We start from the raw sequence: 57,671 nt of genomic DNA, 5'->3' as shown, positions 1-57,671 counted from the left end.
TCAACCATATCAAACCGGGCATGACGGTGTTCCTGGGATCGGGCCCGGCCACCCCCCGGACCCTGATGAGAACCCTGCTGGACGTGGATTCCCATAATATCCGGGATCTTGAACTGGTTCAGCTGGCTGTCCAGGGGGATACCATCCTTTCCGTGGACAAGCTCAACGCGCCCAATTACCGGTTGAAAACCTTTTTTTCGGGTTTTGTGGCCTGGGGCACCATTGCTTCCGGGCAGGTGGACCTGATCCCGGCCTATTATTCTGAAATTCCCAAGGTGATTAAATCGAGGAAGGTGGATATTGACGTTGCCTTTATCCAGATCACCCCGCCCGACGATGCCGGATACTGCAGCCTGGGAGGGGCTGTTGACGTGGCCAGGGAAGCCATGGACCAGGCTTCCCTGGTGGTGGGGGAGGTCAATACTGAGCTCCCCTTTACCTACGGGGATACCTTTGTTTCCATTGAGGATTTTAACCTTCTGGTCCGGTCGGACCGGGGACCCGTAACCTATGCCCTTCCGGAGGTGCCTGAAGAGATGAACCGGGTGGCGGCAAATGTGGCCTCGGTGATCAAGAACGGGGACTGCATCAACTATTCCCTGGGCCCTCTGTTTGAAGCCCTGGTGCCCCATCTGTCCGATAAAAAAGATCTGGGGATTCATTCCCTCTATTTTACCGATGCCCTGGCCGAGCTGGTCAATTCAGGCGCGGTAACCAATAAATTCAAGTCCCCGTTCCGGGGAAAGTCCCTGGCATCCTATGCCCTGGGGAGTAAAAATCTGATGAAATGGCTGAACCGGAATCCTTTGGTGGAATTCCAGGGAATTGACTGGGTGTGCAACTCCCGGCTCATTGCCCAGAATCCCCAGTTTGTGGCCATTTACGAGGTCAGGAAGGTGGATCTGTTGGGCGGGGCCTCCTTTCCCCTGAAAGGAGCCGTGATCACGGGGCCCGGTGAAGGAATCGATTTTTACAAGGGCGCGGAAGGATCTGCAGACGGGGCCACCATCATCGGCCTTCCGTCCAGAAATGAGAAGGGGGAATCCAATATCCTTCTGAGCGTCCAGAATTTTGCCAACCAGCTTCGCCTGAGGGAGTCCGTTCACATGATCGCCACGGAATACGGCATTGCCAACCTCAAGTGGAGGACCTTGCGGGAGCGGGCCCAGGCCATCATCGACATTGCCCATCCCGATGACCGGGAAGCCCTGGTGGAGCAGGCCAGGGAAAAGAAACTCATCTATCCCAACCAGATTTTCATCTCCCGGGCCGCCCATCTCTACCCCTCCCACCTGGACTATAGAAAAACTTTTAAGGGGGGAGAGGAGGTCAGGTTCAGGGCCATCAAGCCCTCTGACGAGGAGGCCATGCGCAGGTTCTTTTACCGCTGCTCCAAGGAGATGATCTATTACCGGTTTTTCTACTCCATCAAGACCATGGCCCACGATAAGATGCAGGAATACGTCAACGTGGACTACAGCAGGGAAGTCTCCATTGTGGGGCTGAGCACAGAGGGGGACCAGGACAAAATCATTGCCGAAGCCAGACTGATCCGGGATGAAAGATCCTATTACGGAGAGGTCGCCTTTCTCATTGACGAAGCTTTCCAGGGCAAGGGCCTGGGGTCGTACATGATGGATCTCCTGGTAGGCTTTGCCCGGAAAAAGGGCCTCAAAGGGATTATGGCAGAGGTCATGTCCGACAACCAGCCCATGATCAAGGTCTTTGAAAAGATCGGGCTGCCCATGGAGGCCAGTCTGGACGCCGGGGTCTATCATCTCAAGATCAGTTTCGGGGATAAGGCCTGATCCCGGGAATTCAGCCGGATATTGCCCAGCCCGGGCTTTTTGCTCGGTAAACAGGATTCATTTCATGAAATATCCATGTTGAGGCGGGCCTGGAACAGCACCACGGAAACGGCATTGGCAACATTCAGGGAGTTTTTCCTTCCGAACATGGGGATGTGGATAAACTCGTCACACACCGACATCACATGGGAAGAGATTCCATACTCCTCGTTCCCGAAAACCAGCACCATTTTTTCAGGCCAGGCAAAGCAATGGCAGGGGATGGAACCTTCCGCAGTCTCAACGCCGATGATTTTGTATCCTTCCTTTTTTTTATCCAACAGGGCACGGCCCAGATCCCGGGTTTTTTCCTGGGCTATCCATTTCTGGCTTCCCATGGCCGTCTTCTGAACCCTTGGATTCTCTTTTCCGGGCGTATTGCCCAGGATGACCTCCCTTACTCCGGCACCGTCACAGGTCCGGAAAATGGATCCCACGTTGAAAAGGCTTCTTAGTCCGTCCAGGGCAAGGATGATCTCCGTAGACAGGGTCGTGTCAACGGCGTCTCCGTGGAGTTTATCCGAAAAAGAGGCCCGGGGAAGCAGAAGTTCATCCCGGCAGACCATCCCTGCGGCCTGCCTGTGGGTGTGAACTGCATCGGAAACGTACTCCATGCGGGATTGGGCCCCGGAATTTTCAGGCCTTGGAGGCAGGGGAGAGTCCATCCAGGTGAGAACGGATTCGTATTTGAAGCAGAAATCATTAAAGGACTCCTGGGATATCCTGCCGGTCAACAGTTTCTGGTAATATTGTGAAAGCCAGGCAATGATGTGGCCATGCCGGCTCTTATGGGGAAGTGATAAAAATTTTTTTTGGGTAAATCCAAAGGTGTCCACAGTTTCCTCTTGGGGAGAGTTTTTTCTGTCAAACTATCATTTCCGTTTGGAAAGAAAAAGAGAAGGAAATAATTCTCAATTTTTGGGCGGATTTGCCGATGATTATTCCAAGCAGTTCTATTTTCAGATCCAAACCAAGGGAGAATAAAATGAGCAGCATACAGGGAAATTCATCCCAGGGCATGAGGCCCAGCAACTACCAGGGACTCCAGAAGGCTTCCGTTGCCAGTCGCTCAACGCAGATGAGCGCCTATGAAGAACTCAACGCCGGTGTAACCATCCAGACCCGCGAAGGAGATGTGGTGACCCTCTCCGCAAATTCCTTTTCCGGGTACAGCTCTTCCTCTTACACCAGCCAAGGGGTTATTGAATCAGACAGCGGCAAGGCAATGGTCAGCCAGCATTCCAGGGAGATCACCCTGACATCGGGGGAGTCTTTTTCCTTTTCCGTGCAGGGGGATCTGAGTGAGGAAGAACTGGCAGACATCGAGAATATCATCAAGGGAATTGACGGGATTATCGCCGAAGTGGCCGAGGGGGATATGGATGATGCCATCGCAAAGGCCCTGTCCATGGGATCCTATGATTCCGTTTCCATGTACTCGGCGGACATCAGCTATGCCAGGGGGTATTCCATGACCGAGGAGACCACATCTGCGGGTGCCTGGCTCGATAATACAGATAGGGCAGATCAACTCACCGGATCGGACAGGTCCCAGGGAACCCTGGACAACTTGTTTGAAAAAATGGCCCGGCTCCTGGAAGACCAGGAAGAGAAACTCCTGGAAAAATCCCGGCAGCCCCTGGACTCTCTGTTCCAGCATTATCTTAACGGGGTGGAGAAAAACGAGGGAAATGAAGAAGAGGATCCGACCCGGACCTCTGAATATGCCTTCCTGGATAAGGTAAGGCAGCGCCTGGACCAGATGATCGCCGATATGTTGGACGGCGCCTTTGACTCTACTCTGGATCAGGTTTTATAATTCGGATCAGTCATGGCCGGCCCCGGGAAATTCCGTGGCCGGCCATGGATTTAAATCTATTTTGCCGGCGGGGTAAATACCCGCTGGGCCAGTTCATTGTCCAGCATGAGCAGGCCGTGGCCCTCTCCCTTGATCAGCTTGAGTTTGTTCAAAATGGCGTCCATGGATGCCTCTTCTTCCACCTGTTCTTCCACAAACCAGTTCAGAAAGTTTCTGGCGGCATGGTCGTTTTCCTGGATGGCCAGGTCCACGAGATTGTTGATCAGGGAAGAGACCAGTTTCTCATGCTCATAGGCCAGCTCAAAGACCTCCAGGGGAGATTTGAATTCGGTCTTCGGGGCTTCGATTTCCTTTAAAAATACCCGTCCCCCCCGTTCATTCAAAAACCTGTACATCTTCATTGCATGGAATCTTTCTTCCTCCACCTGGACCAGGAAAAAGTTTTCAAATCCGTTTAATCCGGCTGAATTGAAATAGGAAGCCATGGAAAGATAGTAATATTCTGAAAATAATTCCCGGTTGATCTGGGTGTTGATGGCATCCTGGATTTTTTTTGATATCATGGTGTTCTCCTTTTGTGCTTTTTAAAAAATTAGATTCGGAACAGCCTCAATTGTCAAAAGGTAACTATGAATTGCGACTTTTAAAGTTTTTCTAAAGCTTTTTTAAAACAGCTTCAACCAGGCAGATGGAGTTGTTTCTGAAATTTCGGGGCATGGTCTCCCTGAAAAGGGAGGCATTTTTTCCGAATATGAGGTGAACGCCCAGGGGATAGGTTTTTCCCCGATTTTTTTCAGCCGCAGCTTTGATCTTTTCCCACCAGGCCAGGCCGGCCCGGGTGTCGTCCCTGAAATACTCTGTCGAGAATCCAGCCCCTTTCATCAGGGCCTCACAGGTTTCCCAGGGTTCGAGAAACGAGGTGTCCGGGGTGGCGGCCCAGGGGACCGGCAGGGCAGGGGAAGGGCCTTGCCCCCGGGTGACTTCATGGAGAATGAGCTTCCCTCCGGGTTTCAAGACCCTGGAAAATTCCTGTATCGCCCCGGCCTTGTCTTTGATGTTCAAAATTACATGCTGGCAAAGCACCCCGTCAAAGGAGTCGTTCTCAAAGGGCAGGTCCAGGATCGATCCTGTCCGGAAGGAGGCCAGCCGGTCCAGTCCAATGTGCCGGGTCAGGATCTCTGCAGCTTCGATGAATGAAGGAGACAGGTCAATGCCCGTCACCTGGCAGCCGAATGTCCCGGCCATGAGCCTGGAGGAACCTCCGATGCCGCAGCCGGCATCCAGGATCCGGTGGTTTTCTGTGACATTGGCTTTTTCCAGAAGAGAGACCGTGGCCGGGGCACCGCAGGTGTGGAGCTGGTCCACCGGAGCCAGGTCTTTCACCTTGAGGCTGTCCATATCTTTCCCGGCCTTTGCCAGACCCGTCTTTATTTTCAAGATCAGATCATTGGAGGCATAATGGTCTTTTACTAAGGGTTCCATTGAAAAGTAGTTTCCTTTTAAGGCTGAAGCGATAAGGCTGAAGACTGAAGGATTGATTTCAACTATACCTTCAGTCTTCAGCCTTCAGTCTTCAGCCTTCAGTCTTCAGCCTTCAGTCTATCTGGAAAGCTGAAAAATTCTCAGCTTTTCAATTCGTCGATGCTGCCGAAGAAATCCAGGGCTTCCGGGTTTTTCAGGGCATCCTTGTTTCTCACTTCCTTGCCTTCGATCATCTTTTTGACGGCCAGTTCCACTTTTTTCATGTTCAGGGTATAGGGAACGTCCGGGCAGGCAATGATCTTGGCCGGTACATGCCGGGGGGAGGCATTGGCCCGGATATCGGCCCGGATTTTGTTTTCCAGGTACCGGGTCAGTTCAAACCCCTGGGCCATCTTCACGAACAGGATCACCCGGACATCGTTGTTCCAGGACTGGCCCACCACCACAGAGTCTTCCAGTTCTTCCATGGCATCCAGGCGGCGGTAGATCTCGGCGGTCCCGATCCTGACCCCGCCCGGGTTCAGGGTGGCATCGGACCGGCCGAACATGATGACTCCGCCCCGTTCCGTGACCATGATAAAATCTCCGTGGGTCCAGATACCCGGAAACTGGTCGAAATAGGCGGAATGGTACTTGGAGCCGTCATCATCTCCCCAGAAACAGACGGGCATGGAGGGAAAGGGCGCCGTGCAGACCAGTTCGGCCTGCTGTCCCACCACCGGAGTGCCGGTTTCATCATAGGCAAAGACCTTCATGCCAAGGCCCCTGCACTGGAGTTCCCCGGTATAGACCGGTCCCATGGGATTGCCCAGGGCAAAGCATCCGTTCAGGTCGGACCCGCCGGAAATGGATGCCAGCTGGAGGTCTGTCTTGACATGTTCGTAGATGAATTCAAAGTTTTCGTCGGACAGGGGGGATCCCGTGGATAAAACCGATTTCAGGGCAGAAAGGTCAAACAGCTCTTTGGGGCGCACCCCGGCATTTTTCAGGGCTTCGATATAGCCGGCACTGGTTCCGAAAACATTGATTTTTTCGTCCTGGGCCATCTTCCACAGAGCCTCGGGCCCGGGATGGAAGGGATTGCCGTCGTAGAGCACCAGGGTGGCACCCACACTCAAAGAGCAGGTCAGCCAGTTCCACATCATCCAGCCGCAGGTGGTGAAATAGAAGATGGTGTCCTCTTCCTTTAGGTCCGTATGGAGGACCAGTTCCTTTTTCTGGTGGAGCAGGACCCCTCCCTGGCTCTGGACCATACATTTGGGCAGACCTGTGGTGCCCGAGGAGTACATGATGTAAAGGGGATGGTCGAATTCCACCTGTTCGAATCGGATTTCCTCTGCTGCAGGGTCCTTAAAGTCTGAATAATGAACGGCCTTGTCCAGCATGGAGATGTCCGGTGTTTCTTTCACATAGGGGATAACCACGATTTTCTCTATGGAGGGCAGTTCTTTGACAATTCCGGCGATGCGTTCCAGGCTGTCCAGGGGTTTGCCCTTGAAAAAGTAGCCGTCTGCCGTGAAAAGTACCCTGGGCCGGGTCTGGCCGAACCGGTCCAGAACCCCCTTGATGCCGAAATCCGGGGAGCAGGAGGACCAGACCGCTCCCAGGCTGGCAGTGGCCAGCATGGCAATGATGGATTCGGGCATATTGGGCACGAACCCCACCACCCGGTCTCCTTTTTGGATGCCCATGGATTTCAGGGCTGCCGCGGTCTGGGCCACTTCATGGTAGAGCTGGTTATAGGTCAGGGAGCGCCGGATTGAATCTTCCCCCCTGAACACCAGGGCTGTCCGGTCATTCCTGAACCGGAGCAGGTTTTCGGCAAAGTTGAGCCTTGCCCCGGTGAAAAACTTTGCTCCGGGCATCTTGTTCTTGTCCTGGATGACCTGTTCGTAGGGTACAGAGTGCTGTATGTCCAGGAAGTCCCAGGCCGTGTCCCAGAAATCTTCCAGATGATTTACGGACCATTCCCAGAGGGAAGGATATTCCTGAAAGTCTTTTTGAAATTTTTCATTGACCCGGTTCATGAACCGGTACATGTTGGTGCTTTCTATGCGCTCTTGGCTGGGTTCCCACAAGAGTTTGTGCATGGATCCTCTCCTTATTCATATAGAACGGCAAGTAAAGTGGCCTTTTCCGTCTTGGCGGTGATATAGTGGGGAGTGGTGGACAGATAATAGGCGCTGTCCCCGGGTTCCAGATCGTAGGATTCCTTGGCAATGGTCAGATTGGCCGTTCCTTCCAGAACATAGACGAATTCCTCTCCGCTGTGAACGGAGATCTCTTTGTCATCATTTTTTTCCAACTGAACAATCAGGGCTTCCATATGCCTGCCCTGGACTTCCGGGGCCAGGCTCATATAGGAGTATTCCTTTTTCTTGCTGGTCTTGGAGGCAGACCTGGCAATGGATTTTCTCTCGTTTTTCCGGGTAATGGAGTACAGCTTTGTGCCCATGCCGGACACCAGTTTGCCCACGGCTGAATCCAGGGCCTTGGAAAGCTTCATGACCATGCCCAGCTGGGGTTTGAAACGGCCGCTTTCAATTTCCTCCAGCCGGGATACTTCAAATCCGGTCAGGTCGGAAAGGTCTTCCAGGGAAAATCCTCTCTCCTCCCGGAGCAGCCGGATACGGGTCCCCACCTCATCCACCTGTCCGGAATCCCCGTTCTGGATATTTCCGGTAAGGTCTTCAAAATAATCCACATTGATATGGGGTATCTTGTCCTTTTTTTCCATGGCATCTCCTTATAGATGAAAGGATGAAGGCTGAAGGATAAAGGATGAAAAGGCAAACTTCAGCACAGGGCATCTCTTTCTTGGATTGTTGTGCCCAAGGGCATGGTTTCTATTTCGGAAAGTTTTGATCCGGTGTCTCTCCCAGTTTTTCCTTGAGTTTGGCAAGTCCGGGTCTGGCGTATTCCATGTGCCCCTCTTTCAGGGTCCTGCCGTTGATCATGGCTTCGCTCCTGAGGCGGGTGCCCACGGTCTTCTCCAGCTGCCTGCCCAGCCAGAGGATCCGGTCAATATCATATCCATGTTCTATACCCATTTCATCGATTTGTACAAGGGTATCTTCCAGGCAGACCAGGCCCACGTAGCGTTCGTCGTCATAGTAATAGTCGCCGGTTCCTTTGATGGGCCGGTCATCCATGAAGTTTGCCGGCTGCCCTCCAAGGCCTCCCAGGGTGGCCTCAAAATGGGTGATGCCGGCCTGGAGTGCGGCCAGAACCGAAGCCGCAGCCACCCGTTTGGTTTCATGGAAATGGGCGATGTGGAGGCTGGTATCCGGGATCTCATCCAGGATCATGGAAAAATACCGGTATACGTCTGCCGCGGAAGCCGAACCGTCATGGTCGGCATGTTCAATGTCCGAGGCCCCGATGGAGAGCCAGTACTTGGTGAACTCCACGGCATCCTCCAGCCGGGTGGCCCCGCCGATGGGGCTTCCCCAGATGGTGGATACGGTGCCGCACATTTTGATTCCTGCATCCGAGCACTTTTTAATGCAGCGTTCCGCCTCTTTCCAATAGTTGGGAAGGGTGGTGCCGGAATTGGCAAAGTGGTGCTGTTCTTCGGTGGAGACCATCATCAGGACCCGGTCCGGACCCACCCCCCGGTTTTTGAGTTCAATGGCCCGGTCCACGGAGGGTTCCCTAATGGTGATGGCCGTCAGGACCACATCCTTCATGTCAATGCCTTTTCTGGCGGCCCGGGATACAAAATTATCCGACCGCAGATGGGCCAGAAGCTCCTCTGCATCGGAGAATTGGGGCATGTTCCGGGGATTGCCTAGGTTGGTGACTTCGATGTTCCGGCATCCGGCAAAGATGAGTTCCTCAAGATAGGTGATCTTGGCCGGGGTGGAGATGAACTTCTCCAGGTGCTGGAATCCGTCCCGGACGGTGATATCTCCGATGGTGACCTTTTTCGGCATTCTCGGGAAAATTTTCCAATAATCGTATTCTGTCATTATCTTCTCTCCTTATTTTTAAAATCTAAAATTTCCAAAGGACGCTTCTCCCACGGGTTTTATCATGCTGACCTCAACCGCCATGGCCAGCCATTCCCGGATTTCCGAGAATTTCAGGACCCGGTCATTGAGCAGCCTTGAGGCACAGAAAAAGGGATGGGCCTCTCCGTCGTATTTTGCGATCATCTTCTGCTGAAAGGCCTCGATTTCCTCCGGGGTCATGGTTTCCCCCTTGGCCTTTTTCTTGGCCTGTTCAATGGAAAGCAGAACCCCTCCGGCGCTTTTGCCGCTCATGACGCTGGTTCTGGCCCGCATGGTGGAGAACAGGAAATGGGGCCGGTAGGCCCTTCCGCACATGCCGTAGTTGGCCGCCCCGTTGTCCGGGCCGATGACCAGCTGGATCCGGGGCACCTGGGCGCAGGACACGGCCCGGACCATATCGGCTCCGAATTTGCCGATGCCCGCATGCTCTGATTCCGACCCCACCATATAACCCGGGGAACTCTGGATAAAGAGGATGGGGATCTTTTCATAGGAGCATCTGACCACCCATTCGGCCACCTTTTTGGCGGCCTCATGGAAGATGATACCGGCCCCGTTGGAGCAGACCACGCCCATGGGAAGGCCCTGGATCCTGATTTTGCCGGTCAGGATATTGGAGCCCCGGCCCGGGGCAAAGTTCTTTTTTACCTCGATGAAATGGGAGCCGTCTGCAATGGAGCGGATAAAGTCGAGGCCGGAGATTCCCTGGTGGGGGGAGGCGGGCAGGATATCGTAGATGACCTCCGGCCCGGTGGCCGGTTCCACGGGCTGGTATCTGTGCAGATGGATTTCCTGGGGCCGGGTCAGGGAGAGAAGTTCCCTGACCTTGGCAATGGCGTCGGTCTGATCATTGCAGAGATGGTCCGCTCCTCCGGATACCTGGGTGTGGACCCGGGCGCCCCCTAAGTCTTCTGCAGAGATCTCCTCTCCCGTGGCCATTTTCACCAGGGGAGGGCCGCCCAAAAAGGAAAAGGACTGCCTGTCGATCATGATGGATTCGCAGGCCATGAACACGATATAGGCTCCGCCGGCCGTATTGCCCCCGGTGCTCAGGGTCACCTGGCGCAGTCCCTTGGCCGACATCCGGGCCATGTTGTAGAATATGGATCCGAAGTGCTGGTCATCGGGGAAAACTTCCGCCTGCATGGGCAGAAATACCCCGCCTGAATCGGCAATATAGATGCAGTTGAGCCCGCATTTCTCGGCAATGGCCTGGGCCCGCATATGTTTTTTCAGGGTGATGGGGAAATAGGTTCCGGCCTTGACCCGGGAGTCATTGGCCATGATCATGGTCCAGTTGCCGTGGATTTTGCCGATCCCGGTGACGATCCCGGCGCAGGGCACATCCTCCACCCCCGGGTATCCCATGCCGAATCCGGCCAGCATGGAGAGTTCAAAAAATGGGGTTCCCGGATCGATGAGGTCGGTGATCAAGTCCCTGACCGGGCGCTTATTCCTTTTGGCCAGGGTATCCACGGCTTTCTGGCCTCCGGGCCAGATGGCCTGGGACCTTCTTTGTTCCAGTTTTTCTTCTTCCTTTTTCCAGAAGCTGGTGAAGTCTTCCATTTATTTCCCCTTGTAAACGGGTTTTCGCTTTTCCCTGAATGCGGTCAGGCCTTCGGTCCTGTCCTCCGTCGGGATGGTCACCCGGTAAGCATTGGATTCAATGGCCAGGCCCGTGGCCAGGTCGGTTTCTATGCCTCTGTCAATGGCGTATTTTGCCATCTCCACGGCAATGGGGCCGGTTTGGGAGATCATTTCCGCCATGTCAAGGCAGGCGTCCATGAGTTGGTCTCCGGGCACGGTCTTATTGACCAGGCCGATATCCAGAGCCTCCCCGGCGTCCACCCTCCGGCCCGTGAAGATCAGCTCCTTGGCCTTGGCCACTCCCACGACTCTGGGCAGCCTCTGGGTGCCGCCCCCGCCCGGGATGATGGCCAGCCGGGTCTCGGTCAGACCCATGGAGGCCTTTTTCGATGCGATCCTTATGTCCGAGGCCAGGGCCAGTTCGGTTCCGCCTCCCAGGGCAATCCCGTTGACAGCCGAGATCACCGGCATGGGCAGGTTCTGGATGGAGGTCAAAAGGTTGCGGATGGTGAGGATGAACTTTTTCACCTCATTGGGGGAAAGCCCGGCCCTCTCCTTGAGATCGGCGCCGGCGCAGAATGCCTTTTCCCCGGCACCCGTGAGGATGATACAGCGGATTTCAGACCGGTATTGAAGAGTATCAATCTCGTCCCTGAGGGCGAAGAGCAGGTCAAAGTTGAGACTATTCATCACCCGGGGCCGGTTCAGGGTGAGGATCAGGGCCTGGTTTTTTTCTTGTTTTAATAAAAGATCTTCATTGCTCATGGTGAATCTCCCGGGCCGGATTAACAGCCGATGTATCTGGATATGACGATTCTCTGGACTTCCGAGGTGCCCTCCCCGATTTCAAGGAGTTTATGGTCCCTGTAGAACCGCTCCACGTTATACTCCTTCATAAGCCCGTATCCCCCGTGGATCTGGACGGCATGGTCGGCCACCCGTCCCATGACCTCGGAAGCATAGAGTTTGCCCATGGCTGCTTCCTTTTCATAGGGCCTGTGATGGGACTTGAGCCAGCAGGCCTTGTAGAGCAGGTTCCGGGCGCATTCGATTTCCATGGCGCAGTCGGCCAGCTTAAAGGCCACGGCCTGGAATTTGGAGATGGGCTGACCGAACTGCTCCCTTTCCCTTGCATATTTCAGGGCCAGATCATAGGCGCCCTGGGCGCCTCCCAGTCCCATGGCACCGATGGATAGGCGTCCCCCGTCCAGGGTGGCCAGCATCTGGTGGAATCCGTCCCCTTTGTTTCCCAGGATATTTTCCTTGGGAACCCGGACATTGTCAAAATAGAGCTCGGCCGTGTTGGAGGCCCGCCACATCATCTTCTTATGCATGGGAACGGCCTTGAAGCCCGGGGTGCCCGATTCCACAAGAATGCAGGAATATTCAGGCTTTCCGCTTTCCCGGGTCCCGGTGATGGCCTGGACCGTTACCCCCATGGTCATCTCCGAGGCGGCATTGGTGATGAATATCTTGGACCCGTTGATCACCCATTCGTCCCCCTCCAGAACCGCCGTTGTCTTGGACCCCCCGGCATCGGAGCCGGCCGTGGGCTCGGTCAGGCCGAATCCCCACAGTCCTTCCCCGGAACAGAGCCTGGGCAGATATTTTAGCTTCTGCTCCTCTGTTCCGAAATAAAAGATGGGACCGATCCCCAGGGAGTTTCCCGCGGCAATGGTGGCGGCCTGGGATCCGTCTATCCTGGCGATTTCCTCCACGGCAATGATATAGGATATATAATCCATTGCCTGGCCTTCATACTCCTCTGAAACAAACATGCCGAAAAGACCAATTTCTCCCATTTTCCGGGTCAGCTCTTGGGAAAACTCTTCTTTTTCGTCAAGCTCCGCCGCTATGGGGGCAATTTCCTTCCGGGCAAACTTTCTGACTTCCTTACGGATCATCTCCTGCTCTTTGGTAAGGTCAAAATCCACCCCGGGCCTCCTTGATTTTTATGGGTTGTTTTTTATTTGAGTCTCTATTTTCTCCGGTTCTTCCCAGCGAATCCAGCCGGGCACCTCTCAAGGAAAACAAAAAAACTGAACGAGCGCTCGGTCTATTTTTAACATACTATATTTAAAGGAATTCGCTTGTCAAATGTTTTTTTCGGATGGCTTTCAAGAATTCGATTTCGGGGTGGTTTCGCCCGGGATCCGGGGGAGGAAGGTCAGGATGGGATCCATCCGGTTTTGGGAAAAAAGGTTTCCCAAGCAGGGGATGTCTTTGGCGTATCCTTTTATTTTGGAGAAAAAAGAACTTTTCAGCTAAGGGATATTCCGTAATTTTGCGGGCAAGGATTAAGAACCGGCGTCCTCTGGGGCTGCCGTCAACAGGATTGGATCGACGCTGAAACCGCCCGTTCCGCACTGGATAATGCGCCTTCAAGATAACCGCCGAAATCATCTGCGGTTTCTGTGCCCGCAAAATGAAAGGTGTTGTCCCAGATGCTTGTCTTTCCCGAGGGCGGCTGGAACTCGGGATGATTGTGGGCGGCCCGCTGGTCATATTCAGTAGCGGTAAATTCTTCTTTTGCCCAGTCCTGGTAATAGATACCCACCGGTTGCCCGGCCTCCTGACCGAAAAGGAGGGGAAGCTGGGCAAGGATGGCCTGGATCATGATTTCCCTTTTCTTGCGCCGCAATGCCGGGATCCCGACAAATCCGGTCAGCCCATAGGGCATGTTTTCCCCATTGGATCCGTCATGAATCTCCCCCAGGGGACCGCACAGGCTGAATCCCTGGCCGGAAAGGCCGGTCGTCCGCCAATTTGCCTTGTCATACAGGGCAAAGAACTTGGCCTGTCCGGCCATCCATGTGCTTGCCCTTAACATGGCCTGGGTGAGATCGTAGGAGAGATCCGGTGTAAACAAAATGGAGCCGGCAGCAAGCCGGGGCGGCAGGGCGAGAATAATGTTGGAGGCCTTGAGCCGGCACTTGGGTTCCTGGTCATGCCGCCCCACAATGACCTGAATCCCCTTGTCCAGCCGCTGGATTTCACAGACCGGATGATTCAGCCGTATGACATCCCTGGGAATCTGTTCGCAGAGCCTTCTGACAATGGAAATCATCCCTCCGGAAAGCCTCCATCCGGGCGGATCCATTGGATAGCCGGCAATGGTTTCGGCATGGCCGTCCTTGGCCTGGAACCGGCCCAGCCCTGTTTCAAACTGGGGATATCCTTTAAGCCCGAGGACTTGTATAAGATTTTCAATCTTCGGATTGATCATGGGCCAATACCAGGAGGGTCCCAGATCGGTAAAAAAGCCCTGATACTCCGGACTTAAAATTCTGCCCCCCACCCGGGGCCGGGCCTCCAGCAAAGCCAGGGATTTTTTCCCGGCCGCCAGCAAAGAAGCCGCATAAATTCCGCTGAGGCCGCCTCCAATGATGAGGGTATCCACTTTTTCCGTGTCCATATCAGCTTTGAAACTCCGCATTTCCAGGCATCTGTCAGCTCCTTTTCAAAAGCGTTATGCGCCTGTAAAATGCAAAAATCAATGATTTTTTCCCGGGATATGCCGGCCTTTTTTGCCTGGAGATGGAAGGTGGCGGGTATACGGCTGTGTATCTGTTTGCCTGCTGGAGCACTCTGTTCAGATGGTTGGGATTTCCTGCCTAGTTACAATTCATTTTAAATTCCGGATAAAATATCGTATAATTGATCCAGGGATTTCAGTTTTCTTCTGTTCTTTAGTTACGGTTTTTTCTGTGCTGTCATGAACCCCTTTTTGGAGGGAACCCCAAAACATCGGCCCTGGCCGGTCTTTTCGTCGCCGTTTCCGGGTCCAGGCCGAAAAGGAGGTAACATGGAGTTTAAAAAGATCTTAAATCCTGTGGACGGATCAGACCATTCCATGAGATCCACCCGGTATGGCGTTGAACTGGCCAAGCAGTTCAATTCAAAGATTCTCCTGCTGCACTGCCATGCTAGGTTTCCGGTTGTTCTGTCCGAACCTTATTTCCAGAATGCCATCAATGAGATCATGAAAGATTCAGAGGAATTGGTCAGTCCCTTTGAAACCCTCCTGGAGAAGGGGGACGTGGATTACGAGGTCCGGATTCTGGAGGGGGCGCCCGGAACCAATATCGCCAATGTGGCAAGGATCGAAAAAGTAGATCTCATCGTCATGGGATCCCGGGGGGTCAGTGACTTTGAAGGGCTTTTCCTGGGGTCAGTGGCCCACCAGGTGCTGCATAAGGCCGACTGTCCGGTATTTATCGTGAAATAGTTTGTTTGGATGAGAATCCGGCCTTCTGCGGCAATGCTTCAGAACTCCAAGATCCCCACGGATATCCCTGGGATTTGAATGTTACGGTTTTCCCCCTTCCTCCGTCAGGGGGAAAACCGTTGACACCATCTATCGTGCCGGTATCCGAAAGGATCAGTTTATTGTGGATAAGATCTTTCCGCATCGCCAGCCCTTGGGATGGCCGCTTAAGGCCGGCAGGATTTGTGAGACGGTCTGGGCTGCCCGCTTCTTTTCATAAATCATATAACAGCCCTGGTCCAGATCGATAATATATCTGCCTGAGGTCAGGAGAGGGAGGCTGTCCGGGACATCGGTTTTCAGAAGCTTTCCTTTTTTTGAGTATTCGGCATAGGTATGGTCAGAATTTTTCAGGTATTTATGACCGGTGGCCAGGTCAAAATATGCCTTTCCCGTTGCAAAGGCGGTTTGTCCGTCATACCTGACGGTTCCGGGATCTTTTGTGTAGGCAAGTCCCATTTCTTCCGGTTCGGCAGATTTTTTGACGGTGACCAGCATGTCCTTGCATTGCCAGCCCCGGGGGTGACGGCTTGAGGCCGGCAGGATCTGCTGCTGTTTTCTTGGGTTCCCGCTTTTTTCATATACCAGGTATGCATCCCCACGGATTTCCCGGATATACCGGCCCCGGGTGAGAAGCGGCAGGGTATTGGGGACATCATTCCTGAGCAGTTTCCCTTTGCGGGAATACTCCATGTATGTATTGTCTGTATTTTTAATATACTTGTGGCCGGTTGCGATATCAAAGTAGGCCTCTTTTGTTGCCATGGAGGAACTGCTGCTGCCCCCGGACGATACTCCGGCAATCCCGAGAATTATAAAAAAAAGGATAAAACAGATAAAATGTTTCATGGGTACCATCTCCTCTTGTATGGTGCAAGAATGAGAAGCCGATGTTTCTGTGTGTCAGAGATCATTTGAGATGGCCTGTTGAACGGCGGTATACAAAACCACTGGAGCCTTGGCGATATTACGATATTTCTTGCAGTTTATTAATTTGGATGGGGTCAGGCAGGTTCACCCTCTCTGCCTGACCCCGTTGAAAATGCGATCAGCGGAGGTGCCCGTACCCTTTACGGACTCTGATCACAATTCCTTGGCCAACATGGCCTAGAAGACAATAAAAAAAAGAAAAAGACAATAAGGCCTCACCCTAGTTTTTCATAAAAAAGTTCTGAATTTCAGGGGTTAATATTTATAATCTTCAGGAAAGGCCGTGTCCCGGTCTGGAAGAATGGAAGTCAGGCCCTTGGCAACGGCATATTTGGTCAAGGCCGCCGTAGTAAACAGGTTTAATTTTTTTTTCAAATTGGTCCGGTGAATCTGAACGGTTTTGATACTGATATTGAGTTTCACGCCAATCTTTTTGTTTGAATGTCCTTCGGAGATGAGCTGGAGCACTTCCCTTTCCCTTTTTGACAAGAGGGAATACCGGGAGGCCTTTTTTTCATGGCCTGTGGCCACGGCACTCTCCACCACAAGGGAGGTGACCTCATGGCTTAAATAAATTTTCCCCTCCAGAACAATATCAATGGCCTCTTTGAGTTCATTGAAAGAACAGGATTTCAAAAGATATCCGGATACTCCTGCATCCAGCATGCCCATGACATAAACCTTTTCCGCGTGCATGGAAAGGGCAATGATTTTTATGTCCGGATTTTGGCACAGGATCTGGCGTGACGCTTCCATGCCGTTCAGATCGGGCATGGATATATCCATGAGTACGATATCCGGGCAGTGTTTCCTGGCAAGTCGGACCGCCTCCAGTCCTGAACCTGCCTGGGCCGCAATTTTCAGCCGCGGGTCAGCCTCAAGGGTGGAGACAAGGCCATGGCGCACAATTTTATGGTCATCCGCCAATAACATCCTGATTTTTTTCATGGGGCTCCCTGCTCAATGGATGGTTTCCGGTCTAAAGGAATCTGAATTCTGACACTTGTTCCTGAACCGGGCGCTGAATCGATTTCAATGCCGGCACCAAAGTATTTCAAGCGTTCCGAAAGATTATACAGGCCGAAACCATGGATTCCCGCCTTGATTTTACTAATTTTTTCCACATCAAACCCGGAGCCTTGATCCTCCACCCGGATCATAATGTTTTTACGGTCGGTTCTCAGCTTGATCTGTCCTTTTTTTTCCCCGGAATGCTTTAAAATATTGATGATCAATTCGCCCACGGCCCGGTAGAGTGTGATTTTCAAAGCATCCTCGACCGGAGGGCAGGGGCGGCCTGAAACGAAATACTCCATCCTGCATCCATAACTTGAATTGCTTTCTTCAACCAGAAACGCCAGGGCCGTGGTCAGGTCGAAGTGGTCAAGAATCGGAGGGGAGAGTTCATAGACAAGGGAACGGATTTCCTTTGTGCCCTGTTCCAGAACCTCTTGAATTTCCCTGAGTTTGGATGAGTCTACATAATGGTTGGCGTCAGTCATGCTCTTTAGTTTGGAAATACAGAATGAGAGAGTTTGTGCAATCCCGTCGTGAAGGTCCGAAGCGATATCCCTCCTTGCCTCTTCCTCGGAAAAGAATAGATAATCGTTCAGGCGCTTGAGATCCTCAGTCCTTTCCAGCACCTCTTTCTCCCGGTTTTTTAAAAGCGAACTCAGTCTGGTATTGGCTTTTTCCAGCTCCAGGGTCCTGGCCCGGACCTGGCCCTCAAGGGTCTGGGCATATTCTCTTTTCCTGACATCAGAGGCTTTGAGCCGTTTTAACATGATATCCAGGGACCGGGTCAAAGATCCGATTTCATCTGTCCTGCGGATAAAGGGCGGCGGGGAAAGCGCCATATCGTCACCCTCGGTTATTTTTTGAGCGGCCAGGGTGAGTTCCCGGATCGGCTGGATAATTTTTTTTATGGCCAGAAAAATAAAGAGGCATGACAGGGCAAGAATCACGGATGAATGCTTCATGAAATCGGCAGATACCGACTCAAGACTGCTTCTCAGCGCCTTTCGGGTCTCTTCGATGGAAGCCATCAGGTCTTTTTTCCGGGAAACCAGAACGATCCGCCAGGGGATTTCGTCCAGGGCAGAGGAGGATAAGATATAATTTTCATCATTGATGGTTAATTCATGGAGTTTCTTCAGATCTTTTGTGGCAGGTTCGGCTTTGTTTCCGGGTGATGTTTTCAGACCCTGTTTCAATATCTTATAGGACCGGGCAAAATGGGCCAGGTCGATTTTAATTCCAAAGAGATCAGACAGATTGCCGGGAAGTGCGATGAGTTCGCCGGCCTGGTTGGTGAAAAAGGCGAACAAAATCATGTCGCTGGTGTCATCCGTTACAAAGGCTTCCTCATTGATTTCATTGAGAATACGGTCTACGGATACATCAACACAGGCATGTCCTTTAAATCTTCCCCAGCGGTCATAGATGGAGGAAATCCCCTTTAAAATCAATCCGGATTCAGGCGGATACGGACAGGTAATGTCCCGGTATCGGGAGGCGGATTCCAAAAATAACCGGGGATACTCTATTTCCCGTAACCGTGATGTCCCGGGGGGAGGCAAATGGAAAATCTGTTTTTTGACCCCAGGGTCCTGGGTGTAGCAGACCAGAAGATCTGAGGTGGTGATAATCCGGGCTGCCGTACTTGCAATGATCTTTTCTTTGGATTTTATCAGCAGGGGCTTGATGTGGGAAATGGCTTGGATCTCTTTTCTGGTTTCCTTGCTTAGCGTATCCGTTCCCCAGAAGGCTGTGATGATTTCATTCGATTCCGGTGTTATGAAAAACGGAACCGTCCAGGGATGCATCCTATGCCGTTTCAAAGAGGGCTTATACATGTGGAAAGAGGCATATCGATCCATGTCGGAGTAAATACTAGACGCCTGCCTGGCAAGGATGGAAGATTCTTCTTTAACGGATTTTAAAATTTCATCATATTTTTCAGCCTGCTCCCGGGCGATTCTGGACAGGTAATAATTGGACATGCGGATGATCTGGTCTTCATTGGCTGAAAAGGAATGGCCGGCAAATCGTTTTAAGGCATTCTGGGTAATGTAAAACAGGGGAAGAACTGAAACCAGTATGGATATGCATATGAATGCAAACAGCTTTTTCGCAATGGATGCCCTGAAAGACTTTAGCATTATGAAAAACTTAAAAAATCTATGGATTGTGTTTTTGCTGTGAATCGACGCCAGTTTAGCCTTTTTGGGGCGAATCGGTCAAGAAAAACCAGGGACTTATTTTTCAAGGGGTGGGATTTAGAGAGTGAGAACAGATAGAACAGCTCGATCAGCGGGAACAGCAGGGGAAGAAAGCCGTTTTATGGTTCGCATAAATAATAGCGGGCGCAGACCCTCCATGGAATTAGCTGTCTCATACCGCGGGAAAGTGTAGGGTCAATGGTTTCAATAAGAAGGTGGTAATGGTTGTCCATCAGGCATAACCCATGGCACAGCCAGTTATATCGTTGGAGAGTGTCAGATAATATTTCCAGAAAACGGTCTCTGTCTTCGTCTTCCAGGAAGATGCGATCCCGGGCGTTCCCGCGGGCAGTGATGTGGTAAACCGCTCCGGGATATTCTATTCTGAGGGGACGGGCCATGGTTTCGTTTCTATAACATGATAAATCTTATTTTTCAAGACCTGACCCCGGCTTGCGGTTATCATGGATTGATCACGCAATCAGTCTTCTCGCCCTCAAAACGCGCTGCAATAATTTTTTGAGTTTTAGGATCAATTTCAAACATATATCTGCAAGTTCCTTTATACTTATATTTATTTTCAATATTCCCATTTGGTAAGAGTTTTGAACTAATTAAATTTTTCTCGTTAGGGGCTTGATATGGTGGGATTTCATTTAAAATTTTACCAATTTGCCCGTATATATGCTCTTTAAAATTATCATGCGGAGATATGTTACTACATCCTGCCAATGAAACTATTGTTACAATGAAATATCCAAATCTTATGATTGTTCCTTTCGACATAGGGATTTTCCAGTTTCAAAAATTAGTTTCTCTGTCGTAGTCCCGTGTATATCGGAACGGTCATTGGAGCGTGAGCCCCGCCTAATACGCTGCCATAAGTGATTGCGGCGGCTAACGGCATGGTTCCAAAATTTACCAACATATTGTCAAATAAGCTGTTCATCCAGAAGTCATGAAGATGAGCCATAGCATTCATCCCGGGGATATAATTCATAGACTTACTTAAAGGCCCACCTTGGGTAAAGAAATCTTTCCAAAAATGTCCTGTAAGCTTTTTATTAAAGCCAAACACAAGTTTCCCTTCTGTAAATTTGAAATGAAATTTGGGGTCAAAATTTGGGGTCAGGTCTTGAAATATCATTTTTTTCTTTGGTTAATGATTTTACTCACCGTTGTATAGTGTATGGATAGATAGTCGGCGATCTCTTTCATTGTATAACCGTATCGAGCATAAGCCATCCATACTTTTTCATTCCGGTGTTGTTTATTCTTTATATCCCGAAACAGGTTTTCAAGCCTGATCCGGGTAGCATATCTTTGAACTTTCGGAACCTCTTTAATATCTTCATTTTTTGATTTTATGGATTGTATAAAGCCTTTGCTGCCGAAAAATATTTGCCCTTTCAATCTGTCCCAAGGAGAAGTTTTTTCTGAAATACCGCTCTCAACAAATTTTAGATAGCTTTTCCGGGCGGCTTTTCTATTCTGTGCAAACTGCCCCAATATCCAGTCTGTTGTCAGCCAGTTAGGGATAGAGCCTTTGGAAGCGGTTGCATGAAAACTGCTCCATTTCCAATCCCCGGGCTTTTCCACCATTTTCGCCCTGACCGGATTCAGGACAACATACCGACAGAGCTCCAGCAGATGGGTCTCTTTTTGAACCAGGATGGCTTTGTACCGGCCCTGGAAAACATGCCCCACCCGGTGATGCCTGCGGTTGAACGACTGGGTGTAGACCCCGTTGAGCTGTCTCATACCGCGGGAAAGTGTAGGGTCAATGGTTTCAATAAGAAGGTGGTAATGGTTGTCCATCAGGCATAACCCATGGCACAGCCAGTTATATCGTTGGAGAGTGTCAGATAATATTTCCAGAAAACGGTCTCTGTCTTCGTCTTCCAGGAAGATGCGATCCCGGGCGTTCCCGCGGGCAGTGATGTGGTAAACCGCTCCGGGATATTCTATTCTGAGGGGACGGGCCATGGTTTCGTTTCTATAACATGATAAATCTTATTTTTCAAGACCTGACCCCAGCTTGATAATCTGTTCCCGCCCGCCGCCCCTTTATTCGTAGCTTTAAGCTACCATGGCCCTTTGAACTCTATATAACAGAAATCAGGGTCACTAATGAATTCCCAAGAAATAATTCTTTTACTCTTATTATCAACAATATATATCCATTGGCATCCTGAATCCTCAAATTTATATAGATATTTACTTTTCGCTTCATCAATTTTGATAATATCTATTGGCTCAGGAAGCGGAACATCAAACACAACTCTTCCGATATCGAAATTTCTTTCGTCAATAAAAATAAGTCTTCTTTTTTCAATAGATACACAGCCAATAATTGAGGTGAGAAATAATATGATGAACGTGATCAATACAGTCTTCATAACATATAATCTTTTCATTAATATTTCATTTAACCTTTTTTTATCGTTCATCTATCAAAGATGGCATAAGATAAGAAGGCATCATATCAGCAGCGACAAAAGGGGTAGCAACAGCCACATTAGCCCAGTTCATAACTTCACCCAAAGCCACCGATAGGCTACTCATGTTTGTGTTGATGTTGCCCATTGCGTTATACCATATTGGACTATTAAGATAATCGTGAGGACCGGCATATGCTTCACACAATAGATCAGCAAATGATCCCGGCTTGTAAGAACGGCCAAATATAGATCCAGGACCTCCCTGTCTTCCTCCAAGGTAACTTTCTGCAGACGGAGACTTTGCATTGAACCGTCCACCAGCCAGCTTAAATCCATCGCCCTTGTGGCCAGCGCTTATCCCTGACGCATTCCTGCGATCTAATTTTGATTGCTCAATCATTTTGCTTCTCATTGTTGTAGCAGAATACGCTAAAAGAGATATCCCTCCAGACAGCGCAGCTCCTGTCATAAAGTCACCGCCGTTTACTTCAGAAACCACACCACCAGCGAAAGTAGTTATTCCTACACGCCCCCACCCCCAACTATTACCATAATAACCACCAATTCCTCCGAACACAGCACCACCAAAGGCACCTTTGAGAACTCCTTGACCAATATCACCACCATAATAGTGAGCATTGAGGCCTCCTGCTACTGCCCCTGCAGCAGCACCGCCCGCAATGTTAGATATTACACTTGCAGTGGTAAAACTCATTGCTGGACCTCCAGCTATGCCCGCAAGTCCGCTTGTGACGGCACTCTCAACGCCAGAAAAAACTCCGCCAGAAATACCACCAATCACTGCTCCGGCAATCATTGCTTCAGGGTCCCAATCACTTTGGACTCCTGAGATAACAGCTCCGATGATGGCTCCAATTATGAATCCGAAGTGCCCGGAAGGATCAACATAAACAAGCGGATTATTATAACAATAACTATACCGGTTCAAGGTCTGGGGATTGGCCGGATCGGGAACAACCGTATCTGCGGTGACGAATTTCCCGATCACCGGGTCGTAGAGCCTGGCGTTGTAATTGTAGAGGCCGGATTCCGGGTCCAGTTCCTGGTCCGTGAACTTGTAGTTGGAGGTATCGGTGCCGGTGTGGGATCTCAGGCCGCCATAGGGGAGGTACTCGCTGGATTCCAGGGGGGTGCCGGCAGCATCGCTCATGATGGTGGAACTGCCCAGGTGATCCTTGTGGAAAAAGCTGGGGACGCTGTCCTGGATCTGGGCGATGCGCAGGTTCCCGGCAAAGATGAACCGGGTGGTTTCCGTGCCGGTTCCGGTCTCTTTGACCTGGAAAAGGCCGTTGACATAATAGGTGGTCCCGCCGCCCTGGACCGTTTTGATGGCCCGGGCCCCGGAGCCGTCATAGGTAAGTTCCATGGCCTGGGTCGTTCCGTTCCGGACGTGGGTGACGGTGACGGGCATGTTGTCGGCATTATAGGTAACGGTCCGGGTCCCCGGCAGGAGGGGATCGGAAAGATCCGGCCCCTGGGTCATGTTCCCGTTGGCGTCGTAGACATAGTCAAAATTTGTGCCGTTGAGGGTGATGCTGTCCACGGCGTGGGGCCTTGTCCCTCCGTGGCTGTAGGTCATGGTGCCGGTTCCCGCGGTTTTGGAGGCAATGTTGCCGATGGCGTCATAGGTATAGGAAAGCGGGGTCCCGGACCCGGTTTCACTGGTCAGCCGGTGGAGACCGTCATAGGTATAGGTGTAGGAGACCGCGTTCAGGCTGTCCGTGATCCCGGAGAGATCCCCGGCCGGTGTATAGGAATAGGATCTTTGCTGCATGGTTTCCGTGGGGCCGGTGCGGGAGGTCAGGAGCGAAGCCAGCCGCCCGGACAAGCTGTCGTAGGCGTACTGGGTATAGGTGTAGTTGCCGTGCTCCACAAGGCCGATTTTACCGCCGGGCGTATAGCCGCTCAGGGAGGCATAGGTAAGTCCGTCGGACCCTGTGACGCTTTCCAGAAGTCCGGTGCCCGGGATATAGGTATTGGTCACCGTGAAAGCATCCGGAGTTGTGGTGGTCAGGACTTTGCCGGCAAGGTCATAGGTAAAGGAGGTGGTATAGGTTTGGGGCGCTCCTGTCAGTGTCCTGGTTTCCGACAGCACATTGCCCAGGGAGTCGTATCCGTCAATGGTGGTGGTCACCCGGCCGTTGGAGGTCTGATAGAGTCTTCCCCGGCCATTGGCAATGGACAGATTGTCATAGGTGTAGGCAACATCCGGATCTGTGGTGTCATAGTCCTTGGAGATCAGTCGGTTCAGCTCATCATAGGCAAAGGTGATGGTCTGGTTTTTGGCGTCGGTCTGGGTCAAAAGATTGCCGTTGGCGTCATAGGTATAGGACCAGGTGCCCATGTCCGGATCGACCATGCCGGTCTTGCGTCCCAGGGCATCATAGGTCATGGAGGTTTCATTGCCGCAATGGTCCGTCACGTTCAGGAGGTCGGAAGCGGCATTGTATTGGTAGGTTGTCACATAGTCTGTCTGATCATCGGCATGTTCGGTTACCCGGATCAGACGCCCCAGATAATCCTTGGTTTCCGTCCGGCCGGCGCCGTCCGGGTCCGTAATGGTGGTTGAAAGACCGGAATAGGAGAAGGTCGCGGTGATCGTGTCATGGACGCTGTCCGGACTGTCAATGGAGACGGGTCTGCCCCGGTAGTCAAAGAGGGTCTGGCTCCAGGGACTGTCAGTGGGAGCTGTCTGGGGATAGGCGCTGTCCGATGCGAAGAACGGCCCTTCGGTCAGATAGGCCCGGCCCATTTCATCGTAATAAATTCTGGAGGTGATGAATTTTCCGTCCTCGCCCAGGGTAACGTTCTGGATTTTCCGGTTAAAACCGTCCAGATAGGTAACGGCATCGATCCAGTTCCCGCTGTCGTCTTCCTTGACACTGGAGATCACATACCGGGGAGAGGCATCATCAAAGTACTGGGTGACAGCCTGGCCGCCGTTGGGCAGATCGGTCTGAACCAGGCGGCCGAATTCATCATAGGTATAGGAGGTCCGGTTTCCGTTTTCATCCTGGGTCAGGAGGGGTTTGCCGAACCGGTAGTCGATCTCCAGGGTCTGTTCTATATGGGAGACGCCGCCGGTCACAGGATATTCAATAAAAACCGGATAGGTCCGGGTTTCCGTATCATAGGTGGTAATGGTGGTGTTGCCCCGGGCATCGGTCGAAGCCGTCAGATTGCCGTAGGTGTCATAGGCAAATGAAATATAGGGATCATTCACCCCGTCAAGGGAATAGGATCTGCCCAGCAGATTGCCTGTGCCGGATTCATAGTCGAAACCGGTCTGCCGGACCAGGCCGCTGGTGCTGCCGGCAAGGGTCTCCGAGGTCTTTCTCCATACCCAGTCCCCGAAGTTTTCATAGGTAAGGGTCGTGGTCAGGCTTTCCGCCCCTGTGCCGGAGGAGATGGTGCTCAGGAGATTCCCGTTGGCATCGTCATGGACATAATCTTCCTGGACAAATGTGGTTTCATCATCATAATTTTCCGTTCGTTTTCGGGCAAGCTTCACAAAGGCAAAGGTATTGTCCGGATCATCCAGATATTGGGTTTCCCAGGTCAGGGTCTGCCTGGACAGCAATGTTCCGGAAGGATCTTTAAAATCAACCTGGCACTGCCGTCCCTTGTTGAACTCGTCCTGATGGAATTTGGTTATGGTCTGGGTCCCGTCGGGATTGGTTTGGGTTACGTTGCCGAAGCCACGAAAGTCTCTGGACGCAAGATCAAAGAATCCTTGTGCATAGGAATACTGTGTGGTTGATGACACTCCGTTTCCATCATCAATGGTCAGCGTTTCAACCGGATGGATGATATAAGCGAGAAGGGTGTTGTTGTATTCTGATGAAGGTTTATAGGTAAATTGGCTAGTGCTGCCAAAGGAGGAATTAATACTTTTTAGAAGATCTGGAGATTCGTGTGGTGCTGCTAACTTTAATCGCCAATCATAGTAGCCATCTGTTCGCTCTATGATATAAAGGATATCGGTTTTACCGTCACCATTGTAATCTCCAGTATTAATTTTTGGATTTTGATTTATTGCCCCCCACATATCCAAGTTAATATTATCGAATGACGAACCATTCGAAAGGCGCAATCGCCAGTCATAGTAGCCATCTGTTCGCTCTATGATATAAAGGATATCGGTTTTACCGTCACCATTGTAATCTCCAGTATTAATTTTTGGATTTTGATATACTGCCCCCCACATATCCAAGTTAATATTATCGAATGACGAACCATTCGAAAGGCGCAATCGCCAGTCATAGTAGCCATCTGTTCGCTCTATGATATAAAGGATATCGGTTTTACCGTCACCATTGTAATCTCCAGTATTAATTTTTGGATTTTGATATACTGCCCCCCACATATCCAAGTTAATATTATCGAATGACGAACCATTCGAAAGGCGCAATCGCCAGTCATAGTAGCCATCTGTTCGTTCTATGATATAAAGGATGTCGGTTTTACCGTCACCATTGTAATCTCCAGTATTAATTTTTGGATTTTGATATACTGCCCCCCACATATCCAAGTTAATATTATCGAATGACGAACCATTCGAAAGGCGCAATCGCCAGTCATAGTAGCCATCTGTTCGCTCTATGATATAAAGGATATCGGTTTTACCGTCACCATTGTAATCTCCAGCAATAATTTTTGGATTTTGATATACTGCCCCCCACATATCCAAGTTAATATTATCGAATGACGAACCATTCGAAAGGCGCAATCGCCAGTCATAGTAGCCATCTGTTCGCTCTATGATATAAAGGATATCGGTTTTACCGTCACCATTGTAATCTCCAGCAATAATTTTTGGATTTTGATATACTGCCCCCCACATATCCAAGTTAATATTATCGAATGACGAACCATTCGAAAGGCGCAATCGCCAGTCATAGTAGCCATCTGTTCGCTCTATGATATAAAGGATATCGGTTTTACCGTCACCATTGTAATCTCCAGCAATAATTTTTGGATTTTGATATACTGCCCCCCACATATCCAAGTTAATATTATCGAATGACGAAAGCTCGTGGCCAAAATAATACAATTGTTTTGAATACAAATCACTATCGCCGATAATATTACCATCCGTTTCTATTGTTACATCATTCCCATATTCCTGAATTTTCTCCAAGAGAGACCTATGACTATTTATACTTTCTATATATGAAAATTTGTAAGCTCGCGCTAACCTGTCATATGTTTTTATCTCAATAGCTTTTATTCTTTTTCCAGTAATAACTTCAAAGTTAATATTGTACATTTTTGCCTGATCAGGTCGCCCATCTTCCAAATGAAAAATCACAGAATTAGAAAGGTTAGCAGATGATGTTCCTTGGTTTCCCGTATAATCAATCCTTGAAAGATAAATCTGACCTTGGTCTTTGACATAAGCAATTGTCATATAATTGCCATTGGTATCCACAACCTTATCCAAACACCACTTAAAAATCCGCGAACTGTCATCAGGATCATCCTGCCGGGAAGCTTCCGTAGTGCCAAAATAATATCTCAGGCCGCTTTTGTCCGTGGCCTCCCATCCATTGGTGGATGTGTTGAAATAATATTTGGTAAAGCCTCCTTCAATCTTGGCCCCGTAAAAATCAGTTCCCCAGTCCGGCCTAGGAACCAGGTCGGAATTCCCACCCATGGCCACGACATAATCATCGGCCGAATAATCAAGCCCGTGTCTGGTGGACCGCTGGATCGCCCCCATGTCGATATCCCATCCCATGCCGATCCAGCCGTTCTTTTTGTAGCTGTTGTAGACCAGGTTGATCTTCGGCTGTATGCCGGCCCGGCCCGGGGGAACGAGAATGGGAACGGATACGGTGGCTGCACCTGTATACTGCATGGTATTGACCGTGGGAAGGGAAAGGCCTGATGAGGAGTCTCCCAGCTCAGTGTCTGTTGAGGCGGTACTCAGGCTCATGGCCTTGGCTGAAACTGACTCTTCTTCCAGGTCCGGGCTGTCGGATTCGGTTTCTTCCTGATCCGAAACCAAAGGTTCGGGGACTTCTTCCACAAAGAGCTCTGTGCTGTCCATCTCTTGGCTTTGCAGGATAGTTGACGAGTCTGTATCGGCCACTTCCGATGACCAGGCCGGGGTATTGAAAAAGACAATCCAGAAAAGTGCGCTGAAGCAGACCAGGAAGGTCCTGATATGATTAAGAAAATTGGGGTTGTTTCCGGTAGGATTCTGGGATGATGAGCAGGATTGCATGGGCCCTCCGGATAATACGGTGAAATAATGGGTCACAAGATCAATTCACAACCAATGGATATGGCAATATCTGACTGGAAAAAGAAAGTCAATAGGAGGGCCCGGGCTCAGCGAACCTTTCATTATATTTTAACGGATTTCTTACAATGATCCAGGGGCGGGGTTTTCGCGAATTGAGCGAGAACAGTTAGAATAGCTCGATCAGCGGGAACAGCAGAGGAAGAAAGCCGTTTTATGGTTCGCATAAATAATGGTGGCGAGCCCCTCCATGGCTGTTCCCGCCGTTCTCGCTGATCGAGCTGTTCCCGCTGCTTTTACTGCTTATACCCGATCATCCGCAAAAACCCCTTGCGCTTTTCAATATCTTCCCCGGTTTCGATCCCCTTGGATGAAAATCCGTCGATCACCCCGAGGACTCCGCGTCCCTGTTCGGTCTCGGCCAGGATGACCTGGACCGGGTTGGCCGTGGCGCAGTGGATCCGGGCCACTTCCGGGACGTTCTTGATGGTGTTGAGGATGTTGATGGGAAACATGTCCTTCATGAACACGATAAAAGAGTGGCCTGCGGAAAGTTCATAGGCATTTTTCTTGGCCAGTTCAATCAAAGCCTCATCGGTTCCGCTGTACCGGACCAGGCATTCCATGGAAGCCTCGCAGAAGGCCACGCCGAACTTGGCATCGGGCACTGTGCAGACAATGGCTTCATGGATGTCTTCCACGGTTTTGATAAAATGGGAGTGGCCCAGGATGAAATTGAGTTCATCCGGGTTTTCAATGGATATGGTTTTGAGTTCCATGGGGGTTTCCTTTCGTAAAAGAGTTAACGGGTATCAGTTATCAGTTAACAGCAGATAAAGTCAATATAGGGGAAAAATAAGGCCAGGGCCAACGCATGTAAAAGAGGAAAACCCGATCCTGTTTTAACCTAATGGTTTGGCCGTGCCAAACTAAAATCTCTGTGTCCTCTGTGGTTTAACAAAATTCTAATTCCAAAGGAATTTACCATATGGCCGTTGAATCATTTTTTTATTCGAACTTGAGAGTTCTCACTTACAGCATTTTTTACCACAGAGAGCGCAGAGGACACAGAGTTTCTGCGCTTGCGAGCCGGATGCGCCCGGTTTAAGCAATCCGTAAAGAAGTCCCTTGCGATGGCCTGGTTCAATCATCTTGACAAGGGTTTGATTACATGTCATTTATATATGAACGAGCGCTCGGTCAGCGGTATGGCGGCTCATATCCGTGTAAAAGGTTGCCCGGGCTTCTCCCGCTTTTTCATAAGATTACAGGAGAAATGCTTTGGCCAAAAGCATTAAAAAAAGGGTTCAGACGGCCCACGGCGAGGTGCCCACCCAGATCAAAAATCCTGATCTGGTCCGGGAGAGACGCCGTCACATCATAGATTCCACGGTGAAGTTGTTCATTGAGCACGGCTACCATAAGACCACCACCCGGATGATTGCCAGGGCCGCTGATTTTTCCATCGGTTCCCTGTACGAGTATGTCAGTTCAAAGGAGGACCTGCTCTACCTGGTCTGCAAGACCATCCATGAAGAGGTCGGGAAAGCCGTAGAAAATGCCCTGTCAGACAATGCCCGGGAAAAGGAAAGGCTGGCCGGCATCATCCGGCAGTACTTTCTGGTCTGCGACAGGATGGCCGACCATATCCTTCTCATGTACCAGGTGACCCAGTTCCTTCCGGAGAAGTGGAAAAAACAGGTGCTGGAAAATGAGATCAATATCACCAATATCTTTATCCATGCCCTGGCCGGTCTTGCCGGGAAAAACAAATTTCCCGAGCTGGACAAGGCCCGCCTCAACCTGGTGGGTCACAATATATCGGTTCTCGGCCAGATGTGGGCCTTCCGGCGCTGGCACCTGAAAAAGAACTTTACCATTGATCAGTATATTGAGGTTCAGACGGATTTCATATTGGGCTTGATCTTCTAACGCTTTTTTCTTCTCTTTTTTTCATTGGATTCCCGTCTGGAATATAAATAAAAAATCAGATTATGGTTTATTTTTTTGCTTATATGTGCCACTAAAAGATATGTCTAAACTTAGTTTAGTTTAATCAAACTCCAGGGTTCTGAGCCCGGGTTTCAAACGGGCGCCGGAACCGGATCCAGGTAAAGGAGATGAGATGAGTCCGGAAAGCCAAGTCTATAAACCTGCCAACTCAGTGAAGATCGTCACGGCCACTTCCCTTTTTGACGGCCATGACGCCTCCATCAATATCATGCGCAGGATCCTCCAGGATACCGGCGCCGAGGTGATCCACATCGGGCACAACCGTTCGGCAGAAGAGGTGGTGGATGCCGCTGTTGAAGAGGATGCCCAGGGAATCGCCGTCTCCAGTTACCAGGGCGGACATGTGGAGTACTTCAAGTACATGGTCGACCTTTTAAAGGAAAAAGGCGCTTCCCGGATCAAGGTATTCGGCGGCGGCGGGGGGGTGATCATCCCCTCGGAGATCGAAGAACTCCAGGCCTATGGAGTGGCCCGGATCTACTCTCCGGAGCACGGAACTTCCATGGGACTCCAGGGCATGATCAACGATATGATGGAGATCATGGACCAGCCCGGTGTGGACTTTGAAAACCTGGACTATGGAGGACTGGGTGTTGAGAATAAATACCTGACCGCCAATTTCATCTCCGCGGTCCAGGAAGCCCGGGCCGGAGATCCGGAACTCCGGGATAAAATCATGGGCAAGGTCTCTGAACTGGCCGGGAAAAGGGATGTCCCGGTCATCGGCCTTACCGGTACGGGCGGGGCCGGAAAATCTTCCCTCACCGATGAACTGATCAGCCGGATTTTAAGGGATCTGGATGATGTGAACATCGCCATCATCTCCTGTGATCCCTCCCGGAGAAAGACCGGGGGAGCCCTTCTCGGGGACCGGATAAGGATGAACGCCATTGATACGGACCGGGTCTATATGCGGTCCCTGGCCACCCGGAGGTCCCAGACCGAACTGCCCGAGGCCCTTCCCGATGCCGTGGCCGTGGCAAAGGCTTCGGGATACGATATGATCCTGGTGGAAACCGCCGGCATCGGCCAGGGGGATTCCCGGGTGGTGGATCTGGTGGATCTTTCCGTTTACGTGATGACCGCGGATTTCGGGGCCCCGTCCCAGCTGGAAAAGATCGATATGCTCGATTATGCCGATATCGTGGTGGTGAACAAGTACGAGAAAAAAGGATCTGAAGATGCCATCCGGGACGTGAGAAAACAGGTCCAGAGGAACCGCAAGGCCTGGGATACGGATCCCAAGGACATGCCCGTGTTCGGAACCATTGCCTCCAAGTTCAATGACGACGGAATCACGGCATTCTACCACGAACTTCTGGACCAGATTGAAGAGAAAAAACAGATCCGGTATGAATCCTCCATCCCCAGGACCGGGATCAAGGAATCCTCCTCAAAGACCATTATCATCCCCGGGGAAAGGATCCGGTACCTGGCGGAGATCGCCGATACCATCCGGGATTACCATGAAAATACGGAAAAGCAGGCCGATGCGGCCAGGAACCGCTGGCATCTTGCCGAGACCCTGAAAACCATGGGAGAGGGGCAGGATCTGGAAAATCCGGATCAGGTTATCAAGAGCCTGAAACAGGCCGTAAAGGATGCCGGGACCCTTGTGGAGGAAGACACCGATCAGTTGATTTCGGATTTTGAAGAGTGTTCCTCAAGATTTGAAAAGGATGAACTGGTCTATAAAGTACGGGATAAAGAGTTCAGGGTGCCTTTGTACACCCGGTCCCTGTCCCATTCAAAAATTCCCAAGATCGCCCTGCCCGGATTCAAGGATCCGGGGGAGCAGTACACGTGGATGAGAAAAGAGAACTTTGCCGGCAATTTCCCCTATACGGCCGGGGTCTTCCCCCTGAAGCGGTCCGACGAAGATCCCACCCGGATGTTTGCCGGCGAGGGCGGGCCGGCCGATACCAACAGGAGGTTCAAACTGCTCTCCTCGGGGTACGAGGCCAAGCGCCTTTCCACGGCCTTTGACGCCGTGACCCTGTTCGGATGTGATCCGGATGTAAGGCCGGATATCTACGGCAAGGTCGGCACCTCCGGTGTCTCCATCTGCAACCTGGACGATGTAAAACTCTTATATAACGGGTTTGACCTGTGCGCCCCCAATACCTCGGTATCCATGACCATCAACGGTCCGGCCCCCATCATGCTGGCCATGTTCATGAACACGGCCGTTGATCAGCAGATGGAAGAGTTCAGAAAAGAAAAGGGCAGGGAGCCCGATGAAGAAGAGGCGGCCCAGGTCCGGCAGTTTGCCCTGTCCAATGTCCGGGGCACGGTCCAGGCCGATATCCTCAAGGAGGACCAGGGCCAGAATTCCTGTATTTTTTCCATTGAATTTGCCCTCAAGATGATGGGGGATATCCAGCAGTACTTCATCAACCACCAGGTGAGAAATTTCTATTCGGTCTCCATCTCCGGGTACCATATTGCCGAGGCCGGGGCCAATCCCATTTCCCAGCTCGCCTTTACCCTGGCCAACGGGTTCACCTATGTGGAGTATTATCTGTCCCGGGGCATGGACATTGACTCGTTCGCCCCGTCCCTTTCTTTTTTCTTCTCCAACGGCATGGACCCCGAATACACGGTCATCGGCCGTGTGGCCCGGAGGATCTGGGCCGTGGCCATGCGGTACAAGTACAAGGCCAATGCAAAATCCCAGCAGCTCAAATACCATATCCAGACCTCGGGCCGGTCCCTCCATGCCCAGGACATCCAGTTCAACGATATAAGGACCACCCTCCAGGGGCTGTGCGCCATCTATGACAATTGCAACAGCCTCCATACCAACGCCTTTGACGAGGCCATTACCACCCCGTCCACGGAATCGGTGAGAAGGGCCCTGGCCGTTCAGCTCATCATCAACCGGGAATGGGGCCTGGCTAAGAACGAGAATCCGATGCAGGGAAGTTTCATCGTGGACGAACTCACCGACCTGGTGGAAGAGGCCGTGCTCATCGAGTTTGAGAGGATCACGGAAAGAGGCGGGGTCCTGGGGGCCATGGAAACCGGATACCAGCGGGGCAAGATCCAGGAAGAGTCCATGTATTACGAGTATCTCAAGCATACGGGCAAATATCCCATCGTGGGGGTCAATACCTTCCAGGATCCGGATGCCGACTACGCGGAAATGGCCGAACATCTGGAACTGGCCCGGGCCACCAAAGAACAAAAAGACGAGCAGCTCAGGCGCCTGGATGAATTTAAAACCGTCCATGGAAAAGATTCTGCCCCGGCCCTTGAAAAACTCCAGCAGGCTGCCCTGAACGGGGAAAATATGTTTGAGCAGCTCATGGAGACGGTGCGGTCCTGTTCTTTGGGGACTATTACCCAGGCCCTGTATGAAGTGGGTGGAAAATATCGCAGAAATATGTAATAAGAGCGAAGAAAGCGAGTAAAGCAGCAGGAAAAGCTGTAAAAGAAAAAGGAAGAACACCAACGGATGAAAGAGGCCGGATAAACCTATCAAATGCTTTTCCCGCTTTCCTTGCTTTTGGCTTTACTTGCTGGTTGTACTGGCAGTGGAGCCAAAAAAATAATTTCAATCAAATAGTTATTTTAAAGCAAAGGGAATCGGAATATGAAAAAAGCGGTCATAGTCAGTGCGGTAAGAACCCCCCTGGGCAGTTTCGGCGGGACCCTGAGCACCATGGGGGCCACGGATCTGGGCGGCCATGTGATCCGGGAGGCCGTTAAAAGGGCCGGGATAGAAGATAAAGAGGTCAGCGAGTGCATCATGGGCCAGGTCCTGCCCTGCGGGTACGGACAGAACCCGGGAAAGCAGGCTGTGGTCAAGGCCGGTCTTCCCTGGGAGGTGGAGGCCATCACCGTGAACAAGGTCTGCGGATCTTCCCTTAAGGCCGTGATGCTGGCGGCCCAGGCCATCCAATGCGGGGATGCGGATGTGGTGGTGGCCGGGGGCATGGAAACCATGAGCATGGCTCCCTATTATATGGACAAGGCCCGGTGGGGACTTCGCATGGGCCCGGGCAGGATCGAGGATCACATGATCCATGACGGTCTCTGGGATGTGGTCAATGATTTTCACATGGGCATGTCCAATGAACTCTGCTCGGAAAAATGGGGAATGTCCCGGGAGGACCAGGACCGGTATGCAGCGGAATCCTATAAACGGGCCAATGCAGCCGTGGCTTCGGGCCGGTTCAAGGATGAGATCGTTCCCGTTGAGGTGCCCCAGAGAAAAGGGGATCCCAAGGTTTTTGATACGGACGAATGCCCCCAGGAGACAAGCCTGGAACTATTGTCTAAAATGAGACCGGCCTTTAAAAAGGACGGGGTGGGCACGGCCGGAAATGCCTCCATTATTTCCGACGGGGCCTCGGCCGTGGTGGTCATGGAAAAGGAAAAAGCCAAGGCCCTGGGCTGCAAGATCATGGCCGAGATCGGGTCCCAGGCATCCTTTGGCATTGACATGAAATATGTTCTCATGGCCCCTATCTACGCCATTCCCAAGGTGTTGAAAAAAGAGGGCCTGACCATCTCCGACATTGACCTGTTCGAGATCAACGAGGCCTTTTCCGGCACTTCAGTCGGGATCAACAAGGTCCTGGAGCTGGACCCGGAAAAAGTCAACGTCAACGGCGGTTCCGTTGCCCTGGGCCATCCCATCGGCGCCTCGGGGACAAGGGTGTTGACCACCCTGCTCCATGAGATGGAAAAGCGGGACGTTAAACGGGGACTGGCATCCCTCTGCCTGGGCGGGGGAGAGGCTGTGGCCCTGATCGTCAACCGGTAGAAGAGCTAAAAGCGAACAGCCAAAAGTCAAAAGGCTTTGGACTTTTGGCTTTCAGGCTTCTGATTGAATAAGGAGACAAAATGAGTATTGAAAAATTCGGTGTGATCGGTGCGGGACAGATGGGAAACGGGATTGCCCAGGTGGCGGCAGCCTCCGGCATGGAAGTTCTCATGAGCGATATCAAGGAGGAGTTCTGTGAAAAGGGTATAGGCAACATTTCCAGAAACCTGGACCGGATGGTGAAAAAGGAAAAGATTTCTGAAGGCGACAAGACTGCCATTCTGGGACGGATCCGGACCACCACCAGCCTGGAAGATATGAAGGGTGTGGATTTTGTGGTGGAAGCCGCTGTTGAGCGGGAAGACCTCAAATTCAAGATCTTTGAAGACCTGGACCGGATCTGCCCTCCCGGGGTGATCCTTTCCACCAATACCTCCTCCATTCCCATCGGGAGAATCGCGGCGCAGACGTCAAGGTCGGATAAGGTCATCGGCATGCACTTTATGAATCCCGTGCCCGTGATGAAGCTGGTGGAGGTCATCAAAGGGATTGCCACCTCGGAGGAGACCTTTCAACTGACCTGGGATCTGTGCGAGAAATTCGGCAAGACCCCGGCCGAGGCCAATGATTATCCCGGGTTCATTGCCAACCGCATCCTCATGCCCATGATCAACGAGGCCGTGTTCTGTCTCTACCAGAGTGTGGGCAAGGCAGAGGACATCGATACGGTCATGAAATTGGGCATGAATCATCCCATGGGGCCCCTGGCCCTGGCCGACCTCATCGGCCTGGACACCTGCCTGGCCATCATGGAGACCCTGTACGACGGATTCAAGGATTCCAAGTACAGGCCCTGTCCCCTGCTCAGAAAATATGTGGAAGCGGGCTGGCTGGGAAGAAAATCCGGCCGGGGATTCTATCAGTATACCTAAATATCTTATCGATATTTGATTTCACTGCAGCCGCCAGGGACTTCCCCCTGGCGGCTGCTTTTTTTTAGGGGGCCTTTTCCTTTTTTACATCTTTTTTACAAATGCTTTACCACTGAATGACACATGGGCCGATTCCATCCGGTAGAGTTGAGTCCAGGATATAAAGATCAGGATCTTTATATTGCAGTTTTTTTTAAAATTGATTAACTCAATTGTAAAGGAGAAGGAAAATGAGCAGAAGTATCTTTGAGAAAAGTAGGGCCTGGAAGGTTTTTACCGGACTGATCGCCTGGTCCATGGTTTCGGCTGCAAGTCTTTTTGCTGCACCGGCTTTGCCTGACAAGGTGGTCTGCCGGGTGGAAACGGAAAAGAGTGTTCTTGAGGCGGGCCGGGCCCAGAAACTTGTTTTGAAGGTCAGCCTGGATGCACCGTCTTCTCTCGAGCAGAATACCCGCCCCCCCGTGAACCTGGGACTGGTTCTGGACCGGTCCGGCTCCATGGGCGGAACCAAAATGGAAAAGGCCAGGGCCGCCGCCATAGAAGCCCTGAAGAGGCTGGGCAGGGAAGATGTCTTTTCCCTGGTGGTCTATGACTCCAATGTGCAGACCATCGTGCCGGCACAGAAAGCCCGGAATGTTCAGAATATCATCCAGACCATCCGACAGATCCAGCCCGGAGGGAATACGGCTCTTTTCGGCGGGGTAAGCCAGGGAGCGGCGGAGATCCGCAAATCCCTGGGCCGGGGATATGTTCACCGGATGATTCTTCTTTCCGACGGACTGGCCAATGTCGGACCTAAAATGCCCAGTGACCTGGGGCGTCTGGGGGCCGGCCTGGTCAAGGAAAACATCTCCGTATCCACGGTGGGCGTGGGAACCGATTACAACGAAGACCTCATGGCCCAGCTGGCCCAGAAAAGCGACGGAAATACCTATTTTGTGGAATCCAGCCTGGACCTGCCCAGGATCTTTGCCCAGGAGCTGGGGGATGTTCTCAATGTGGTGGCCAAACAGGTCCGTGTCGTGGTGACCCTGGAAGATGGGGTTGAACCCATTGAAATCATCGGCCGGGAAGGCCGGATCCGGGGAAACCAGGTGGAAATTTATATGAACCAGCTTTATGGCAGCCAGCAGAAATATGCCCTGATCGAGGTGAACCTGCCTCCGTCTCCTGCCGGTTCAAAGAGGAAGCTGGCCCGGGCAGAGGTCCGGTATGAAAATCCTGTCAGCCATAAAGAGGAGATGACAGAGGGAATATCCTGGGCATCCTTCAGCAGTGATTCTGAAAAGGTGGCCCGATCGGCCAATGTGGAAGTGGTCCGGGAGTACCAGCTCAACCTCAATGCCCTGGCCCAGGAAAAGGCCATTGAACTTTCCGACAAGGGGAAAACCAGGGAAGCCGCCGAGTACCTGAAGAAGTCTGCCACGAAGCTCAAGGAGATCGGCGGAATGTACCAGGACGAAGAATTGCTCCAGGAGGCAGAAGAGATTCAGGACCAGGCCGAGGCCATTGAGTCCCGGGGCATGGACAAGAAAAGCCGGAAACTGCTCCGGACAAAATCTTATCAGATGAAAAACCAGCAGGTGAGTCAATAGGGATATGAAAAGCAGACGGATCATACTCCTGTTCTGGGCCCTGTTCCTTGTGCCTGCCCTGATCCTGGCTCTGGTGGCCTTTCAGCTTCTGTCCCATGAACAGGACCGGATCAGCCGGGCCACGGTGAATGCCATGGCGGACCGGGCCCGGGCCGTCTGCGAGACCCTCCATTTGACCATGGAAACCGTACAGGACAGGATGACCCGGTCCCTTCTGGATATTGAGCCGGGTCATGAACAACAGGTCCTGGCAAAATGGGAGAAGACCAATCCCCTGGTCCGGAACGTGTTTATCTTTCTCAAGGGCAGGGGACTGGATTATCCGCCTCCCGGAAAGGCATCGACCCCTGAGGAACAGCAGTTCAAGAACCGGTATGATGCCCTTTTTTCCGGGAGGATACCCTTTGATTTTAATAAGACCGGGATTGGAACGGAAAAGGGGACGGAAGGACCGGCCACGGCGACCCGGGGTTCCGGCTCTTACGGATCCCTGAAAGAAAAACAGGAGGCTCCGTCCCAGAGGGCTCTGGTCTCCCTGTCCCAATCCATTGAAACCCATGCGGGAAAAGTAGAGGGAAAGGAAGACCGGGACGGGGGGAGCTTTGGATGGATTCCCTGGTTCAGCGAAAACCGGCTCTATATCCTGGGATGGGTCCGGCCCCGGTCCCGGGGGCCGGTGTACGGGGTGGAACTGGAGTGGATGACCATCCTTTCCCGCATGGTGGTGGACTTTCCCAAACTGACAAGAAAAGGGACGGCCCTGGTTCTTTTGGACGGTTCCGGGGAGGTGGTTCACCGGACCGGCCCCCTGGCCGTGGAATCTTCCCATAAACCGGTCATGGAGGTCCCGGTATCCAGCCTGCTTCCCCATTGGAGGATCGGGATTTACCTGGATGAGAATATGACCGGCACGGGAAAATTATTTTTCTATGTATCCATGATGCTCCTGGGCGTTTTGATCACGGCCATGGTGGCAGCCGGAGTCCTTTTGACCCGGCTTGCCTCCCAGAAGATCCGGGATGCCCGGCAGAAGACCTCCTTTGTCTCCTCGGTTTCCCATGAACTGAAAACCCCCCTGACCAGTATCCGCATGTATGCCGAACTTCTGCTTTCCGGCCGGGTAGGGGATGGAGAAAAGAAAACCACCTATCTGAGGGTGATTGTCAATGAAAGTGCCCGTCTGACCCGGCTGATCAACAATGTCCTCGATTTTGGCAAACTGGAGCAGAAAACCAAGACCTACCGGGTGACCGATTTTGAAATGGACGAGTTCCTGGAAGGGCTGATCCATGCCCACGGGATCCGCATCCGGGAGGCTGGCCTTGAAATTGTAAAGGAAATCGCCCCCGGGAACTACCGGGTGAGGAGCGACCGGGACGCCCTGGAGCAGGTGGTCCTGAACCTTGTGGACAATGCGTTGAAATATGCAGGCAGCGGCAGGTTTCTTAAATTTGTCCTGGAGCCCTCAGATGCCGGAGCTCTCCTGAAAATCCAGGACGACGGCCCGGGCATCCAAAGGGAAGATCAGGAAAAGATCTTTGAAAAATTTTTTCGGGCGGACAATTCCCTGACCTCTGCCCAGCCCGGATCCGGCCTGGGGCTCAGCATCTCCCGGAGAATCCTGCGGGATCTTGGGGGAGACCTTGTTCTGGAACCTGGAGACGGGAAAGGCGCCTGTTTTTCCATGGAGATCAATCATGCAGATTAAAATCCTGGTGGCGGAAGACGATGCCCATATCCGGATGGGTCTTGTGGACACACTTGAAAGCGAAAACTATGAAGTGACCCAGGCGGGAAACGGCCGGGAAGCCCTGGATCTGTTTTTTAATGGACACTTTGACATGGTGATTCTGGATGTAATGATGCCGGAAAAAAGCGGGTATGATGTCTGCCGGGAACTCCGGGCAAAGGATAAAGAGATCCCCGTCATCATGCTCACGGCCAAGGGCGAGGAGATCGACAAGGTGGTCGGCCTGACCCTTGGGGCCGATGACTACATTACCAAGCCCTTCGGCATCCATGAGCTGCTGGCCAGGATCGATGCGGTACTGCGCCGGTCCGGCCGGGGACTGAGAAAAAGTGAAGAGCCTGACCGTTCCCTGTTCCCCTTTGGCGGATTTGAAGTCAATCCCCGGACATTCAAGCTTTCCGGGATTGGAGAGTCCCAGGACCTGACCGAAAGGGAGCTGACCCTCATCCGGATGTTTCACGGCCGTCCCAATGAAGTCTTAAGTCGGAACGAACTGCTGGATAAGGCATGGGGCATAACCTATCTGGGCACCACCCGCACCCTGGACCAGCATATTGCCAAGCTCCGCAAGAAACTCAAGGCAGGGGGCCAGGACAGGGAAATTATCAGCACGGTTCACGGGATCGGATACCGGTATACTCCCTGACCTTCAGATGAAACGGAGGAGAACGGATGAAATTTCAACCCAAGATCACCCCGGTAACGGAACTGGAAAACCGGATCAAAGGGTTTCAAGATCGCCTCAGCAGGCAAGGGATTGAGGGGGCGTTGATCATCCAGAGAGCAGACCTTTTCTACTACAGCGGAACCACCCAGTCCGGCTGGCTTTATATCCCGGCCGATGGCCGGCCCCTGTTCATGGTCTTCAAGGATATCAACCGGGCCGGGAACGAATCCGGTCTGGACCGGATCATCCCCCTGCTCAGTCCCAAGAAGATCCCCGCCGCCCTGGAAGAACAGGGATACCGCCTGCCCGGAGTCCTGGGGCTTGAGCTGGATGTGCTTCCCGCGGCTCAGTTTCTCATGTTCAAGGAGATCTTCGGCGGTTCCGAGATCCGGGATATCTCTCTCCAGGTCCGTCTTCAGAGGGCGGTAAAGTCGGAGTTTGAGATCAACTGCATCCGCCGGGCATCCGCCCTGGCCGATCAGGTGGCCCGGAAGGCGGCAGAGGTCATCTGCGAAGGAATCACGGAAATTGAGCTGGCCTCCGAGCTGGAGGCCCATGCCCGGATACTGGGCCACCAGGGCCTGGTGTCCATGAGGCTCTGGAACAATGACCTCTTTTACGGCCATATCCTGTCCGGTGCCGGGGCAGCTCTGCCCGGGGCGATTTCGTCCCCCACCAGCGGAGCCGGTCTTAACCCCTTTGTCGGCCAGGGTGCCGGATTTGTTCCCATTCAATCCGGAGAGCCGGTTCTGGTGGATTATGTATTTGCCCTGGACGGATACCTGAGTGACCATGCCCGGATTTTTTCCCTGGGCCGACTGTCCCCTGATTTGGAACAGGCCCATTCAGACATGCTCTCCATCCAGGAGGCAGTGATGAAAAAGGCGTTACCGGGAAGCCTTACCGGTGACCTTTATGAGTACATGGTTCAGACGGCAACGGATCTGGGCCATGGAGACACCTTCATGGGCGGGGCAGAGCCCCGGATCCGGTTTGCCGGACATGGCCTGGGAATTGAACTGGATGAGTTTCCCTTTATCGCCCAGGGCCAGTCGCTGACCCTGGAGCCGGGCATGGTAATCGCCCTGGAACCCAAGGCGGTGATCCCGGGCAAAGGGGTGGTGGGAATTGAAAACACCTTCCTGGTTAAGGAAGAGGGGCTTGAATCCCTGACCCGGTTTCCGGACCGGATCTGTGAAATTGACCGATGATGTCCCGGATGGGGCCAAGGCCTGTTTCCCAGTGCCGTTCAGGCCTCTGCCGGCACGGGTATCGTCCACAGTACCGGTGAAAGTTCCTTCAGACCCGGCTTCAGCCCTTGGATATCCGGTGTTTCTTCAGTTTTGCATACAGGGTGTTCCGGCCGATGCCGAGGGCCTTGGCCATCTGAGAGACATTTCCTGAAAAGTGCTGTTGGGCTTTTTGGATGGTTTCCTCTTCCATGGCCTTGAGGCTGAAATTGGTGTCCGGATTTTTGCCGGGTTTCGGCAAAACAGGTACGCCAGACTGCTTTCTGATATCCGTCGGGAGGCATTCGGCTGACAGGCGGCGGTTTTCGGACATGAGTGCAATGGCTCCTTCTATGGCATACTTTAACTCGCGAACATTTCCCGGCCACTCATAATTTTTAAGAGCCGCGTAAAAGAGCGGATCCACGGACCGGACTTTCCGCCCCAGTTTTTCGGCCATTTCCCCGATGAAATAGGTGGCCAGAAGGGTGAGGTCGTTGCCCCTGTCCCGCAGGGGCGGGAGATGGATTTTCACCACGTTGAGCCGGTAAAAAAGGTCCTGGCGGAGTTTCTTTTTTTCTACCAGGGGCTTTAGATCCTTGTTGGTGGCCGCAATGATACGGACATCAATGGGGATGGGTTGGGTTCCTCCCACCCTTGTCACCTGTCCCTCTTCAAGGATCCGGAGCAGATTCACCTGTAAAAACAAGGGCATTTCCGCGATTTCATCCAGAAACAGGGTGCCCTTGGATGCCTGCTCGAATTTGCCGGGACTGCCCCCTTTTTTAGCGCCGGTAAAGGCCCCAGTGGCATAGCCGAAAAGCTCGCTCTGGATGAGTTCCCGGGGGATGGCCCCGCAGTTCACCGCCACAAAGGGGCCCTTGGACCGGGAGCTGGAACAGTGAAGGGACTGAGCCAGAATTTCCTTTCCCGTGCCGCTGTCTCCGGTGATCAGAACCGTGGTGGAGGTGTCGGCCACACGCCTGGCCGTTTCCAGGGCCTTGTTTATGGCGCTGCTCTGGCCGATGATGCTTTGGAAGGGATCCCGGTTCAGGTCGGGCTTTGCCGGGAATGGGGGAGCCCGGCGGATCCCTTGAAGTTCCTTGAGCACCAGGATAAAGCCCATGACCACGTCGTTTGATGTGGTGACCGGGTACAGGCGGACATCCATGGGGTTGGACAGACGCCATTTCAGGGAAAATCCTTTTTCCGCATAGAGACGGGGCGCGGCCTTTATCTTTTCCAGGGCCGATGCCGTCCGGCACCAGGTGTCCATGGGACATCCGATGAGTTCATGGCTTTGTTTCCCGAGCAGGGATGCGGCAATGGGGTTGGCCACCTGGATCCTGCCGGCAAGGTCCAGGAAAATCAGACCGGTCATGACCGTGTTGAAGGCCGAGGAGATGATCCGGGAGGACTGACGGCGCAGTTCCATGCTTTGGCACCGGATGAGCCGGCTTTCCAGAATCCTTGCCCCTTTAACGGCCAGGGTTAAGGCGTCGCTGTGGTCGGAAGTCATGGGGCCGGAGATGTCGACGCATCCCATGACCCGGCTGTCCAGGTTGAATATCGGTGCTGCAGAGCAGATCCAGGAGTGGTGGCTTTCACAAAAGTGCTCCCTGCCGGAAACCTGCAGCATCTGCCCTTCAGCCAGGGCCGTGCCAATGGCATTGGTGCCGACGCTGCCTTCGGACCAGTTGGCTCCGGGACCGAAGTTGAGGTGATCTGCCCCCAGAAGGGTCCGGTGGTCCCCGAACATGGAGATCAGGTACCCGCCGGCATCGGAAATGGTTACCAGTAACCCCCGGTCCTTGACCGTTTCATAGATAAACCCGATGGTATCGGATACAATATCCTTTAAACTGAACAGTTCCGAGGACAGCTCTCCCATGGAGCGGATGTCTTCGCATTTGCCCAGGGTCGGGTCCACCCCCATGCTGCGGCATCTCTGCCATGAATTTAAAATGGGTGTATGGATCCGGCCCGTGTCTACGGTTCCTTTATCCACAAAATTCCGCCAGGATTTGAAATCCACCGGTGAAGGATTCCTAATGTCCGGCAATTGGGGAGGCAATGAAGTTCCCCGGTTTTCAGGCGGGTCTATCTTGACAATCCGGTAGCCGTTTTCCCTTCTGATGAATTCATACATGGCAGAACCCTGTCTGGTATCAGTGGAAATAATTAAGGCATCCTATAATAATTGAGTTTCTGAATCAAATTTTATTTTTCTCCTGTTCGAATTCAGGACACTGGAAATCGATTGTTTTTTATCCTTCTGGATTTATAAGCAAATATTGGCTGGCACTTGTCTTGCTTATTGTTTTCCTTAAATTGTCCGGGAAAGTGGATTTTCCAGTCGAATTCGATCCGAGATTGGGTTTTGAAAGGAGGGAAATTGTGGCTGTTGAAGTTCTGATGCCCAAATGGGGGCTGACCATGAAAGAGGGAAAGGTGTCCAAATGGCTGAAAGCCCAAGGGGACACGGTATCAAAAGGCGAGAATTTGCTTGAGGTGGAAACCAGCAAAATTACCAATACTGTGGAATCTCCCGATGACGGCATTTTATTTCAAATCGTGGTGCCCGAGGGGGAGACCGTTCCGGTCATGACGGTGCTGGCGGTCCTGGCCCGGGAAGGTGAAACTCCGGAACCAAGGGAGGCCGTTGTAAAAGAGGAAAAAGACGGCGAACCCCGGGAGGAATCACCGGCGGCAGATGAAGGGAAACCAAAAAAATCCGGATTTATCCCTGCCTCTCCCCTGGCCAGGCGCCAGGCCAAGGACTGGGGGATTGATCTGGCAGAGGTCCCAGGTTCAGGCCCCAAGGGGCGGGTGGTGGAGCAGGATGTGAAGGACTTTAAGGAAAAACTGGACGCGGCTCCCCCTGCGCCGGAGCCGGCATCCGTTTATGCCAGCGAGAGCGCCGTGGCAGCCGCCAAAATGGCAGGTATCGACATCCGCCTGGTACCAGGAACCGGAGCGGGCGGGAAAATCACCAAGGCAGACGTCCTCCGGGCCGTCAAGCCCTCGGCATCCCAGTTAAAGGCGGCCGGGCCGGTTCCAGGTACCGTCATTCCCATGGAGGGACTGCGCCAGGTCATTGCCGACAATATGATGGCCAGCCTGCACAATGCTGCCCAGCTTTCCGTGTTCGTGGACGCAGATGTGACCCCCATGGTCGAGTTGAAGAATAAACTAAGGAAAAAATACGAAAATACGGATCTCCCCAGGGTATCTTTTAACGACATCGTGGCCTATGCAGTGTGCCGGGCATTGAAGGACCATCCCATCATGAATTCCTGCCTCACAGACCAGGGGATCGAGCTGGGCAGAAACGTGAACCTGGGCATTGCCGTGGCCCTGGAAGAAGGCCTGGTGGTGCCCAATGTCAAGATGGCCGACACCTTAGGCCTGATAGAGATGGCGGTCCGGATCCGGGAACTGGCCAAAAAGGCCAGGAACAACGAATTGACCATGGATGAAATCCAGGGCGGCACCTTTACCATCACCAATGTATCCATGATCGGGGTGGATGGGTTTACCCCTATCCTCAATCCGCCGGAAACCGGGATCCTCGGCGTGGGCCGGGCCAAAGAAACGGCCGCCGTATACAAGGGGGAAATCTGCGCCAGGACCCATATGACCCTGAGTCTGACCTTTGACCACCGGGTCGTGGACGGGGTGCCGGCCATGACATTCCTCAGGACACTGGCCAATTACCTGGAAGACCCTCTCACGCTTCTGGGGTAACCGGTACGGACGGCCCCGGGGATGCCCGTCCCTGATCCGCCTGCGTCAAACAGGGAAACGGAACGCCCCGGCTGGCTCGAGAGTTTGAAATACAACAGGGGGAGATAACATGGCCAAAAAACGCTTTATTGTGGAATTGGGAACCGGGGCGGATCTTCATGGAAACGATGTCACGAAAGCGGCCTGCCGGGCGGTGAAAGACGCGGTTTCCAGGAGCTGCCTGTGCGGGATCCTTGAGATTTTGAATCGAAAGCAGTTCCAGGGGGTTCATGTGGAGGTCCTGGTGGCCTGCCCCCGGCCCGATCAGGTGGACGTCGAGGCGGTAAAGGCACAGATTCCCATCGGCACCCCATCGGTGTCAACCACCGCCGGTGGGATGTGTGCCCGGGGAATCTGCGTGAGCACGTTCGCGGAAGGCTGTGACACCATAATGGTGGCCAATACGGCGGTAACCGTCTGGATCGATATTGATTCCGAGTATCGGGGATAAAGATCTAAAAACATTAACATCATCCTGCTGTGCTTCGTTTGAACGGGGCAGTAAGACAGGAAAAGTCAAGGAGGTATCCAAATGAGTCTTTCCAATGAACAAATGGTTGAGATGCTTCACACCATGCTCAAAATCCGGCATTTTGAAAACCGGGTCCAGGGATTTTTCGCAGACGGAAAGATCCCCGGATTCGTTCATCTCTACCTTGGGGAAGAAGCCATTGCCGCAGGAGCCTGCGCCAGCCTGCGGGACAAGGACTACATCACCAGCACCCACCGGGGCCACGGCCACGTGATTGCCAAGGGGGGAAACCTGAACCAGATGATGTCGGAAATTTTCGGCCGGACCACGGGATATTGCAAGGGCAAGGGCGGTTCCATGCACATTGCCGATGTGGATCTCGGCATCCTGGGTGCCAACGGTATCGTGGGCGGGGGCGGACCATTGGCCAACGGCGCGGCCCTGGCCATTAAATACCGGGGGGAAGATCATGTGGCGGTCTGTTTTTTCGGAGACGGCGCCTCCAACCAGGGTACCACCCAGGAAGCCCTCAATCTGGCCAGCGCCTGGAAGCTTCCGGTTGTGTTTGTCAATGAAAACAACGGATACGGAATTTCATGTCCCACCAGCAAGTCCATGGCCATTACCGATATTGCCGACCGGGCCTCGGCCTATGACATGCCTGGTGTGGTGGTGGATGGAAACGATGTCCTGGCCGTGTATGAAGCGGTTTCCGAGGGCGTGAAGCGGGCCCGCAGCGGGCAGGGACCCTCTTTGATCGAATGCAAGACCTACCGGTGGCGGGGACACTTTGAAGGGGACGCCTGCGTATACCGGGACGACAAAGAACTGGAAGCCTGGAAAGAAAAAGATCCGGTCGCCCTGTATGAGAAAAAGCTGGTTGAAGAAGAAATCATGACCGCTGAACAGGTGGCGGAACTCAGCAAGAAAGTGGAAGCCGATCTTGAGGCAGCGGTTGCTTTCGCTTTGGAAAGCCCCCTGCCTGATGCGTCCGATCTCACCCACGATGTCTATGCCTGAGTGACTTTGAATAATTAATTTTATGCTTTTGCAAAATGTCAAAAAAGATACCAAAGGAGGAATCATGGCAACCAAAACATATTTAGAGGCCATAAATGAAGCGCTCAGGCAGGAAATGGAAAGGGACTCCAATGTATTGATTTTCGGAGAGGACGTGGGGCAGTTCGGCGGCTGTTTCGGGGTGACCCAGGGTCTTCTTGATCAGTTCGGGGAAGACCGGGTCAAAGACACCCCCATCACCGAGAGCGCCATTGTCGGTGCAGCCACCGGTGCGGCAGCCGCAGGGCTTCGCCCGGTCGCGGAACTCATGTTTGTGGATTTCATCGGCGTGGCCCTGGATCAGCTTTTCAACCAGGCCGCCAAAATGCGGTATATGTTTGGGGGAAAGGCCAAAATCCCCATGGTGCTCAGAATGCCCCAGGGAGCGGGGCTCGGTGCCGCGGCCCAGCATTCCCAGTCCCTGGAGGCCTGGTTCATGCATGTGCCGGGTCTGAAGGTGGTCATCCCGGCTACCCCGTATGACGCCAAGGGGCTTCTCATCTCCGCGATCAGGGATGACAACCCCGTGGTCTTTCTGGAGCATAAAATGCTTTACGGAACAGAGGGAGAGGTTCCCGAGGAATCTTATACCATTGATTTCGGCAAGGCCAACGTCGTCAGGGAAGGGGAGGATCTGACCATTGTGGCCTTCTCTAACATGCTGCTCACCGCCTTTGAAGCCGCGGATAAACTGGCCGAAGAGGGACTCAAGGCCGAAGTGGTGGATCCCCGGACCCTTTCCCCCCTGGATATGGACACCATTTTGAATTCCGTAGGCAAAACCCATGGGCTTCTTATTGCCCATGAAGCCGTAAGGACCGCAGGAGCCGGGGCTGAAATCGCCGCCCAGGTGGCTGAAGACGGCTTTGACCTGCTGGATGCTCCCATTGTCCGGGTCGGCGCGCCGTTCACACCGGTCCCCTTTTCTCCTCCCCTGGAGCAGGCCTTTATTCCGGGGGTGGATGATATTGTGGCAGCAGCCAAAAAGATGAGGGAATAAATCAGAACACATGCATGCGAATTTTCAGCCCGATCTGCCCGGTTTTACATCCGGGCAGATCGGCATTCGCGGAAGGGGGAATTGCTTTGTCAACGGTTGGTATCATAGCCAATCCCGTATCCGGAAAAGATATCCGCCGGCTGGTGGCCCACGGCAGTGTTTTTGACAATCAGGAAAAGGTTCGTATTGTCCGGCGGTTGCTGACGGGCCTGGAGGCTGTCGGGGTCACACGGGTCAGGTATATGCCGGATGAGTACGCCATTGTTCCCCGGGCGGTCCAGGGACTGGACATTTCCATGGACCTGGCGGAAATCCCCATTCAGCCCAAGGGGAACCAGAACGATTCCGTTGCCGCAGGCCAATGGGTCGGTCAGAACGGAGCCGATGCCGTGATCGTCCTCGGCGGTGACGGCACCTGCCGGGCCGTGGCCAAAAAGAACAATGGAAAAACGCCCATGCTGCCGATTTCCACGGGAACCAACAATGTGTTCCCCTACATGATCGAAGCGACCATCGGCGGAATTGCAGCCGGGCTCATCGCCACCGGGAAGGTTCCCCAATCCGGCGGGGTCTACCGATCGTGCCAGCTGGATGTGCTGGTGGATGGAATCCCGGTGGATATGGCGCTGGTGGATGTGGCCGTATACAATGACCGGTTCATCGCATCCCGGGCAATCTGGGATATGGAAAAGGTGTCTCAACTTTTTTTGACCCGGTGCCGACCGGATTCCATCGGCCTGTCCGCCGTGGGCGGGCAGCTGGCCGAGGTTTTACCCGAAGAGCACCGGGGCCTGCATCTGCGCCTTGGGAGGGGCGGAAAACAAAAGGTCACGGCGGCCATCGCGCCGGGGCTGCTCAGGGAGGTCCGGGTGCGGCAATGGGATTTTCTGGAGGAGGATATTTTAGTGGCGGTAGAATCCCCCCGGTGTGTCCTGGCCCTGGACGGCGAGCGGGAGACAAGCCTAAAGCAGGGGCAGACAGCCATGGTGCGTCTCTCCGGCAAAGGACCGCTGGTCATTGACGTTCACAGGACCATGTCCTGGGCCCGGAAAAACCGGATCATGGTATCCCAAGAGGATTGATCCGGTTTGGCTGGTTCTGTTGAATATAAAAGAAAGAATTTTACCCTGTATCGATTTTTTTTAAAAAAAGGAGGAAGAAATGTCAGACGTTCTGAAAGCAGCCTTCATATTTGTGGCCCCGGAAGCGGATCCAAAAACCCACCGGCAGTGGATCGAAACTCCGAAAGTGAAACTGCTGGCCGTGGGGGTGAAAGATTACGCCCAGGCTGCAGAAATTGCAAAACAGCTTCTGGCTGAAGGAGTCGCGGCCATTGAACTGTGCGGCGGGTTCGGTAACCGGGGCGCGGCAGTGGTCACCGACGCGGTGGAAGGAAAGATTCCCGTAGGGGTTGTCCGCTTCGACATCCACCCTGGACTGGGCAATGCTTCGGGGGACGGCCTGTTCGCCTAATCGGGCACAACAAAACCAAGAGGCCGGCACCTTATCCGGGTGCCGGCCTCTTCATTTCTAAACTGCCGGTTATGCCGGCTTAACTCTTCTCCGGCCAACATGGCCCGGCAGTTGAGAGATATCCTTTAATCAAACAGATCCTCCAGTGCTTCAAATACATAGGACATGTACATGAGTTTGGGGGAACCGCCCATGGCAACTGACATCAGGGCGGCCTGGAGGATGTCTTCCCGGGAGGCGCCCATGGAAGCCGCATTTTCCACATGAATGGTGATGCACATTTCACATTGGGACATGACTGCACAGCCGATGAGGATCAACTCCTGGGTCATGGGAGACAATCCCCCGCTTGTCCCTAATCTGGCCGTGAATTCAAGGTATTTCTCGTATTCCTCGGGAGCGTATTCTTGTAAATAGGCCATGGCCTGGGCTGCTTTTTCCGGTGCTGTGCTCATTCAGTTCTCCTTATCCATATCCAAAGATTGATAACGGGCAGGCAATGTGTAAATTTGGTGCCTGCTTTTCCCCTGCCCAACTTGGTTCCCTGCCGTCAGTGTTCTTAATTCTTTAATTTTTTTCTGCAAGTCCTGTGCCGAAAATAAAGGTAAAAAAGCCTTTAAATTCAACAGATGGATCAGGGGAACATAGGAATTTAATCCGAGAGGTGTTCAAAAATCGAGCAGGTTTTGAAGGGATGTTAAAATTTAGAACAGCTTCCGGACAAAGGCCTGTGCAAAACCTTTAAAACCGGGATGGTCATGGAAAATTTCCAAAAGATCTTTGTACCGGTGCCGGTTTCCCCGGACTGCTTTTTCCAGCCCGGCCCGGCCCGGTTTTTTAAGGAAATTTGCTTCTATCCGGACCTGGCCGATGATCCCCTTTGCTACATGGAATTTCACGGAAACCGGACCGGCCGGCGTCTGGATGTGACGGGCAAAATCGTATTTCGGAGATCTTGCGAAATTCCATTCCCATGTCCGATACCTTTTTTGGGCCAGCTGCTGGATGGCCATGTGATCCGCCATAGTCAGGGCGGTCCGCACGGCATTGAGCCGGGCCGTCATGGCTGCAGCCATTTTTTCCACAAAGGATTCCACCCCCATATCTGTTTTTAGCCGGGGCTTCAAGTTGGAAACGGTTTTCCGGACCGAATCCACGGAGTTGTCCCTGTAGCGGTTTAAAGGGGCTGTAAGGGCGTCTGTCAGCGCCGGAAGGTCCGAGTCAAACAAAAGGGTGCCGTGGTGAAGCACCCGGTTTCTGTGTATATGCTGGGCATTGCCCGATACCTTGAATCCGTCCACTGAGATATCGCTTTGCCCGTCCGGGCAGGCATTTACACCCAAACCTGCCAAGGCCTCCATAATGGGAGTAAGATAGGGCAGGTAGTCTGTGGAAACGGACAGATTGCGGGGGCCGATAAAAGAGAAATTAAGGTTTCCCAAATCCTGGTACACGGCTCCGCCGCCGCTGATACGCCGGATCACGGTAAGCTTTTGATCTAGGATAAGATCATGGTTGATTTGGGACAGGGCGTTTTGGTTCCGGCCGACCACCACAACCGGCCGGCTTCTCCAGAGCATGAACATCGATTGGGTCCGGTTGATCAGAAGATGTTCTTCCGTGGCCAGGTTGACAGCGGGGTCTGTGGTCGGGCTGACAATACAGATCATGGATTCATTTGATGTTAACCGAGGATGTCCCGGATGACCCGGGTCAGTTTCCCGGCCTCGTGGCGGACGATAAGGGCGTTGCTGTCCAGAAGATCGGTCAGGTGGACATCCCGGTTTTCCCAGAAGGGATCCTCCCGTTCCATGTCAACGAAATCGGATTTCTGTTCACGATAGGTGTCCAGGGCTTTTTGGGAGGGCAGGGTCTGATTCCCGATGATGCCGTCCACCTGCCGCCCCAAACGGCTCTCCAGTTTGAGAACAAAGTCTTTTCCTGAAAAGTTCTGGGTCTCTCCGAATTTGGTCATGATGTTGATGATATAATAGATTTTGGCCCGGGTTTTCTGCAGGGCTTCTTTTACCCCGGGAACAATGAGGTTGGGAATGATGCTGGTGAATAAATCCCCGGGCCCGATAAAAACAAAGTCAGCCTTTTCAATGGCCTCCAGAACCGGGGGATAAACCGAAACCGAGTCATGGTGATGGGGCACCAGAAAGACATCTTTTATTCTCTCCCTCTGGGTTCCCCTGGGCAGGTCAATGGCCTCTTCTCCGTAGATCCTGCTGCCGTCGGTGAGTTCGGCCACCAGGGTGGCCCGGTCAATGGTCACCGGCAGAATGGTTCCGTCCACTTCCAGGATTTCGCCAAGGGCGGCCACACCGGCCGGGAAATTGCCCGTATACCTTGACAGCATGGTCAGAAGCATGTTTCCGGCGCTGTGGCCGGCCAGCCTCCGGTCTTTCCGGAACCGCTTGAGCAGAATGGACCGGCAGGTGTTCTGGTAAGGGGATAATGCCAGAATGCATTTTAAAATATCGCCTGGGGGAAGAATACCCAGTTCATCCCTTAATCTGCCCGTACTCCCGCCCGAGTCCATCATGGAGACAATGGCAGTGGTTTGGGTGTCCTCCAGGTCCCTTACACCGGACAACAGGACAAATTGTCCGCTGCCTCCGCCGATGGTGACGATTTTTTTTTCATTTTCCACTGGCCTTCCCTTCTCCGTTCATCATTCGCGTGGTCGAAAACTGCCGGGTCGATATCAAGGATGCTGGAAAAGCCTATACCAGATAAGTCTTCAAATGTAAAAAAATATGTTTTCCATGGGGAAAAATTCAATTGAGAATCATATGGGGAAATTTTCAAATGGACATTTGAATTGATGAGAGGTAAATAAAAGATTTGATTTTGATAGGGTCCAAACGGAATGAAGGGGGATTTTTCGTCTGGAAGAGAAAAGAGACTATCAAGGGTGGGAGAAGACAAATGAAGAACAATGAAACCCATAGAGACCTTCTGGGCAGCGGCACATTCCAATTTGCCTGCAATGAGACCGTTCCCTGTTTTACCCGGTGCTGCCGGGATGCGGACATGCTGCTTTACCCTTACGACATCATCCGTTTGAAACACTTCCTTGGCATGACTTCGGAAGAGTTTCTCGTCAAACACACCTTCACCGCCTTCCGGGACAATCCGTATTTTCCCAGTGTGATGCTGAAAATGGGGGATGCCAAGGGCCATCCCTGTCCCTTTTTATCTGAAAAGGGCTGCGGGGTATATGAAGACAGACCCTATTCATGCCGGGCATATCCCCTGGAACCTGCCATGCACGGGGATCCCCAGGGGGGATTTGCCATCACCGCCTACCGGGTCCGCCACGGCCACTGCCTCGGCCATGACCATGGAAAAAAATGGACATCCGGCCAGTGGATGAAAGATCAGGGCATGGAGGTTTATAATCAATACAACAGCTCCTGGGCAAGGGTTGCCGCACTTCTCTCCTTAAAAAATTCCTTTGGTGAAAAAGGAGGGGACAACCCTGCCATGAACATGGCCTACATGGCAAGTTACAACGTGGACACCTTTCGCAGATTTGTTTTTGAGAGCAGCTTTTTGCAGAGATTTGATGTTTCGCCGGATCGTGCGGATGAGGTGAAAAATGACGACTCGGCCCTGATGCTGCTGGGCTTTGACTGGATTCTGCGCTTTCTTGGCGGCCAGGGGCCCCTCAGGGAAAAAAAATCGGGTTAAACCGGATTCTCTTTACATCCAGAATAAGATATTTTTGGATCCCTTTCCTGGCGTTTTGAAATGGTAGGATTTTGTTTTACCAGGTTTTAATTTTTTTGATATTCTGTTTACCAGGTTGTCAATTATCCAGTCCCGGTTCCATTCTTCCCCGGCAGCGATGGTGTGATTTAAAAACGACCTTCCATAAAATAGAGTTGATTAAGCGGGAAAAAATGAATAATATGGTCTGAACTTCTTCTTTTGAAAAAGACATCCATATGTTCACGTCTCTGTCTGATTAAATTCTAAATCGATCCCGATAAAATTCTTGATACCGCTCTGACCCCTTCTCCGGTTCTGTATATGATTAACACATGTTAATCATATGTTAATCGGTTAGCGAATAATTAACACAAAAACCAGCACGTGAATAATTAAACTACCGATTTTATAGAGATTTTTAAAGTGGTATCAAGTTTGCAAATTAAATTTCAATCTTCACACCGACCTGGATTATGGATTTATAGATAAGGGGTGTAACATGATCTCTGGAACCTTTTATTCAAGCATTAAAGAAGAAATCCGCAAAAATTATATTGCTGTCTTTGAGCAGGACTGGCCCTCCTGGTTGGCCGGCATTTTTATCGCTGTCATTGCCCTGTTGCTCTTTCTTTGGGACACGCCCTGGGGAATAGCCGGAGGGTATAAAAATTGGGGAAACTGGATCTTATATGGTGCAGGCCTTACCGATAAAAAACCTTTTGTTCCCTGGCTTCATCCCATGTCTCTATCCAATTTCGGGATATTTGCCGGTGCTTTTTTTTCGGCTCTCATGAGCCGCCAGTTTATGATACGAAAGGCTCCCCCGCTGGAGTACGCAAAAGGAATCATCGGCGGTCTGCTCATGGGAACAGGAGCCGCATTTTCAAAGGGATGTAATGTGGGGGGATTCTATACTGCCGCCGGCATGCTCTCCATGGGAGGCATTGCCATGATGGTGGGCCTTGGCGCCGGGGCATGGATAGGTCTCAAATATCTTCTCTGGGAGATGGAGAACATTCCGGTCAGGCCCATGGCGGCAAAGAAATCCGGAGGCAAGATTTTCGGAGCCGGCTGGGACAAAGTTCAGCCCTATGTGGGAAGCGGTTTGCTGATTTTTATCGTGGGAGCATTCTATCTTTTTTCAGCCGTTGATGAGGCCGTTCTTGGAGGCCTCCTTTTTTTCGGATTCCTCATTGGTCTTGTGATGCACCGATCAAGGTTCTGTTTTGTGCGTGCCTTCAGGTGTCCCTTTATGACCGGCGAATCCGAGATGGTCAAGGTGGTCGCCATGAGCCTCATGATTTACGGCATGGGCAGTGCCGTAATCAAATGGTCCTGGGTCAAGGAGCCCATGATGGGGGTTTACCATCCCTTTTTCCTGGGCAGTCTTGTGGGCGGGCTTATTTTCGGCGTGGGTATGATCCTGGCCGGAGGATGCGCCAGTTCCACCCTGTGGCGAGTCGGTGAAGGGCATCTCAAACTGGCAATGGCCCTTGTGGGATTTTCCCTTTCCAATGCCCTGGTATCAAAGATGATAACCCGGCTTAATCTTAACGAGATATTGGGAAAGGGGGTATTTATGCCGGATGTCTTTTCCTGGCAACTCACCATTCCCTTATTTCTCCTGTTTTTCGTTTTCTGGGCCTTTCTTGCCATCTGGAATGAAGAATCAGAGAAATTTGTCATATTTTAACCTGTAACCAAGGAGATTATGAAATGGAGCTTAATGAAATAACAGCGGATCTGCAGCTTGACACAAGGGGGCTGGCCTGCCCCATGCCCCTCTTGAAAACAAAAAAAACTCTGAAAGGGATGGACTCCGGCCAGGTCCTTGAGATCCTGGGAGATGACCCGGGATCAAAGAACGACATCCCTGGCTGGTCCGGCAAAGGAGGCAATGAGTTCCTCGGCATGGAGGATTCGGCGGAAGGCTATACCCGATATTTCGTGAAAAAGGGGTAAAACATGGCTCAAAAAATAGCGGTTGTGGTTAAGGATGTGGAACAGCAGTATGAGGCACTTCGGACGAGTCTGGGCCTGCTGCTGGAGATGGCCGAAGTCCAGATGTTTGTTCTAAACCATGAAATTGCGAATATGGATGAAGCCTATAGTGAAAATATGGAATTTTTAGATGAAATGGAGGGTGAGCGTTTCACAAACAACGAGGAAAATGCAGAAAAATACGGATTTAAATTTGTTTCTTTCAGCGAGATCGGAGCCTTGTTAAAAGAGGCCTCGGTCGTTATTCCGTTTTAAGGAGGATTCCATGAAAACGCTTCATATCTATCGAACAGAGCCGGATGAAACCGTTAAGACCCTGTTGCCGGCAACTGCCGACCGGGAAGACAAAGAGGTTGCCCTGTATGAGCCGGACCTCGACTGGGAAGCCCTGGTTGAGGACATCTTTTCGGCAGATAAGGTGATCTCTTGGTGGTAATGGTTTACAGGAGGACTATTTATGGATAAAGATCTTGCCTCAGCCATCATGCTTGAAAGATGCAGCTGCTATGACAGATCCCTTGAAGCTGCCAAACGTGTTCTTGCCAAGAACGAACCCGCCTCTGACGATGCGTTCTGGGCAAGGAAAATTGTAAAGTCACTGGGCGAGGAGTTTCTGAAACAACGGTTTATGGACAGGGCCATGGAGTGTTACCAGCTTCTTACAGAAGCAGCCTTCCCACAGGAAGAATGCCCCGGCAAAGAGGAAATGGAGGCATTTCATAACCTGGGGCCCAATAGCATGGACCTCAAGACCTCTGTGAGCCAGGATGTATTTGAATTGTTTCAGACAGTGAATCAGAGCCGATGTAATGCGTCCAAAAGTGAATCCGAGCTTCTCAGGGAGGCGGTCTATCTTCTGATTCTGGAGCACGCATCTGACAAAGATGTCAGGGAAAAACTGTTTAAAAAACTAGAAAAAGTGATTAGAAAAGATTGATTTAAGGAGATAATATGTCTGATTCATTGGGAATCCTTGTTACATCCAACCGGCATCTTGAATACGTGGTCAACCTGACCGAGGCGGCATACGCCAAGGGGAAAAAGATCCAGATTTTTTTTACGGGTAACTCGGTAAGCCTGGGTTTTGAACCTGACTTTAAAAAACTCGTCGGCAAGGCAAGGCTCTCCGTATGTGACGTGAGTTTCCGGGCCAGTGGATTCCATGGCAGGGAAGACGAGGTTCCCGGAGTCGGGTTCAAGGATTTTGCCACCCAGGCCAGGAATGCAGAGATGGCCGTCGAGTGCGACAGGTACCTTGTCCTTTGATATGCTGTCATTTGCTTCCATTGCTCATAAAAACGGATGAGTTGTTCTTTTCTCCTGCTTACAGGACAAGATCGCAGCACAACACACTGTCTTTTTCCGGCCCTTTGAATTTCATGGAAAGGGTAATGCACATATGGGCACCGGTAATGGAGAGATAGGGCCTTGTGATTTGGAGCTGATCCGGATGGAGAATGGCCCGTTTTAAATAATGGCGCCTGAACCAGTCGGCATTTCTGGCATCTTCTATGGGCTTAAACCGCTGATCCTTGTCCAGGGCACAGGACTTTGAAAACAGGGTTCTGCCGATCTGGATGCCGTCGGTTCCGATCAGATAACACCTGGCAACCGAGGGATCGGACATCAGGCCCGTTACCGCCTCTTCCGTGGTCAAGCCGCTTTTTAATCCCTCCACCGATCGGGTGAACAGGCAGGAGTACTTATCGATTCTTTTTTGAAATCGTAAATCATCCCTGTTGGAAAAGTCCTTATACTGCTTAAAGAGGTCCCCAAACTGATCAAACCCCCTGGGGGGATCTGACAGGTTTGTGAAAGGTCTTCCAAAATAAAATCCCTGGACAAAATCTGCATCGCTTTCAATGGCGATGATGGCCTGGTCCCGGGTCTCAATTCCCTCAACCAGAACCAGGGAGCCTGCCTGGTGAAGGAGGGCAATGATCCCCGGCAGCAGAGCCCGGATGTTTTTCTGCTGGGAAGCCTTTACCAGAAATGACCGGTCCAGCTTTACGATGTCGGGTTTCAGGTTCCAGATGCGGTTGAAATTTGAATGGCCTGCCCCGAAGTCGTCAATGGCCACCAGACACCCAAGGCTTTTGTAAAACTCTATATTTTCCATCAAGAGATAATTGTCTGAAATGGGGTGCTCCACAACTTCAATGACGATCCTGTGGGGCGGAAAATCAAACAATTCAAGCAGTTCTCTGAAATAGGAGCCATATTCCATGCCGTTGATGATGGTTGTCGGGGAAACATTTAAAAACAGCCAGTTGACCGGATTGTCCAGGCTTTTGAAGTTGTTGATGTGAATATAGCGGCAGAGCCGGTCCAGATGAATCAGTTCAGCAGAACCTTTGTTGGTGTCAAACAGGGAGACAGGGCTCACCCAGCGATCCTTTACCGTGTCTTTGACCCTTACCAGGGCTTCATGCCCGACCACCCGTTTGTGGGCAAGGCTGAAAATGGGCTGCAGCGCTGTATACAGGTCAAGACCATTCATCTGTCCGGTCAGGTAGGGTCTCTTTTTGACGGCCCATTCCCGGATAAACGGCAGGTCTAAACGGATGTCTGATTTCATTTGATTCTTTTTTCTAAAAGCTCACTGCCCGGTTCACAAAATTAAAATTCATAACGGGGTAGAGAAAAGCAATTTTTGTGCCAGGATGTCTGGGTGAAAAATGAATTGAAATAACAATGGGTTCCGGGGACGAGATGGATATTCGGCACGGTGGAATGTGCGAAAATGTAACTATTCTTGTTGTCTTTTCCACATATTTGCAACTCGGCATTCTCAAAAATACCTTTGGCAGGGGTTCGGTCCGGAAGCCGGACCAAACCCCTGGATGGATCTTTGTGCTGCATCAGGACCCGGAAGGGGACGGGTCGGTCCCAATTTGAGTTTCCGTGATCTTGTCCGTTTTTTCCCGGGCCTGGCCTTTGACCGGGTCCTCCTTTTGGATTTGCGCCTGGGCAGGCTCTGCCTGGGAATCTCTGATCAGTTCAGACCCGGTCACCACTGTGACAAAGGCCGCACCAAAGATCAGGGTCAAAGATGCGGGATCAATAAACGCCTGGGCCGAAGATATTGAACTAAAAAATATCAGGTTGAGTATGGCGATAAAGGTGATAAGTTTTTTTTTCATTATCTGTTTCTCCTTTTTCTTTTTTAAAAAACATGGATAGAATCATGACATACGGATCAACAGCCGGCATAACTGACCCGTGGTCATTTGTTTAAAATATAATTGACCGATGGTCAGTTGTCAAGGAACAAATGACCGATAGTCAATTATTTTTATTGTTTTAAAAACGGGTATTTGATACTGTC

General features: G+C 52.0%; 51 protein-coding genes (1 of these 51 only partly in view). 25 read left to right on the top strand and 26 right to left on the bottom strand.

Going from position 1 to position 57,671, the window contains the following annotated elements; all coding sequences use genetic code 11:
* A protein-coding gene (locus tag F608_RS0107790; RefSeq protein ID WP_022665070.1) for a bifunctional acetyl-CoA hydrolase/transferase family protein/GNAT family N-acetyltransferase crosses the window boundary here: on the top strand, positions 1-1,808 show its 3' portion. Its footprint begins 58 nt before the window's first position; only the last 1,808 of its 1,866 coding nucleotides appear in the window; the start codon falls outside the window, past its left edge; it ends in the stop codon at positions 1,806-1,808.
* A gap of 62 nt (positions 1,809-1,870) precedes the next feature.
* On the opposite strand, the gene F608_RS34530 is transcribed toward F608_RS0107790, so the two are convergent.
* Positions 1,871-2,683 carry an RNA methyltransferase gene (locus tag F608_RS34530; RefSeq protein ID WP_022665069.1) on the bottom strand — a complete coding sequence of 271 codons (813 nt, stop codon included), beginning with the start codon at positions 2,681-2,683 and terminating at the stop codon, positions 1,871-1,873.
* Between the two features lie 149 nt (positions 2,684-2,832).
* On the opposite strand from F608_RS34530, the gene F608_RS0107775 reads away from it, so the two are divergent.
* Positions 2,833-3,666 (top strand): hypothetical protein, encoded by an 834-nt coding sequence (locus tag F608_RS0107775; RefSeq protein WP_027362563.1) that lies wholly within the window; start codon positions 2,833-2,835, stop codon positions 3,664-3,666.
* 56 nt (positions 3,667-3,722) lie between these two features.
* Here F608_RS0107775 and F608_RS0107770 read toward each other — a convergent pair whose 3' ends face one another.
* The 9 genes from F608_RS0107770 to F608_RS0107725 all read right to left on the bottom strand — a co-directional run bounded on the left by F608_RS0107770 (position 3,723) and on the right by F608_RS0107725 (position 14,163).
* Positions 3,723-4,229, bottom strand: coding sequence for a ferritin (locus tag F608_RS0107770; RefSeq protein WP_022665066.1), 507 nt, complete (start codon positions 4,227-4,229; stop codon positions 3,723-3,725).
* A 91-nt stretch (positions 4,230-4,320) separates the two neighbouring features.
* Positions 4,321-5,148, bottom strand: coding sequence for a class I SAM-dependent methyltransferase (locus F608_RS0107765; RefSeq protein ID WP_022665065.1), 828 nt, complete (start codon positions 5,146-5,148; stop codon positions 4,321-4,323).
* Positions 5,149-5,288: 140 nt separating this feature from the next.
* Complete coding sequence (locus F608_RS0107760) at positions 5,289-7,238, bottom strand: acetoacetate--CoA ligase (RefSeq protein WP_022665064.1); 1,950 nt, start codon at positions 7,236-7,238, stop codon at positions 5,289-5,291.
* Between the two features lie 11 nt (positions 7,239-7,249).
* Entirely contained in the window at positions 7,250-7,885 is a 636-nt protein-coding gene (locus tag F608_RS0107755; RefSeq protein ID WP_022665063.1) for a helix-turn-helix domain-containing protein, read from the bottom strand.
* Positions 7,886-7,994: 109 nt separating this feature from the next.
* Positions 7,995-9,119 (bottom strand): beta/alpha barrel domain-containing protein, encoded by a 1,125-nt coding sequence (locus F608_RS0107750; protein WP_022665062.1) that lies wholly within the window; start codon positions 9,117-9,119, stop codon positions 7,995-7,997.
* Between the two features lie 18 nt (positions 9,120-9,137).
* A complete protein-coding gene (locus F608_RS0107745; RefSeq protein ID WP_022665061.1) occupies positions 9,138-10,727 on the bottom strand; it encodes an acyl-CoA carboxylase subunit beta in 1,590 nt (529 codons plus the stop codon).
* Positions 10,728-11,513, bottom strand: coding sequence for an enoyl-CoA hydratase-related protein (locus tag F608_RS0107740; RefSeq protein ID WP_022665060.1), 786 nt, complete (start codon positions 11,511-11,513; stop codon positions 10,728-10,730). It abuts the gene before it with no gap.
* Positions 11,514-11,533: 20 nt separating this feature from the next.
* The gene (locus F608_RS0107735; RefSeq protein ID WP_022665059.1) at positions 11,534-12,682 is read right to left on the bottom strand and encodes an acyl-CoA dehydrogenase family protein; all 1,149 of its coding nucleotides are present in this window, start codon (positions 12,680-12,682) and stop codon (positions 11,534-11,536) included.
* Positions 12,683-13,074: 392 nt separating this feature from the next.
* Positions 13,075-14,163 carry a flavin monoamine oxidase family protein gene (locus F608_RS0107725; RefSeq protein WP_027362562.1) on the bottom strand — a complete coding sequence of 363 codons (1,089 nt, stop codon included), beginning with the start codon at positions 14,161-14,163 and terminating at the stop codon, positions 13,075-13,077.
* 390 nt (positions 14,164-14,553) lie between these two features.
* Between F608_RS0107725 and F608_RS0107715 the strand changes: the two genes are divergently transcribed.
* Positions 14,554-14,976 (top strand): universal stress protein, encoded by a 423-nt coding sequence (locus F608_RS0107715; protein WP_022665055.1) that lies wholly within the window; start codon positions 14,554-14,556, stop codon positions 14,974-14,976.
* A 153-nt stretch (positions 14,977-15,129) separates the two neighbouring features.
* Here the strand turns inward: F608_RS0107715 and F608_RS0107710 are convergent, their stop codons facing one another.
* The 9 genes from F608_RS0107710 to F608_RS35625 form a co-directional block, all read right to left on the bottom strand.
* Entirely contained in the window at positions 15,130-15,864 is a 735-nt protein-coding gene (locus tag F608_RS0107710) for a hypothetical protein (RefSeq protein WP_022665054.1), read from the bottom strand.
* A 336-nt stretch (positions 15,865-16,200) separates the two neighbouring features.
* Positions 16,201-16,893, bottom strand: a complete 693-nt coding sequence (locus F608_RS31130; RefSeq protein WP_022665053.1) for a response regulator — start codon at positions 16,891-16,893, stop codon at positions 16,201-16,203.
* The gene (locus F608_RS0107700) at positions 16,890-19,106 is read right to left on the bottom strand and encodes an ATP-binding protein (protein WP_022665052.1); all 2,217 of its coding nucleotides are present in this window, start codon (positions 19,104-19,106) and stop codon (positions 16,890-16,892) included. Before F608_RS0107700 ends, F608_RS31130 begins: the two co-directional genes overlap by 4 nt.
* A 179-nt stretch (positions 19,107-19,285) precedes the next feature.
* A complete protein-coding gene (locus F608_RS35630; protein WP_084681013.1) occupies positions 19,286-19,567 on the bottom strand; it encodes a transposase in 282 nt (93 codons plus the stop codon).
* Positions 19,568-19,628: 61 nt separating this feature from the next.
* On the bottom strand, positions 19,629-19,952 hold the full coding sequence (locus F608_RS0107695; RefSeq protein WP_022665051.1) for a hypothetical protein: 324 nt from the start codon (positions 19,950-19,952) through the stop codon (positions 19,629-19,631).
* 22 nt (positions 19,953-19,974) lie between these two features.
* On the bottom strand, positions 19,975-20,313 hold the full coding sequence (locus F608_RS0107690) for a hypothetical protein (protein WP_022665050.1): 339 nt from the start codon (positions 20,311-20,313) through the stop codon (positions 19,975-19,977).
* On the bottom strand, positions 20,310-21,152 hold the full coding sequence (locus F608_RS37330; RefSeq protein WP_022665049.1) for an REP-associated tyrosine transposase: 843 nt from the start codon (positions 21,150-21,152) through the stop codon (positions 20,310-20,312). Before F608_RS37330 ends, F608_RS0107690 begins: the two co-directional genes overlap by 4 nt.
* 98 nt (positions 21,153-21,250) lie before the next feature.
* Positions 21,251-21,616 carry a tudor domain-containing protein gene (locus tag F608_RS0107680; RefSeq protein ID WP_153307463.1) on the bottom strand — a complete coding sequence of 122 codons (366 nt, stop codon included), beginning with the start codon at positions 21,614-21,616 and terminating at the stop codon, positions 21,251-21,253.
* Positions 21,606-27,488: an FG-GAP-like repeat-containing protein gene (locus F608_RS35625; protein WP_425248196.1), complete on the bottom strand. Its 5,883-nt coding sequence runs from the start codon at positions 27,486-27,488 to the stop codon at positions 21,606-21,608. Before F608_RS35625 ends, F608_RS0107680 begins: the two co-directional genes overlap by 11 nt.
* Here F608_RS35625 and F608_RS36865 point away from each other — a divergent pair.
* A complete protein-coding gene (locus tag F608_RS36865; protein ID WP_244154250.1) occupies positions 27,451-27,627 on the top strand; it encodes a hypothetical protein in 177 nt (58 codons plus the stop codon). The two genes, F608_RS35625 and F608_RS36865, sit on opposite strands and share 38 nt — an antisense overlap.
* A 544-nt stretch (positions 27,628-28,171) precedes the next feature.
* On the opposite strand, the gene F608_RS0107665 is transcribed toward F608_RS36865, so the two are convergent.
* Complete coding sequence (locus F608_RS0107665) at positions 28,172-28,654, bottom strand: adenosine-specific kinase (RefSeq protein WP_022665045.1); 483 nt, start codon at positions 28,652-28,654, stop codon at positions 28,172-28,174.
* 502 nt (positions 28,655-29,156) lie between these two features.
* On the opposite strand from F608_RS0107665, the gene F608_RS0107660 reads away from it, so the two are divergent.
* The 8 genes from F608_RS0107660 (at position 29,157) to F608_RS0107625 (ending at position 40,814) form a co-directional block, all read left to right on the top strand.
* Positions 29,157-29,807, top strand: coding sequence for a TetR/AcrR family transcriptional regulator (locus tag F608_RS0107660; RefSeq protein ID WP_022665044.1), 651 nt, complete (start codon positions 29,157-29,159; stop codon positions 29,805-29,807).
* 193 nt (positions 29,808-30,000) lie between these two features.
* The gene (gene icmF / locus F608_RS0107655) at positions 30,001-33,279 is read left to right on the top strand and encodes a fused isobutyryl-CoA mutase/GTPase IcmF (protein ID WP_022665043.1); all 3,279 of its coding nucleotides are present in this window, start codon (positions 30,001-30,003) and stop codon (positions 33,277-33,279) included.
* A 204-nt stretch (positions 33,280-33,483) separates the two neighbouring features.
* Positions 33,484-34,659 carry an acetyl-CoA C-acetyltransferase gene (locus tag F608_RS0107650; RefSeq protein WP_022665042.1) on the top strand — a complete coding sequence of 392 codons (1,176 nt, stop codon included), beginning with the start codon at positions 33,484-33,486 and terminating at the stop codon, positions 34,657-34,659.
* An 80-nt stretch (positions 34,660-34,739) separates the two neighbouring features.
* A complete protein-coding gene (locus tag F608_RS0107645) occupies positions 34,740-35,591 on the top strand; it encodes a 3-hydroxybutyryl-CoA dehydrogenase (protein ID WP_022665041.1) in 852 nt (283 codons plus the stop codon).
* Positions 35,592-35,821: 230 nt separating this feature from the next.
* The gene (locus tag F608_RS0107640; RefSeq protein WP_022665040.1) at positions 35,822-37,186 is read left to right on the top strand and encodes a vWA domain-containing protein; all 1,365 of its coding nucleotides are present in this window, start codon (positions 35,822-35,824) and stop codon (positions 37,184-37,186) included.
* 4 nt (positions 37,187-37,190) lie between these two features.
* Positions 37,191-38,894 carry a sensor histidine kinase gene (locus F608_RS0107635; RefSeq protein ID WP_022665039.1) on the top strand — a complete coding sequence of 568 codons (1,704 nt, stop codon included), beginning with the start codon at positions 37,191-37,193 and terminating at the stop codon, positions 38,892-38,894.
* The gene (locus F608_RS0107630) at positions 38,884-39,582 is read left to right on the top strand and encodes a response regulator transcription factor (RefSeq protein WP_022665038.1); all 699 of its coding nucleotides are present in this window, start codon (positions 38,884-38,886) and stop codon (positions 39,580-39,582) included. The genes F608_RS0107635 and F608_RS0107630 overlap by 11 nt, the downstream gene beginning before the upstream one ends.
* 26 nt (positions 39,583-39,608) lie before the next feature.
* Entirely contained in the window at positions 39,609-40,814 is a 1,206-nt protein-coding gene (locus F608_RS0107625) for a M24 family metallopeptidase (RefSeq protein ID WP_022665037.1), read from the top strand.
* A 100-nt stretch (positions 40,815-40,914) separates the two neighbouring features.
* Here the strand turns inward: F608_RS0107625 and F608_RS0107620 are convergent, their stop codons facing one another.
* Positions 40,915-42,981 (bottom strand): sigma-54-dependent Fis family transcriptional regulator, encoded by a 2,067-nt coding sequence (locus F608_RS0107620; protein WP_022665036.1) that lies wholly within the window; start codon positions 42,979-42,981, stop codon positions 40,915-40,917.
* Between the two features lie 248 nt (positions 42,982-43,229).
* On the opposite strand from F608_RS0107620, the gene F608_RS0107615 reads away from it, so the two are divergent.
* From F608_RS0107615 to F608_RS0107590, 6 genes are all read left to right on the top strand, one after another.
* Entirely contained in the window at positions 43,230-44,579 is a 1,350-nt protein-coding gene (locus F608_RS0107615) for a dihydrolipoamide acetyltransferase family protein (RefSeq protein ID WP_027362560.1), read from the top strand.
* 109 nt (positions 44,580-44,688) lie between these two features.
* The gene (locus F608_RS0107610; protein ID WP_022665034.1) at positions 44,689-45,069 is read left to right on the top strand and encodes a Lin0512 family protein; all 381 of its coding nucleotides are present in this window, start codon (positions 44,689-44,691) and stop codon (positions 45,067-45,069) included.
* 81 nt (positions 45,070-45,150) lie between these two features.
* Positions 45,151-46,110 (top strand): thiamine pyrophosphate-dependent dehydrogenase E1 component subunit alpha, encoded by a 960-nt coding sequence (locus F608_RS0107605; protein WP_022665033.1) that lies wholly within the window; start codon positions 45,151-45,153, stop codon positions 46,108-46,110.
* 64 nt (positions 46,111-46,174) lie between these two features.
* Entirely contained in the window at positions 46,175-47,149 is a 975-nt protein-coding gene (locus tag F608_RS0107600) for an alpha-ketoacid dehydrogenase subunit beta (protein ID WP_027362559.1), read from the top strand.
* Between the two features lie 86 nt (positions 47,150-47,235).
* Positions 47,236-48,231 carry an ATP-NAD kinase family protein gene (locus tag F608_RS0107595; RefSeq protein WP_022665031.1) on the top strand — a complete coding sequence of 332 codons (996 nt, stop codon included), beginning with the start codon at positions 47,236-47,238 and terminating at the stop codon, positions 48,229-48,231.
* A gap of 79 nt (positions 48,232-48,310) precedes the next feature.
* Complete coding sequence (locus tag F608_RS0107590; RefSeq protein ID WP_022665030.1) at positions 48,311-48,622, top strand: DUF6506 family protein; 312 nt, start codon at positions 48,311-48,313, stop codon at positions 48,620-48,622.
* A gap of 125 nt (positions 48,623-48,747) precedes the next feature.
* Here the strand turns inward: F608_RS0107590 and F608_RS0107580 are convergent, their stop codons facing one another.
* The 3 genes from F608_RS0107580 to F608_RS0107570 all read right to left on the bottom strand — a co-directional run bounded on the left by F608_RS0107580 (position 48,748) and on the right by F608_RS0107570 (position 51,278).
* Positions 48,748-49,077 carry a carboxymuconolactone decarboxylase family protein gene (locus F608_RS0107580; RefSeq protein WP_022665028.1) on the bottom strand — a complete coding sequence of 110 codons (330 nt, stop codon included), beginning with the start codon at positions 49,075-49,077 and terminating at the stop codon, positions 48,748-48,750.
* Between the two features lie 249 nt (positions 49,078-49,326).
* Positions 49,327-50,292, bottom strand: coding sequence for a lipoate--protein ligase (gene lplA / locus F608_RS31125; RefSeq protein WP_022665027.1), 966 nt, complete (start codon positions 50,290-50,292; stop codon positions 49,327-49,329).
* A gap of 14 nt (positions 50,293-50,306) precedes the next feature.
* On the bottom strand, positions 50,307-51,278 hold the full coding sequence (locus tag F608_RS0107570) for a gluconeogenesis factor YvcK family protein (protein ID WP_022665026.1): 972 nt from the start codon (positions 51,276-51,278) through the stop codon (positions 50,307-50,309).
* Between the two features lie 278 nt (positions 51,279-51,556).
* On the opposite strand from F608_RS0107570, the gene F608_RS0107565 reads away from it, so the two are divergent.
* From F608_RS0107565 to F608_RS0107535, 7 genes are all read left to right on the top strand, one after another.
* Entirely contained in the window at positions 51,557-52,321 is a 765-nt protein-coding gene (locus F608_RS0107565) for a YkgJ family cysteine cluster protein (protein ID WP_022665025.1), read from the top strand.
* Positions 52,322-52,841: 520 nt separating this feature from the next.
* Positions 52,842-54,035, top strand: coding sequence for a YeeE/YedE thiosulfate transporter family protein (locus tag F608_RS0107560; RefSeq protein ID WP_022665024.1), 1,194 nt, complete (start codon positions 52,842-52,844; stop codon positions 54,033-54,035).
* Positions 54,036-54,058: 23 nt separating this feature from the next.
* Positions 54,059-54,304, top strand: coding sequence for a sulfurtransferase TusA family protein (locus F608_RS0107555; RefSeq protein ID WP_022665023.1), 246 nt, complete (start codon positions 54,059-54,061; stop codon positions 54,302-54,304).
* A 3-nt stretch (positions 54,305-54,307) separates the two neighbouring features.
* On the top strand, positions 54,308-54,598 hold the full coding sequence (locus F608_RS0107550) for a hypothetical protein (protein ID WP_022665022.1): 291 nt from the start codon (positions 54,308-54,310) through the stop codon (positions 54,596-54,598).
* A gap of 10 nt (positions 54,599-54,608) precedes the next feature.
* Positions 54,609-54,779: a hypothetical protein gene (locus F608_RS36565; protein ID WP_022665021.1), complete on the top strand. Its 171-nt coding sequence runs from the start codon at positions 54,609-54,611 to the stop codon at positions 54,777-54,779.
* Positions 54,780-54,800: 21 nt separating this feature from the next.
* On the top strand, positions 54,801-55,280 hold the full coding sequence (locus tag F608_RS0107540; RefSeq protein WP_022665020.1) for a hypothetical protein: 480 nt from the start codon (positions 54,801-54,803) through the stop codon (positions 55,278-55,280).
* Positions 55,281-55,294: 14 nt separating this feature from the next.
* Positions 55,295-55,609 (top strand): hypothetical protein, encoded by a 315-nt coding sequence (locus tag F608_RS0107535; protein ID WP_022665019.1) that lies wholly within the window; start codon positions 55,295-55,297, stop codon positions 55,607-55,609.
* A 58-nt stretch (positions 55,610-55,667) separates the two neighbouring features.
* On the opposite strand, the gene F608_RS0107530 is transcribed toward F608_RS0107535, so the two are convergent.
* On the bottom strand, positions 55,668-56,921 hold the full coding sequence (locus tag F608_RS0107530) for an EAL domain-containing protein (RefSeq protein WP_022665018.1): 1,254 nt from the start codon (positions 56,919-56,921) through the stop codon (positions 55,668-55,670).
* 283 nt (positions 56,922-57,204) lie between these two features.
* Entirely contained in the window at positions 57,205-57,486 is a 282-nt protein-coding gene (locus F608_RS0107525) for a hypothetical protein (protein WP_022665017.1), read from the bottom strand.
* Positions 57,487-57,671 lie beyond the last annotated feature (185 nt).

The sequence above is a fragment of the Desulfospira joergensenii DSM 10085 genome, from assembly GCF_000420085.1.
GTDB lineage: Bacteria > Desulfobacterota > Desulfobacteria > Desulfobacterales > Desulfobacteraceae > Desulfospira > Desulfospira joergensenii.
Note: the sequence above shows the minus strand (reverse complement) of the source record. Positions and strands in the feature narration are given on the sequence as shown.

What these genes read in the sequence shown, in the direction of transcription:
- F608_RS0107775 (WP_027362563.1), top strand. Translation starts at nt 2,833, where the DNA reads ATGAGCAGCATACAGGGAAATTCATCCCAGGGCATGAGGCCCAGCAAC.
- F608_RS0107770 (WP_022665066.1), bottom strand. Translation starts at nt 4,229, where the DNA reads ATGATATCAAAAAAAATCCAGGATGCCATCAACACCCAGATCAACCGG.
- F608_RS0107765 (WP_022665065.1), bottom strand. Translation starts at nt 5,148, where the DNA reads ATGGAACCCTTAGTAAAAGACCATTATGCCTCCAATGATCTGATCTTG.
- F608_RS0107760 (WP_022665064.1), bottom strand. Translation starts at nt 7,238, where the DNA reads ATGCACAAACTCTTGTGGGAACCCAGCCAAGAGCGCATAGAAAGCACC.
- F608_RS0107755 (WP_022665063.1), bottom strand. Translation starts at nt 7,885, where the DNA reads ATGGAAAAAAAGGACAAGATACCCCATATCAATGTGGATTATTTTGAA.
- F608_RS0107750 (WP_022665062.1), bottom strand. Translation starts at nt 9,119, where the DNA reads ATGACAGAATACGATTATTGGAAAATTTTCCCGAGAATGCCGAAAAAG.
- F608_RS0107745 (WP_022665061.1), bottom strand. Translation starts at nt 10,727, where the DNA reads ATGGAAGACTTCACCAGCTTCTGGAAAAAGGAAGAAGAAAAACTGGAA.
- F608_RS0107740 (WP_022665060.1), bottom strand. Translation starts at nt 11,513, where the DNA reads ATGAGCAATGAAGATCTTTTATTAAAACAAGAAAAAAACCAGGCCCTG.
- F608_RS0107725 (WP_027362562.1), bottom strand. Translation starts at nt 14,163, where the DNA reads ATGGACACGGAAAAAGTGGATACCCTCATCATTGGAGGCGGCCTCAGC.
- F608_RS0107715 (WP_022665055.1), top strand. Translation starts at nt 14,554, where the DNA reads ATGGAGTTTAAAAAGATCTTAAATCCTGTGGACGGATCAGACCATTCC.
- F608_RS0107710 (WP_022665054.1), bottom strand. Translation starts at nt 15,864, where the DNA reads ATGAAACATTTTATCTGTTTTATCCTTTTTTTTATAATTCTCGGGATT.
- F608_RS31130 (WP_022665053.1), bottom strand. Translation starts at nt 16,893, where the DNA reads ATGAAAAAAATCAGGATGTTATTGGCGGATGACCATAAAATTGTGCGC.
- F608_RS0107700 (WP_022665052.1), bottom strand. Translation starts at nt 19,106, where the DNA reads ATGCTAAAGTCTTTCAGGGCATCCATTGCGAAAAAGCTGTTTGCATTC.
- F608_RS35630 (WP_084681013.1), bottom strand. Translation starts at nt 19,567, where the DNA reads ATGGCCCGTCCCCTCAGAATAGAATATCCCGGAGCGGTTTACCACATC.
- F608_RS0107695 (WP_022665051.1), bottom strand. Translation starts at nt 19,952, where the DNA reads ATGTCGAAAGGAACAATCATAAGATTTGGATATTTCATTGTAACAATA.
- F608_RS0107690 (WP_022665050.1), bottom strand. Translation starts at nt 20,313, where the DNA reads ATGATATTTCAAGACCTGACCCCAAATTTTGACCCCAAATTTCATTTC.
- F608_RS37330 (WP_022665049.1), bottom strand. Translation starts at nt 21,152, where the DNA reads ATGGCCCGTCCCCTCAGAATAGAATATCCCGGAGCGGTTTACCACATC.
- F608_RS0107680 (WP_153307463.1), bottom strand. Translation starts at nt 21,616, where the DNA reads ATGAACGATAAAAAAAGGTTAAATGAAATATTAATGAAAAGATTATAT.
- F608_RS36865 (WP_244154250.1), top strand. Translation starts at nt 27,451, where the DNA reads ATGGGAACGGATACGGTGGCTGCACCTGTATACTGCATGGTATTGACC.
- F608_RS35625 (WP_425248196.1), bottom strand. Translation starts at nt 27,488, where the DNA reads ATGCAGTATACAGGTGCAGCCACCGTATCCGTTCCCATTCTCGTTCCC.
- F608_RS0107665 (WP_022665045.1), bottom strand. Translation starts at nt 28,654, where the DNA reads ATGGAACTCAAAACCATATCCATTGAAAACCCGGATGAACTCAATTTC.
- icmF (WP_022665043.1), top strand. Translation starts at nt 30,001, where the DNA reads ATGAGTCCGGAAAGCCAAGTCTATAAACCTGCCAACTCAGTGAAGATC.
- F608_RS0107650 (WP_022665042.1), top strand. Translation starts at nt 33,484, where the DNA reads ATGAAAAAAGCGGTCATAGTCAGTGCGGTAAGAACCCCCCTGGGCAGT.
- F608_RS0107645 (WP_022665041.1), top strand. Translation starts at nt 34,740, where the DNA reads ATGAGTATTGAAAAATTCGGTGTGATCGGTGCGGGACAGATGGGAAAC.
- F608_RS0107640 (WP_022665040.1), top strand. Translation starts at nt 35,822, where the DNA reads ATGAGCAGAAGTATCTTTGAGAAAAGTAGGGCCTGGAAGGTTTTTACC.
- F608_RS0107635 (WP_022665039.1), top strand. Translation starts at nt 37,191, where the DNA reads ATGAAAAGCAGACGGATCATACTCCTGTTCTGGGCCCTGTTCCTTGTG.
- F608_RS0107630 (WP_022665038.1), top strand. Translation starts at nt 38,884, where the DNA reads ATGCAGATTAAAATCCTGGTGGCGGAAGACGATGCCCATATCCGGATG.
- F608_RS0107625 (WP_022665037.1), top strand. Translation starts at nt 39,609, where the DNA reads ATGAAATTTCAACCCAAGATCACCCCGGTAACGGAACTGGAAAACCGG.
- F608_RS0107620 (WP_022665036.1), bottom strand. Translation starts at nt 42,981, where the DNA reads ATGTATGAATTCATCAGAAGGGAAAACGGCTACCGGATTGTCAAGATA.
- F608_RS0107610 (WP_022665034.1), top strand. Translation starts at nt 44,689, where the DNA reads ATGGCCAAAAAACGCTTTATTGTGGAATTGGGAACCGGGGCGGATCTT.
- F608_RS0107605 (WP_022665033.1), top strand. Translation starts at nt 45,151, where the DNA reads ATGAGTCTTTCCAATGAACAAATGGTTGAGATGCTTCACACCATGCTC.
- F608_RS0107600 (WP_027362559.1), top strand. Translation starts at nt 46,175, where the DNA reads ATGGCAACCAAAACATATTTAGAGGCCATAAATGAAGCGCTCAGGCAG.
- F608_RS0107590 (WP_022665030.1), top strand. Translation starts at nt 48,311, where the DNA reads ATGTCAGACGTTCTGAAAGCAGCCTTCATATTTGTGGCCCCGGAAGCG.
- F608_RS0107580 (WP_022665028.1), bottom strand. Translation starts at nt 49,077, where the DNA reads ATGAGCACAGCACCGGAAAAAGCAGCCCAGGCCATGGCCTATTTACAA.
- lplA (WP_022665027.1), bottom strand. Translation starts at nt 50,292, where the DNA reads ATGATCTGTATTGTCAGCCCGACCACAGACCCCGCTGTCAACCTGGCC.
- F608_RS0107565 (WP_022665025.1), top strand. Translation starts at nt 51,557, where the DNA reads ATGAAGAACAATGAAACCCATAGAGACCTTCTGGGCAGCGGCACATTC.
- F608_RS0107560 (WP_022665024.1), top strand. Translation starts at nt 52,842, where the DNA reads ATGATCTCTGGAACCTTTTATTCAAGCATTAAAGAAGAAATCCGCAAA.
- F608_RS0107555 (WP_022665023.1), top strand. Translation starts at nt 54,059, where the DNA reads ATGGAGCTTAATGAAATAACAGCGGATCTGCAGCTTGACACAAGGGGG.
- F608_RS0107550 (WP_022665022.1), top strand. Translation starts at nt 54,308, where the DNA reads ATGGCTCAAAAAATAGCGGTTGTGGTTAAGGATGTGGAACAGCAGTAT.
- F608_RS36565 (WP_022665021.1), top strand. Translation starts at nt 54,609, where the DNA reads ATGAAAACGCTTCATATCTATCGAACAGAGCCGGATGAAACCGTTAAG.
- F608_RS0107540 (WP_022665020.1), top strand. Translation starts at nt 54,801, where the DNA reads ATGGATAAAGATCTTGCCTCAGCCATCATGCTTGAAAGATGCAGCTGC.
- F608_RS0107535 (WP_022665019.1), top strand. Translation starts at nt 55,295, where the DNA reads ATGTCTGATTCATTGGGAATCCTTGTTACATCCAACCGGCATCTTGAA.
- F608_RS0107530 (WP_022665018.1), bottom strand. Translation starts at nt 56,921, where the DNA reads ATGAAATCAGACATCCGTTTAGACCTGCCGTTTATCCGGGAATGGGCC.
- F608_RS0107525 (WP_022665017.1), bottom strand. Translation starts at nt 57,486, where the DNA reads ATGAAAAAAAAACTTATCACCTTTATCGCCATACTCAACCTGATATTT.